Below are 57671 nucleotides of genomic sequence, written 5' to 3'. Positions count from 1 at the left end.
CATCTGATTTCTGCCAACAAAGTCGCAGGCTCAGCAAAAGGCAAAGTCTACCGCGCTGTGGTTGATGCGTTCGAGAAAAGCAGCCGCCACTGGCTGTATAACGCCACTGTGGGCGCCGGATTGCCGGTCAACCATACGGTCAAAGATTTGCGCGACAGCGGGGATACGATTATTGCCGTATCCGGCATTTTCTCGGGTACTCTGTCCTGGCTGTTCCAGCAGTTTGACGGCAGCCTGCCTTTCAGTCAGTTGCTTGAACAGGCCTGGCAGCAGGGGCTGACGGAGCCGGATCCCCGCCACGATCTGGACGGCAGCGACGTGATGCGAAAGCTGGTGATTTTAGCGCGTGAATCCGGACTGGCATTGGAGCCTGAACAGGTCAAAGTTGAGTCATTGGTGCCAGAGGAGCTGGAAACCCTGAGTCTGGACGCCTTTTTTGAGCAAAGTGATGTGCTTGATGAGCGCTTGCAGGCGCGCCTGAGCAAAGCGCAGCGTGAGGGAAAAGTCCTGCGCTATATCGCGCGGCTGGACAAAAATGGTCACGCCGTGGTGGGCCTGGAAGCGCTGGAGCCTGAGCATGCGCTGGCGAACCTACTGCCGTGCGACAACATCTTTGCGATTGAAAGCCGCTGGTACCGGGACAATCCGCTTGTTATCCGCGGTCCTGGTGCGGGCAGGGATGTGACGGCAGGGGCGTTATTGTCGGATTTGAACCGACTGGCCCGGCTTTTGTAAGATTTTCCCGTTATGAGATAGATCCAAAGGGTAGCCTTGCGCTGCCCTTTTTGTTTCTTGTTGCTGTTTTTTCCCAGCATTGGTGCTGCCTGGCGGGCAATCGGCATAGTAAAACTCTGGACTTGAATAAACTGGGTTTTGATGTTGAGAAAAATTCATGTTCACGCGGTTGACATTAATTTGGTTACAAGACATCCTGTGGACATATAGACGTCTAAATGGTTGTTTGGCGTCAGAGTTCAGAGGGAAGGCCGCAGGCCAGCAGCAGGAAGGTTTCAATTATGGGTTATTCTTACGCCAGTCACTTGGATGCGTTAAATCAAAACATCGCCGATTTGAACGGCGCAATCAATGTATCATTTGAATTCTTTCCGCCAAGTTCGCCTGCGATGGAAGAAACCCTCTGGTCATCAATCCATCGTCTAAAAACGCTCAAGCCGAAATTTGTGTCTGTGACTTACGGTGCCAACTCAGGCGAGCGTGACCGTACCCACTCGATCATCAAAGACATCAAAGATCAGACCGGCCTGCTGGCCGCACCTCACCTGACCTGTATCGATGCCACGCGTGATGAACTGCGTGCCATCGCCCGTGACTACTGGAAAAGCGGGATACGCAATATCGTGGCGCTGCGGGGCGATTTGCCGCCACAGGGCGGTAAGCCGGATATGTATGCGGTCGATTTAGTCGAGCTGCTGCGTGAAGAAGCGGATTTCGATATTTCTGTGGCGGCTTACCCTGAAGTGCACCCGGAAGCGAAAAGTGCCCAGGCCGACCTGATTAACCTCAAGCGTAAAGTCGATGCCGGTGCCAGCCGTGCAATCACTCAGTTCTTTTTTGATGTTGAAAGCTACCTGCGCTTTCGAGATCGCTGTGTTGCCGCCGGTATTGATGTCGAAATCGTCCCGGGCATCCTGCCTGTGGTGAACATGAAACAGGCCAAGCGCTTCGCGCAGGCCAACAATGTGAAAATCCCTAACTGGTTAGAGAAACAATATCAGGGGCTGGATGACGATTTACTGAGCCGTCAGATGGTCGGGGCCAGTAACGCGATTGATATGGTGCGGGTACTGAGCCGTGAGGGGGTTAAAGATTTCCATTTTTACACCCTCAACCGTGCTGAGCTGACTTATGCGATTTGCCATACCTTAGGTGTGCGTGCCGAAGCTGACGTCATTGCCTGATGACAGTATCGGGCAGGAAAAGAAAAAGCCGCATTGCGGCTTTTTTTGTATCTGGCTGGCAGATGACGAATCGGCCCTGATGAGTAGCTGAGGAGCCGATAGGTCACTGATGCCAGTGTATCAGGGTCTGCAGGGTTACTCAGCGGCCATGGCGACATTGCTGTCGGCGCTGTCGATATCTTGCAGTTCTACCAGGACTTCTTCCGCCCAGTCGATCCAAGCCTGTCGGTTATGGATACCGCGACGCAGTGTCAGGCGATCGAGGCGCGACTGACGATCCATTTCTTTGTAATTGGCGAAATGGACTTTTTCCAGCTCGTGGTAATGGTTCATCAGGGTGTGTGATTCCTCGATCAGTGCTTCCAACTGGCGCTGCATAGGCAGTGAGTTGTGTACACCGCAAACCAGGAGTTTGGCAGAGAATTCATCACGAATGGTCGGATTGCGGGCAGGCTCCTGGAACCACTCAAACAGCGCCTGACGGCCCAGATCAGTGATAGAGTAGACCTTGCGATCCGGCTTGCCTTCCTGAGGTTCCAGTTTGCAGGTAACCTGATTGTTGGTGGCCATTTTGTTTAGCTCACGGTAAACCTGCTGATGACTGGCTTTCCAGAAATAGCCGATACTGTGAGAAAACTCTTTAGTTATGTCGTAGCCGGTCGCGTCGCGCGAACTCAGCACGGTCAATATGACGTGTGGTAGTGACATCTCTTCTATCCGTTAAAATACTACAAAAAAATAAACCGACCAGGCATAACGTTACCCTTCCGCTCTCAGGCGTTTTTATAATCGTCTTGTTGCAGTGCCCGGTCGAGATCACATAGGATATCATCAATTTATTCTCTGCAACCACTGGAAGCATAAATATTCCATGATGAACAGTGAGCAATTACTTATCTTGTGACGCTCGTCCAATTATGTAGACTGCGCGCAGTGCACAAAGTTTCAATCAAATTGATTCACAGCACTCATATAGACCTTAGTTGAAAGGAAGAAAGTTATGCTGTCTAAATTATGGACAAAAAAACAGGCCACCTGCCGGCGGCCTGTTTGATGTTGCGAAGAGGTGAAGTATTAACCCGTATTACGCATACCGGCGGAAATGCCGGCAATGGTGACCATCAGGGCTTCTTCCAGAATCGGCGATTCGCTCTCCAGCTGGCGGGTACGGTGCAGTAACTCCGCCTGCAGCATGTTGAGTGGCTCAACATACACATTGCGCAGCCGGATAGATTCTGCCCCCCAGGGATCCTGCTCCATCAGGTGATCGCTGTTCTCCACGTTGAGAACCACCTTGATATCCTGTTGCAGTTGATTGCGAAGTTCCTGTCCCAGCGGCCATAAACTCTTATCGGTCAGCCGCTGATCATAGTATTCGGCAATCTGGATATTGGTTTTGCTGTATACCATTTCCAGCATACCTAGTCGCGTTGAGAAGAATGGCCATTCACGGCACATTTCTTCCAGCAGCTCAGAATGGCCCTGATCGATGACATGCTGAATTGCTTTACCGGCACCCAGCCAGGCTGGCAGCAGCAGACGGTTCTGACTCCAGGCGAAAATCCACGGGATGGCGCGTAAGCTTTCTACGCCGCCCTGAGGATTCCGCTTGGACGGGCGAGAACCCAGTGGCAGTTTACCCAGCTCCATTTCAGGTGTGGCGGCGCGGAAATAAGGCACGAAGGAATCATGGCCGCGGACCACCGAGCGATAGGCTTCGCAGGAGACATCTGACAGCACGTCCATCACATCACGCCACTGCTGTTTAGGCGCCGGCGGCGGCAGCAGGTTGGCTTCCAGAATGGCACTGGCGTACAGGTTCAGGCTGTTGACGGCCACATCAGGCAGACCCAGTTTAAAGCGGATCATCTCGCCTTGTTCGGTCACCCGCAGACCACCTTTGAGGCTGCGTGGAGGCTGAGACAGCAGGGCCGCGTGCGCGGGTGCGCCGCCACGACCAATACTGCCGCCACGACCGTGGAACAGGGTCAGTTCAACACCTGCGTTATCACACACATTGACCAGGGCTTCCATCGCGCGGTATTGCGCCCAGCCTGCCGCGGTGACACCGGCATCTTTGGCTGAGTCGGAATAGCCGATCATCACCATTTGATGATTCTGGATGAAACCACGATACCAGTCGATGCTCATCAGCTGGGTGATCACAGACTCCGCATTATTGAGGTCATCCAGAGTTTCAAACAGCGGGCAGACATCCAGACGGAAGGTGCAGCCGGATTCTTTCAGCAGCAAATGGACCGCCAGTACATCCGAGGCGGTACGGGCCATGGAAATTACATAGGCCCCCAGTGCCTGGCGCGGCTGTTCAGCCATGACACGGCAGGTATCCAGCACTTCCTGTACCGCTTCCGATGGCTGCCAGCTACGTGGCAGCAGGGGACGATTTGACGCCAGCTCACGAACCAGGAAGGCCACTTTGTCCTGCTCGCTCCACTGATCGTAGTCGCCCAGCCCCAGATAGCGGGTCAGTTCAGAAATGACATTCGAATGGCGTGTGCTTTCCTGACGGATATCCAGGCGCACCAGGTGGACGCCGAAGCATTGAATACGGCGCAGGGTATCAAGCAGTAACCCATCGGCAATGATAGACATGCCACACTCATGCAGTGAGCGGTAACAGGCGTGCAGCGGTTGCCACAGCTGATTTATGTCTTCCAGGATGGCCACTTTCGGCACGCTGTCGCTGCCTTTGATCTGAGCATCCAGCACATCGCGGGTCTGGGTCAGTAAAGTCCGCAGGCCTTTGATGATCTCACGATAAGGTTCGTGGGCACCATTGGCCAGTTCGCGCACTTCGCTGTTGCACTCGACCATAGAGAGCTCGCTGACCAGCTCCTGGACATCATTGAGATACAGGTCGGCGGCTTTCCAGCGCGACAGCAGTAAGACTTCGCGGGTAATTTCGGCTGTCACAAACGGGTTACCGTCACGGTCGCCGCCCATCCAGGACGAGAACTTGACCGGTGCCGCGTCCAGCGGCAGGCTTTCGCCAAGGTGCTGGTGCAGTTTCTCATCAAACTGACGCAGAAACTCCGGTACTGCCTGCCACAGTGAATTTTCAACCACGGCAAATCCCCACTTGGCTTCGTCAAGCGGGCTGGGACGTTGTTTACGGATCACATCGGAATGCCAGGCCTGAGCGATCAGTTGCTCCAGGCGGCGCTCGGCTTTCTGGCGCTCACTGTGGGACAGTTCGCTCAGCTCGAGTTTGGACAGGCATTTGTTGATTTGCACCAGCTTGTGAATCATGGTGCGACGCGCAATTTCGGTCGGGTGGGCTGTCAGCACCAGTTCGATATTCAAATCGCGGACCGCTTGCAAGGAGTCGAGCTCGCCGATCTTTTCATCTTTAAGCTTGGCGAACAGCGAGTCCATTTCATCCGGATTACACACCAGCTCCTCGCAATGGCGAGAAATCGTATGATACTGCTCGGCGATGTTGGTCAGGTTGAGGAACTGACTGAACGCGTGAGTCACAGGCAGCAACTGATCGTCCGGCAGGTTCTGCAACTCTGTGATCAGTTTTTCCCGGTCATCGCTGTTGCCGGCGCAGGCCGACTTAGACAGTTTCCGAATGGTTTCTACTTTCTCCAGCAGTTCGCTGCCATGGGCGTCCTTGATTGTATTACCCAGCAAGTGACCAAGCATACTGACATTGCTTTTTAACGCACTGTACTTTTCGTTCATATCGCATCCATATCGTAATTTTGTTACATCCAATCGCCAAGGCGTAGCCAACAATCTAGCCTTCATTGGGGCGAAAGGTCAATAAGTGCACCCTTTTTAGACCAAAATCCCACCAGTTTATCCTGCATAAGGGCGTTACGTGTCTCATTCCTGTAATTTACTTTCTTTATCTTTACAGCTCTAGCGTGCGCTTTAACACTGGTGTTGCGCCAGCAAAGGCATTTTTTCTTCTGCTTCACTTGACACAAAAGGCAGGAAAAGGTAAATATAAAAATTCATTATAAGTGAATAAAAATATTCTCTGCTGCTGTGGGGTTCGCTCGAACCTTTCTCGCCAGAGAATCAGGTTTCACAACCCTTTTATCCGAATGACCAGAGGCCATCAGTAGTAGTATGAACCAGGCGATGAATTACAAGCAGTATTCCTTCCGACGACGCTAAGTCTCTATCGCCTGGTGCCTCTGGCACCTTTCTATTGCGCCTGCCGGCGCCACACGCTAATCACAGTAATCATATTTTCTTGATAGTGAATTTCACAACGATGACAACGGGATCCAATATGTTGAACACATCTATCATCGGTGCCAGCGGTTATACCGGCGCAGAGCTGGCCGCTATGGTCCATAAACACCCCCATCTGCAATTGGCCGGACTTTATGTGTCTGAAAACAGTCTGGACGCTAATAAGGCGATCAGTGAGCTGCATGGCCAGTTGCGCGGGCAGATTGACCTGCCACTGCAACCTTTGACGGATGTGGCCGCGGTGGCACAGGCTTCCGATATTGTGCTGTTGGCAACGGCGCATGAAGTCAGCCATGACCTGGCCCCTGTTTTCCTGGCGGCTGGTTGTCAGGTATTTGACCTGTCCGGTGCTTTTCGGGTGAAGGGCGATGAATTTTATACTCAGTATTACGGCTTTGCGCATCAGCACGCGAACTGGCTGGATGCGGCTGTGTACGGTCTGGCGGAGTGGAATGCTGAATCGATAGCCACAGCCCAGCTGGTGGCCGTGCCCGGCTGTTATCCGACCGCGTCGCAACTGGCCCTGAAACCGCTGCTGGCAGCGGGACTGCTCGATACCCAGCAATGGCCTGTGATCAATGCGGTCAGCGGTGTGTCAGGTGCTGGCCGTAAAGCCAGCATGACCAACAGTTTTTGCGAAGTCAGCCTGATGGCATACGGTGTCTTTACTCACCGTCATCAGCCGGAAATTGCCGCGCACCTGGGCACTGATGTCATCTTTACCCCGCATCTAGGCAATTTCAAGCGGGGCATTCTGGCCACTATTACTGCCAAACTGGCACCAGGGGTGACCCCGGAAGCGGTGACCGAAGCGATGGAAGCGGCCTATAACCAGCCGGGTAATCAGGCGGTGCGTCTGCTGGGCAACAACGCAGCACGTTTGCAGGATGTCGTTAATACTTGCTTTTGTGATATTGGCTGGAAAGTGCAGGGGCAGCATGTGATTCTCACGTCGGCTATCGACAACTTATTAAAAGGCGCATCGTCTCAGGCGATGCAATGCATAAATATTCGTAATGGTTTTGCGCCATTGACTGCGCTGGCTGGTTAAGTCTGGCTGTTAGAGGAGAACCGGGATGGAACAGTCGCCGTTAGTAATCAAATTGGGTGGAGCAGTGCTGTCGTGCACCGACACGCTGGAAAAAGTATTTGGTGCCATCAATGCCTATCAGGCCAAGGCCAACCGGCCTTTGGTGCTGGTCCATGGCGGCGGCTATCTGGTCGATGACCTGATGAAAAAACTGAATCTTCCGACGGTTAAAAAGCAGGGGCTACGTGTAACTCCTGCTGACCAAATTGGCGTGATTGCCGGCGCATTGGCGGGCACGGCCAATAAAATGCTGCAGGGCCAGGCCATCAAATCCGGCGTGAAAGCGGTGGGATTAAGCCTGGCAGACGGTGGTCTGTGTCAGGTCACTGAGCTGGACCCTGAGCTGGGTGCAGTCGGCAAAGCCGCACCGGGAAACAGCCACTTAGTGTCCGGCATCATAGCGGCAGGTTATCTGCCGATTGTCAGCTCGATTGGCCTGACGGCTGACGGTGAGCTGATGAATGTTAATGCCGATCAGGCGGCGGTGGCGGTGGCCGCGGCGCTGGATGCCGAGCTGGTGCTGCTGTCGGATGTCAGTGGCGTGCTGGATGGCAAAGGGCATCTGATTGCCTCGTTGAGCGAGCCTCAGGCAGATGCGCTGATCCAGCAGGCCGTGATTACCGACGGCATGATTGTCAAAGTCAAAGCGGCATTTGAGGCAGCCAAAGGGCTGGGACGTGCAGTGGAAATTGCTGGCTGGCGCTACCCGGAACAATTGGTGAATCTGTTTGACGGTGAACAAATCGGCACCCGATTTGTGCTCTGAACCAGCAGAATTGAGTACAAACGCTGGCGGTAACCCGGCGTTTGGATATAAAAATTACCCTTATTTTGTTTGATGTTTCAAACAGTAAAGACTGATATCGCCTGAACGGGTAGACCGTCGAGCAGGCAACAAAGGAGAGTAACAATGAGCAAGGTGAACAAAGTAGTATTGGCTTATTCCGGCGGTCTGGACACTTCGGCCATCATTCCATGGCTGAAAGAGAACTATGACTGTGAAGTGATCGCCTTCGTGGCCGATGTGGGCCAGGGAGAAGAGGAACTGGTCGGCATTGAAGAGAAAGCCCTGGCGTCAGGTGCATCGGCTTGTTATATCGCCGATCTGAAAGAAGAGATGGTCAAAGACTATATCTATCCAAGCCTGAAAACCGGTGCTGTCTATGAAGGGAAATACCTGCTGGGTACCTCAATGGCCCGTCCGATTATCGCCAAAGCCCAGGTGGAATGTGCGCTGGAAGTGGGCGCCGATGCCCTGTGCCACGGTTGTACCGGTAAAGGCAACGATCAGGTGCGTTTTGAAAGTGCCTATGCGGCCCTGGCACCACAACTGACTGTGATTGCCCCGTGGCGTGAATGGGATCTGCGCAGCCGTGAAGCCCTGCTGGATTATCTGGCCGAGCGTAAGATTCCAACCACGGCAACGCTGGAAAAAATCTATTCCCGTGACGCGAATGCCTGGCACATTTCAACCGAAGGCGGCGTACTGGAAAACACCTGGAACCAGTCTAATGAGCTGTGCTGGGTGTGGACCAAAGATCCGGAAGATGCGCCGAATACCCCGGAAGAAGTGTCTGTACTGATCGAAAAAGGCGAAATTGTGGCGGTAGACGGCAAAGCCATGTCGCCGTATGAAGCTCTGGTGTACCTGAACAAGAAAGGTGCCGAGCACGGTGTCGGCCGTATCGATATCGTCGAGAACCGTCTGGTCGGTATCAAATCCCGTGGCTGTTATGAGACGCCGGGAGGCACCATCATGATGGAAGCCCTGCGTGCCGTTGAACAACTGGTACTGGACAAAGAATCGTTTGAATTCCGTGAAAGCATCGGCCTGAAAGCCTCGCACCTGATTTACGATGGCCGTTGGTTCACGCCTCTGTGCCGTTCGCTGCTGGCTGCCGCGGATGAGCTGGCGCAGGACGTCAATGGCGAAGTGGTGCTGAAACTGTACAAAGGTCAGGTGACTGCTGTTCAGAAACGTTCGCCGAACAGCCTGTACTCGGAAGAGTTCGCTACCTTCGGAGAAGACGAAGTGTACGACCACAGCCATGCGGGTGGTTTTATCCGCCTGTACTCGCTGGCAAGCCGTATCCGTGCCCTGAACGAACAGAAAAAATAATCTAACTAGCGTAAAGCGCATTACTAATAAGACATGTGAGCAAGTCGGTCGTACAGCAAAGGAGAAGTACCATGGCACTATGGGGCGGACGTTTTAGTCAGGCAGCAGATACTCGGTTCAAGCAGTTCAACGATTCCCTGCGTTTTGATTACCGCCTGGCGGAGCAAGACATCGTTGGCTCGGTGGCCTGGTCAAAAGCACTGCGTCAGGTCGGGGTACTGACCGAAGAGGAGCAGCAGAAGCTGGAGCTGGCACTCAATGAGCTTAAGCTGGCTGTGATGGAGGATCCGCAACAGATCCTCCAGTCTGACGCCGAAGACATCCACAGCTGGGTTGAGCAGCAGCTTATCCACCGAGTGGGGGATTTGGGCAAAAAGCTGCACACCGGCCGTTCACGTAACGATCAGGTGGCGACCGATCTCAAGCTGTGGTGCCGTCAGCAGGGACACCAGTTACTCATGATGCTGGATCACCTGCAAAGCCAACTGACCGCAGTGGCCCGTGAGCATCAGGCTACTGTGCTGCCGGGATACACTCACCTGCAGCGTGCCCAGCCGGTAACGTTTGCCCACTGGTGTCTGGCTTATGTGGAAATGTTCGAGCGTGACCATTCACGTCTGAGTGATGCGCTGCACCGGTTAGATACCTGCCCGTTAGGATCCGGTGCACTGGCCGGTACGGCTTACCCGATTGACAGGGAAGCCCTGGCTCACAGTCTGGGTTTCCACCGCGCCACCCGCAACAGCCTGGATTCTGTGTCTGACCGTGATCATGTGATGGAGCTGCTGTCGACGGCGTCGATTTCTATGCTGCATTTGTCCCGTTTGGCGGAAGACATGATTTTTTATAACTCGGGCGAGTCCAACTTTATTGAGCTGGCCGATACTGTCACCTCAGGTTCTTCCCTGATGCCGCAAAAAAAGAATCCGGATGCGCTGGAGCTGATCCGCGGCAAGTGCGGCCGGGTCTACGGTTCACTGGCGGGCATGATGATGACGGTCAAAGCGCTGCCGCTGGCGTACAACAAAGACATGCAGGAAGACAAAGAAGGCTTGTTCGACGCACTCGACACCTGGCACGAATGCATGGAAATGGCTGCGTTGTGTTTTGACGGTATCAAGGTCAACAAAGACCGCACCTTAGAAGCGGCAATGCAGGGCTATTCGAATGCTACTGAACTGGCCGATTACCTGGTGGCCAAAGGCATTCCGTTCCGCGAAGCACACCATATCGTTGGCGTGGCTGTGGTGGCGGCTATCGAGAAAGGCTGTGCACTGGAAGAATTGTCGCTGGAGGAGATGCAAGCCTTCTCGCCTGTGATTGCCGAGGATGTGTATCCGATCCTGACGATTGAATCCTGTCTGGAGAAACGCTGTGCCCTGGGCGGCGTGGCGCCCAATCAGGTCGATCACGCCATTTCGCAGACGGAAAAACGCTTGTCGAAACGCCATGCGCCGGGTGTGAAAGTGCGTGGTGCACGCCTGACCGATCTGGACGCCATTGAAGGTATGGTGGCGTACTGGGCCGGACTGGGAGAGAACCTGCCTCGTCCGCGGAACGAACTGGTACGTGATATCGGCTCATTTGCGGTGGCAGAAACTCAGGGCGTGGTCACAGGCTGTGCATCGCTTTATGTCTATGACTCAGGTCTGGCGGAAATCCGCTCGCTGGGTATTGAGGCCGGTTGGCAGCATCAGGGGCAGGGTAAGGCACTGATACAGCATTTGCTGGAAAAAGCCAGCCAGATGGCCATCAAGCGGGTGTTTGTGCTGACGCGTGTGCCTGAATTTTTCATGAAGCAGGAGTTTATTCCGACCTCAAAATCGCTGCTGCCAGAGAAAGTCATGAAAGATTGCGATATGTGTCCGCGTCAGCATGCCTGTGACGAGGTGGCACTGGAAGTCAGATTGGATCAGCAGCATGTGATTCCGAGCGTCAACGTCGCCTGATAAGCACACTGCAACTGTGAGTGAATAACAAAGCGCCGGTTATCCGGCGCTTTTTTGTCACCCCTAAACTACCGACTATGGCGGTGGTGATTGTTTCCCGTCAATGTTATTGGGGTTGCATTAACAGCCGGGGCCGCAGTCCATGCAGTGTTTGATCATTTCAGGTCCCAGATGCAGTTTGGCGTTGAGATCACGCAGTGCGGTACGGACACCTTCCTCGATCACCGGATGGTAGAAGGGCATATCCAGCATTTGTGCCACTGTCATTTTGCTCTGGTGTGCCCAGGCCAGTAAGTGCGCCAAATGCTCAGCATTTGGCCCTATCATCTCTGCCCCCAGAAAACGGCCTGTGCCATGTTCGCCGTAAAGGTTCAGTATGCCTTTGTTACGCAGCATCACCCGCGAACGGCCTTGATTCTCGAACGAGACAGTACCTACCTCAAAGCAGCCACAGTTACCGAGCCGCTCGGTAATCTCGCGGCGACTTTCCCCCACCATGGCAATTTGCGGCTCGGTGAACACCACGGAAATTTTCGAGCGACGCAGTCCGGCGCGAATATCCGGGAAGCGGCCGGCGTTGTCACCGGCGATCCGGCCCTGATCGGCTGCTTCGTGCAGCAGAGGCAGCTGGTTGCTGGCATCACCGGCAATGAAAATCGACGCCACTGAGGTTTGCAGGGTGAAATGATCGGCGATCGGTACGCCGCGCTCATCCAGTTCCACACTGGTGTTGTCAAGCGCCAGTTTGTCGGTGTTCGGGCGACGGCCGGTTGCGGCCAGCACATAGTCAAACATCTGAGTTTCCAGCTCGCCCGATTTGCTGAGGAATTGAATCTCAACCCTGTCGCCAACACGTTTCATGCTTTCGACTTTGACATCGGCATCCAGGTACAGCTCGTCATTGAAGGCGGTATTGGCATATGACATGACCTCATCGTCTGTCAGCGGGCCAACCTGGCCGCCGAGACCGAAGATCTTGACCTTAACCCCGAGGCGATGTAGCGCCTGACCCAGCTCCAGTCCGATCACACCCGGACCGAACACGGCAACCGAAGCCGGCAAATCGTCCCAGTTAAAGACATCATCGTTAATCACCAGGCGATCACCCAGCTCATGCCATGCGCCCGGATAGGCAGGTCGGGAGCCGGTGGCAATCACAATCCGCTGGGCTTCAATGCGGGTGTGGCCGTCGACCTCAAGCGTTGTGTCATCGATAAATCGGGCGTAGCCGCTGATTTTGTCTTCTGCAGCAATCTCATCGACGCTCTCCAGCACGAAGCCGACGAAGCGGTCACGCTCACGTTTGACACGGTCCATGACTTCGCGGCCGTTGATCTGAATCTCGCCTTGTGGATGAACACCAAAGGCGGGGGCTTTTTCAATGTTGTGGACGCTTTCGGCCGCCGCAATCAGCAACTTTGAGGGCATGCAACCCACACGGGCACAAGTGGTGCCGTATGGGCCACCTTCTATCATGACCACGCTGTCTGTGTGCGCTTTGGCTGCGCGGTAAGCGCCCAGACCAGCCGTTCCACCACCAATGATGGCCACATCCACGGTTAAGGTTTTCATCTTTTCTCTCCAACGACATTCAGTTCAAGGGTGTGCAATACCGGCAGGGCGCTTAGCCCTGCCTTGGGGCATGGATTAGCCCAGGTAGGCTTCCAGCTCTTCGCTGCCACCGATGTGCTTGCCACCAATAAAGACCTGAGGCACAGTGCTACGACCAGAGACAGCGCGCAGGCTTACCGTGGTGGCATCTTTACCCAGAATCACCTCTTCAAACTGAAGACCCTTGTCGATCAGGTTTTGTTTCGCCTTGGCACAGAAAGGACAGCCAGGTTTAGTGAAAACGGTGACCGACTCCTGCAGTTTATGATCAGGGGCGATGTAGTTCAGCATAGTATCAGCGTCAGAAACATTGAACGGGTCGCCCGGCTCGTCGTTCTCGATAAACATTTTTGTGACAACGCCGTTTTTCACCAGCATGCTGTAGCGCCATGAACGGTCACCGAAGCCCAGATCGTTTTTCTTCACCAGCATCCCCATGCCTTGCGTGAATTCTCCGTTGCCGTCCGGGATGAAAGTAATGTTGTCTGCATCCTGATCGGTTTTCCAGGCATTCATCACAAAGGTATCGTTGACTGAGACACACAGGATGTCATCCACACCGTGCGCAGCAAAGACGGAAGCCAGCTCGTTGTAACGCGGCAGGTGGCTTGACGAACAGGTCGGCGTGAACGCTCCCGGCAGGCTGAACACGACAACGGTTTTGTTGCTGAACAGCTCATCGGTTGTGACGTCAACCCACTGATCGCCCTGGCGGGTACGGAAAGTAACCTGTGGAATCGCGTGACCTTCTTTTGATGTAAACATGTTGTTCTCCTGATAGATGTTTTAATTTCAATATTTTGTGGAACGTTTTTGTCTTGTTCCTGTTGATGGAGCTAGTATGCGAAATTTGGATTGATAGCTCTAATCGTTTGCTGTTATCTTATTAATCGTTAATTTCTATTAAATGAAATGGGAACCGATTGATGAATATCCGAGACCTCGAATATCTGGTGGCTCTGTCTGAGCACCGTCATTTTCGTAAAGCGGCAGAGGCGTGCTTTGTCAGTCAACCGACCCTGAGCGGCCAGATCCGTAAGCTGGAAACCGAGTTAGGGGTGTCTTTGCTGGAGCGGACCAGCCGCAAGGTGCTGTTTACGGATGTCGGGCTCAGTCTGGTGACTCAGGCGAGAAAGGTGCTGCACGAGGTCAAGGTACTGGCAGAGATGGCCAGTCAGCAGGGGGAAAGTATGGCCGGCCCGCTGCATGTCGGCTTTATTCCCACGGTCGGCCCTTATTTATTACCCCTGATTATTCCAGCACTTAAAGCGGCTTTTCCCCAGTTAGAGCTGTATCTGCATGAAGCGCAGACTCAGGTGCTGGTGCAGCAACTAGAAGAAGGCAAACTGGACTGCATCATTCTGGCTGCTGTAAAAGAAAGTGAGCATTTCAAAGAGCTGTCTCTTTACCATGAACCTATGGTGTTGGCGGTGCCAGAGGGGCATCCCTGGGCCGATAAAAGTGAGCTGCCAATGCAGGAGCTGAATGGCCATACTCTGCTGATGCTGGGGGATGGGCACTGCCTGCGCGATCAGGCGATGGGGTTTTGCTTTGCTGCCGGTGCGAAGGAAGACGGCAGTTTCAAGGCGACGAGCCTGGAAACCCTGCGCAATATGGTGGCGGCCGGCAGTGGTATTACCTTGCTGCCTAAGCTGGCAACGCCTCACACGGCCAAGCGGGATGGCGTGTGCTATCTGAAAGCCTGCGATCCTGAACCGAGCCGTTTGATTACACTGGCCTACCGTCCCGGCTCGCCGCTTAAAGGGCGCTATGAGCAGTTGGCAGAGCAGATCAGGCGCAGTATCAGTCTGCACCTGGACAGCTGAGATAAAACAAGCGCGCCCAGGGGCGCGCTTGTTTTTCCTTATTCAGAATCCGTGTTCAGCACAGTGGATCAGAACAGTTCGTCCGAGCTGTCGGATTCAAAAAGGCCGCCGTCGCTGCCCCCTTCACCGACATAATCTTTCGGTTCACTTCCCTGAATGAAGTACTCGAACATAGAGGTAAAGTCATTTTTCTTGGTCAGCTTGCCCGTGTCACGGTCGATACGCACCTGAACAATGTTGGGCGGTAACTGCTTGCGTTGTTCCGGCACATCCTGCAGCGCCTGCTCCATGAAGCCAATCCAGGCGGGTTGCGCCGTTTTGGCGCCAGCTTCTGCACCGGCCGTTTGATCATCAGTAATGTTAGGGTTAGTGCTGGTGCGGCCCAGCTCGCGGCTGTGATTATCAAAGCCGACCCAGGCGGTGGCAACGATACCCGGCCCGAACCCTGTATACCAGGCATCTTTGGAATCGTTGGTGGTGCCGGTTTTCCCCCCGATATCACGGCGTTTCAGTACCTGACCCCGCCAGCCTGTGCCGTTCCAGCCGCTGCCGTGGCGCCAGTCACCGCCACCCCAGATATTGCTTTCCAGCATTTCACGGACCAGAAAAGCGTTCTGCTCGGTGACAACTTGTGGCGCGATACGAATCGGTTGCTGGTCGGCCTCAGTGGCACTGCCCGTTGGGCCCAGCTCTTCTTCACTGATGGCGATGTCATGCATCACAGCGCGGCTGGCCACCACATGGTTACCGGCCAGCTGTTCTTTTCGCTGGCAATCATCATTACAGACAACATTCGGATGGGCCTGATACACCAGGTTGCCGTAGGCATCTTCTACCCGTTCGATGAAATAAGGCTCAACAAAATAGCCGCCATTGGCAAACACAGAGAAACCCTGCACCATTTCCAGCGGAGTCAGGCTGCCGGCACCCAGAGCAATGGCTTCTGCCCGGGGGATATCTTTACGCTTGAAACCAAAGCGGGTCAGGTAGCTTATGGTGTCATCCAGCCCGACATCCTGCAGGACGCGGACCGCCATGACGTTTTTCGACTGCGCCAGACCGATACGCAGGCGGGTAGGGCCATTGTATGTCGGCGGTGAATTTTTCGGACGCCAGGCGGTGCCCATGCTTTTATCCCAGCTGTTCACTGGTGCATCGTTGATCAGGGTCGCCAGTGTCATGCCAGAGTTGAGGCCGGCTGAATAGATGAACGGCTTGATGCTCGAACCTACCTGGCGGATAGACTGGGTGGCGCGGTTAAATTTGCTGTGTACGAAGTTAAACCCGCCCACCATAGCCTGTACGGCACCATTGTATGGCGAAATGGCGACAAAGGCAGTGTTGGCATCGGGCACTTGGCTCAGCACCCAGCTCTCGCCTTTGTGCTGCACCCAGATTTGCTGGCCGGGTGCCAGGATCTCAGTGGCTGTTTTCGGTGCCGGGCCCTGGCTGGAGTCGGTAATGAAGCGACGCGCCCATTTCATGCCGTCCCAATCCAGATTCTGATGCTGGCCGCTACGCAGGATGACCTCCGCATTTTTCTGACCGACCTTAACTACCACGGCAGGTTCCAGTTCACCGTAGCTTGGCTGTTTGGCCAGATGATCCAGAACCATCTGCTCATCCCACACCGCCTGTTCCGGCATCCACAGGGTGGCTACCGCACCACGGAAGCCATGGCGCTGGTCATAATCCATCAGGTTTTGTATGGCGGCATGTTGCGCCGCCCGCTGCAGTTTGGGGTTGACAGTGGTGAAGACTTTCATACCGGAGGTATAGGCATCTTCACCGTAACGATCCAGCATCCAGGCTCTGGCGCGCTCGGCAAAGTAAGGGGCATTCAGCGCAATTTCCGCACCGTGATACCGGGCTACGATTGGCTCTGCTTTGGCCTGTTCGAATTCGGTCCGGGTGATGTAGCCTTCATCCAGCATACGGCTCAATACCACATTGCGGCGTGTGGTTGCCCGATCCAGCGAGTAGATAGGGTTCATGGTGGAAGGCGCTTTCGGCAGGCCGCCAATGATGGCGATTTCGCTCAGCGTCAGCTGGCTGACATCTTTACCAAAATAGACCTGTGCCGCTGCACCAACACCGTACGCCCGGTAACCCAGGTAAATTTTGTTCAGGTACAGTTCCAGGATTTCATCTTTGCTCAGCAGCTGTTCAATGTGAACGGCGATGAAGATCTCTTTGATTTTACGCATGATTTTTTTCTCATTGCTGAGGAAAAAGTTACGCGCAAGCTGCTGGGTAATGGTACTGGCGCCTTGCTTGGCCGATCCTGAGGTCGCCACCACAAAGGCCGCACGGGCGATGCCGATAGGGTCAATGCCGGGGTGGTCATAATAGCGGCTGTCTTCGGTTGCGATCACCGCGTTGATCATCTGCTGAGGTATTTGATCCAGAGTCAGCGGGATGCGGCGTTTTTCACCAAACTGGGAAATCAGTTCGCCGTCAGCACTGTAGACCTGCATAGGTGTTTGTAACTCAACGTTTTTAAGCGTTGCGACATCAGGGAGATTCGGTTTCAGATAAAGGTAGAAACCAAAAATCGTGCTGACTCCAAGAATGATGCAAATGATTGCAAAAATAAATAATCGCTTTATGAACTTCACTTGAGAATTCCCGTTACACCTTCGTTAGGCCATCCGCGCTATTTCAGTCAGTAGTATAAAGATAACTCAAATAAATTTAACGCCGTCAGAGGTGTTTATTCGAATAATTTTGCCTTGTCTTTACCAGGGGAGCATACCACGCCATGTTGCACAAGCCAGTCTGGACCGGGATAGATATCGGCCACCATAGTGTAAAGGCGGTCGTGCTTAAGCAAAATAAAGGGCGGCTTGCGTTATTGCATTACGCTGAAGTCGTTTTGTCTCCTGCAGAACTTGCCGGGACGTCCCCCGGTGGCGGGTTCCATCACAATAGCCTTTCCGGACCTATCTTGTTGTCAGCCTTGCGTAAAATACGGACTCTGCTTCCAAAGCGTTCTGTTCGCACTGTGCTGTCACTGCCGGACAGTGAGGTGGTGCAGCGGGAACTTACGCTCGAACAACGCTGGGGACAGGATATCGGAAGCGAACTGGCAAAGATACTGGCGGATACCTTGTCGATGGAGCCGGAGGCACTGAGCCTGGACTATTATCCATCCCCGACTCCCGGGCAGGAGGCGGCGGACAGCGGATTGCGCTTTCAGGTCTTTGCGGCCAAAACTCATCTAGTAGAAGCAAGAACCCAGAGTGTGCGTGAGGCGGGTTTTGAACCTGAGATCATGGAATTGCAGGCACGTGCACTCTTGTGGCTGCTGGAATATTGTCACCGGCAGGCAATCACGGCTATGGGAGCGAATCCTGCGCTGGTTTGTTTGGGAGCTGAGGAAGCGGATCTGGCCGCTGGTTTCTCGCACAACCTGCCGCTGCATCGTACCTTTTTGCTGAGCCGGTCTGGTAATGCGCCCTCACCGGAACTGATCCGGCAACTGCAACATTATCATTCCCTGTCGCCGTTAACCGGGCTGTGGCTGACGGGCCGATCATTGTCTGACAAGGAACTGGCTTTGTGGCAGCAAGCGTGTGGATTGCCAGTTGCTTTTTTGACCCCCGGGCAGGTGTTTCCTTTATGGCACAACTCGACGGCGGTGGCTGTGCCGCTGGATACCGTCTGGGCCAGAGCGGCGGCTTTGGCGGTCAGAGGGGCGCTGACATGTTGATCCCGGTCAATCTCTTGCCCTGGCGTGAAGCGCAGCGTATCGCGCATGCCCGCCGGTTTTGGTACTGCCTGGCGGCGACAGTGGTGCTGGCGGTGTTGAGCATGGGGAGTTTGCGATTTTATTACGGGGAACGGACGGCGCGCCAGACAAGCAGTAACGATCGCATTCAGCAGCAAATACTCGCGCTGGCGCCCGATCTTGCCAAACTGGCTGATTATCAGCGTCAGCATCAGATGTACCAGTCTCGCTTGGCGGCGGTTAGCCGCTGGCATCATGCGCGTTTTCCCTTGATTCACCTGCTTAATCATTTGCCTGATCTCCTGCCGCTGTCCGCCGGGCTGGAGAGGCTGACACTGAAAGATAATGCCATAGTGCTGGCCGGTCAGACCCGGCAACTGGCGGCGTTGCCGGACTTTCTGGCCCGGATCGAGCGCCAGGAGTGGGTGAGCCGCAGCCAGCTGCATTCTGTGCAACGCGATAACTCGGCGGGATCTGGTGAGCCGCTCACAGCCGGCGACGGAGCCTTTCAGCGATTTTCCGTCACTATGACTCTAGTGTCGCCGCTATTGGGGGATGTTCATGACTGACTGGCGGGATCTGACACTGGAGTCGATGCCCGGCTGGCCACTGCGTTATCAGTTGGTTGCCTGTCTGGGGCTGCTGGGGATGCTAAGTCTGGTGTTTTGGCATTGGAGTATTAAAGCGGTGATCCAGCAAGAGTACGAGCTGCAAGAGCAAGCCCGGTCACTGAGGACGCAGCTTGCCTGGCAACGCACACAGGCGGAGTTATTGCCTGAGTGGTCGGCGCGGACAGATAAGATGATGGCCCTGTACCGGCAGCAATCTGCCCGGCTGCCAGATAAATCAGCCTGGCCGCAAGTACTGGCGGAAATTGAAATACTCAGTGTGGATGCCGACGTAGCCTTGCAGCATCTCCGCTGGGGGAAAAGCGAAAATCACCAGTGGTACAGTGTGCAGCCTTTGCACTTTGAATGGCGGGGCGACTATGACTCGTCAGGGACATTGTTAGCCGGGCTGGCATCCATGCGCTGGCTGCTGGTGGTCAATGAGCTGACAATGCAGTCTGTCGACGGGCAATCAACTGAGCTGCGGGTCACTGGAAGTGCGCACCTGTACCAGATAGCTGTGCCGTCCGGAGACACGATTCTGACTGATGAGCAGAGACTGGAGATGCACCAATGATCACTTTTTTCCTCCGCCATTTATTCCTCCGCCCCTTTTTTTACCGTCTCTTTCTTTATCGCATGGGCAGCTTTGCTTTGCTGTTAGTGGCTGTGCCCGTCACAGGGTTCAGTCTGGCAGAGGCGCCTGAATATAACGTCAGTCCGCTTGGTTCTCCGTTTCAGCGCTTTGAGGCGACTGAGGCCGAACCTGTAGCGTGCCAAGCATCGGCAAGCGACATGCTGGTTAAGGGGCTGATGATGAAGGGCAGCGTCAAGGATGAGTACGGATGGGCGGCGCTGCTGAGTGCTGAGGACGGGCGGCTGTTCAAAGCCAGGCCAGATCAGGTTATCGGGCCCAGAGTCAGAGTACTCAGCGTGGATGCCGGGCAAACCGGATTAATTTTACAGACCCGCGGTGTGCCCGGTTGCCCTGTTGTGACTCATCACATTCTTCATCTGTCTCGGCGGGGTGGGCGGTTGATTGCGCCAGAAAACCCCTCCTGACTCCAGTCTGAGCAGAATTATTCAGGAAAGAAAAACATGCATACTTTTTGTGCACTGTTCATGCTGACATACTGCATGATCTCTGTGCTTGGCACTGCCTCGGCAATGGCAGGGTCTGAGGGACTATCTTCTGCGAATGGGAAGCGATTGTCGCTTAATTTTCAGGATGTCCCAGTACGCCAGTTATTACAGGTGATGGCTGAACACCAGCAGCATAACTTGGTGGTTTCCGATGAAGTGCAGGGCAATATTACCCTGAATCTCAAAGATGTGCTCTGGTCTCAGGCGCTGGATATTGTGTTGCAGATGAAAGGACTGGCCTATCAGCGGCACGGCAATATTATGGTGGTGGCGCCAAGAGCGGCAATGGCTGCTCAGGAGCCGCAGGCTATCCGTCAACCCTTGCAGGACGGGGAACTTAAAACCGAAGTGGTTCTTATCCGTTACGCTAAAGCCACGGATTTAGCGGACATGCTGGCAGGTAAACCCGGCCAATCGGGGTTGCTGACCGAGTATGGTGCTTTGCATGTGGATGACAGAACGAACGCTCTGGTTGTCAAGGAAGTGGCTGACAGCATGGAGACCCTGCTTGCTATCATTGACGCCTTGGATAAACCGGTCAAGCAGGTGCAGATAGAAGCGCGCATTGTCAGTATGAATGAGAAGGATATCACGGATCTTGGCGTACGTTGGGGGATGTTAGATACCAGTGGCAGCGTGACGCTCGGGGGTTCCATTGAAGGAAACCTGGCGGCGCTGGGGGCTGATAACCTTAAACCGGATGTCAGTGATTATCTCAATGTGAACCTTGGCGCTCAGGCTGGCGCTGCCAGAATGGCCTTTCAGGTGGCAAGGTGGGGGGATCAACTGCTGGATCTGGAATTGTCGGCCCTGCAGGCTGAGGAGAAAGCAGAAATCATTTCCAGCCCCCGACTGGTCACAACGAACAAAAAAATGGCCTATATTGAGCAGGGGACAGAGATTCCCTATCTCGAAGCCTCGTCAAGTGGCGCGGTGTCTGTTTCCTTCAAGAAAGCGGTGCTGAGCCTGATGGTGACGCCGCAGATCACCCCGGATGACAAGCTGGTGCTGGATCTTGAAGTCACACAGAATAAGCCCGGCGAGACGGTGATGGCAGGCACAGGAGAAGCGGTGGCGATTGATACCCAGCGGATTGGCACCCAGGTGCTGGTGGACAATGGCGAGACCATAGTCCTGGGCGGCATTTTCCAGCACCAGTTCAGTCAGGCCGTGCGTAAAGTTCCCTTGCTGGGGGACATCCCCTTAGTGGGCAGTCTGTTCAGGCAAGAGCTTGAACGTGATACCAGACGTGAATTATTAATTTTCGTGACCCCGAAAATCCTCCGATAGTGAGGCCAGGCGCAGGCGCAGGGGGTGTTTATTTTGCTGAGATTAGACGCTTGACTGAGACTGGCTATTGCCAAACAGCAGTGAGTCCTGAGATAATTTTCGGTCTTATCACGAATGAAATGTGAGGAAGTTGGCGCCTCAGGCTTGTAAATCAATAGCCTGTGGGCGGTTTTGTCTATTTTTTAATCGCGCGTATATTTGCTAAACATGGCTGAAAAACGAAATATTTTCTTGGTAGGACCAATGGGGGCCGGTAAGAGCACCATTGGCAGACACCTTGCACAGCAGTTACATATGGAGTTTCTTGACTCAGATACTGTGATCGAAGAGCGTACCGGCGCCGACATCAGCTGGGTCTTCGACGTAGAAGGCGAGGAAGGCTTCCGTGCCCGTGAAGAAGCGGTCATCGACGATCTTACCCAGGAGCAAGGCATAGTCCTGGCGACCGGGGGAGGCTCGGTGAAAAGCAAAGAGAGCCGAAACCGTCTGTCAGCTCGTGGTATCGTGGTGTATCTGGAAACCACCATTGAGAAACAGCTGGCACGTACTCAGCGTGACAAGAAGCGCCCTCTGCTGCAAACCGACAAACCTCGTGAAGTGCTTGAAGCGCTTGCAGAAGAGCGTAATCCATTGTATGAAGAAGTAGCGGATTACACAGTACGTACCGACGACCAGAGTGCTAAGGTCGTTGCTAATCAAATTATCAAAATGCTGGAAGAGCGTTAACGACGGAGAAACAACGAGTCATGGAGCGGATTACAGTCAGTCTGGGTGAGAGAAGTTACGATATTTCAATTGGCACCGGATTACTGTCTGATCCGGACTATTTCACCTCTGTGACTGGTCGACGGGTTGTTATCGTCAGTAATGACACTGTCGCCCCTCTTTATGCCGACACACTGCAGGCCACGCTCAGTCCACTGGCAAAGGACGTGGCCCTGCTCAACCTCCCTGACGGCGAGCAGTACAAAACCCTCGATACTTTTAATCAAATCATGACATTTCTGCTGGAAGGCAGTTACGGCCGCGACGTGGTGCTGGTAGCACTGGGCGGTGGCGTGATTGGCGATGTCGTGGGCTTTGCCGCTGCCTGTTTCCAGCGTGGGGTGGGTTTTATTCAGGTTCCGACCACCCTGCTGGCGCAGGTGGACTCATCGGTCGGCGGTAAAACGGCCGTCAATCACCCTTTGGGTAAAAACATGGTCGGGGCATTTTATCAGCCTCAGGCGGTGATCATTGACACTGACTGTCTGAAAAGCCTGCCTGCCCGCGAGTTTGCTGCCGGTATGGCGGAAGTGATCAAATACGGCATTATCGTTGATCAGGATTTCTTCCAATGGCTGGAACAACATCTGGATCAATTGCGTGCGCTGGATGCCAAAGCACTGAGTCAGGCGATTGCCCGATGCTGCCAGATCAAAGCGGATGTGGTTGCTGCTGACGAGAAAGAGTCAGGTGTGCGCGCGCTGCTGAATCTAGGTCACACTTTTGGTCATGCGATTGAAGCTGAGATGGGGTATGGTAATTGGCTTCACGGTGAAGCTGTTGCTGCCGGTACGGTACAAGCAGCACAAACGGCTTGTCTGTTAGGTTTGATGACATCAGCAGAAGCGGAAAAAATCCGTTCATTGCTGGTGCAAGCTGACCTGCCGGTCGTTGCACCGGAAACTATGAACTTTGACCATTATATCAAGCACATGATGCGGGATAAGAAAGTGTTGTCAGGTAAGCTCAGGCTGGTATTACCGACTGGAATTGGTCGTGCTGAGGTCGTTTCTGATGTACCGAATGATATCCTGCGTCAGGTGATAGAACCCTGATGTTGTAATAATACATGACGATAGCCGCTTCTCTGACGTCTCTGGATCTGGACAGCCAGATCCAACTGCTTTCCCGGGTACAGTTTCTGACCCGATTCAGCTCCCATTTGATCCAAATCAGCGGCGAACCCGGGGCCGGTAAATCCTGGCTGGCGCAGCGGTATCTTGAGCAATGGGCCGACTCAGACGGTATTAACAATACCCGACAGGCCTTGCTGATGTGTCACCCGGCACAGAATGACAACCAGCACAGAACCATATTGCTTAACCAACTGATCCCGGGCGCAGTGTTTAACGAGAGTGATCCCCTGCACCAGAGTGTTGAGCGTCTGCTGGCTGGAAAACCGGTCGAGCTGCTGCTTGTGATCGATGATGCCCATATGCTCAGTCCGGCACTGATTGGCGAACTGTGGGCTCTGGTGGTGAAAGCACAAGATTCAGCAGACTGGCAGGTGAATGTACTACTCTTTAGTCAGACTGGTCGGTTAACCAAAGCCTTGCATCAGGTCTCTCATGGTCAGGGACAGACGCCACTGGAGCTGGAAATTCCCTTACTGTCTGAACAGGAAGTACAGGCGTTTCTGGAATTGGTTCTGGCCACCCATTCACTCGATGCCAACCAACGTCGGGCCCTCAAAGCGCAGGCGGAGGATGTGGCGCCGACACCCGGCGCGTTGTCGGCACTCAATCACACGGAGGTGGTGAATATGGCCAATACAAGCTCCAGAGCTTTTTCCCCGGCCGCACTCTTGCTGTTGTTGCTGGTTATTGCGGCGGCTGGCCTGGTGTTCTGGTACTTCCCCGATCAGACGGCATCATCTCAATCCGATACGGAATCACCCAGCCCGGATATGACGGCAGCAGATGAAGTGCTGGCGCAATCGGCCGATGGCCTGGCTGTGTTACCGGATGAGCATGATGAGCTGCCACTTGCAACGGACAGCGGAGCCGCTGGCCTCACAGACAGTAGCGATAGCCAGATAGCAGAAGCGGGGTCGTCCGCACCTGCTGAGGCAAATGCGGAGATCTTACCTGAGCCGGTCAAGATTGAAGGATTGACCGTTGGCCGCAGCAATACCGCAGGCCAGCGCGTGGTGGTGCCATCGGATGTGGTGGATGCCATGCTCACCGAGCAGGAAACCGGTGGCTCAGGCGAGCTGGCAGTGGCAGCCCAGGGCGCTCTCAGTCAGGCGGCTAATACTCCCGCGGCTGAGGGGGGAGAAACCGGCATTCCCGCCGCCGCTTCGACGCCAGAGCCAACGGCAGATGCGGCTCCAACAGCACCGCAGCTGACCGGCCTGCAGGCAGCAATGGCAGAAGATAAAGATACCCTCAAGTCGGTCAATAGCCGTCATTATGCGCTGCAGCTGGCCGCGATGCATTCGCTGGACGCCACCCGCAGTTTCCTCAATGAATACGGGATTGAAGATACCGCCCAGGTGTATCAGACCCAGCGGCAGGGTGTGCGCTGGTATATTGTGGTCACCGGTGATTACAGTAGCGTAGCTGCCGCCCGCCGGGCACAGGCGCAGTTACCGGCGAAAGTGCAATCGGTGCAGCCTTGGGTGAAATCTTATACGCAGATTCACCGTGAAATCGACCGGGTTCAGTAACCGCATGGCGCCCGGTCGGCAGTAATTCAGTTGTTAGGGGGATAATTGTCCCCAAGCAGTATGGGTCAGGTGAGAAATAGGTTACAATCCGCCACCTTTGAAAAGACAGTCGTTATGGGTGGTAGGTTAACCAAATGAAAAAGCAGCGTGCCTTTCTGAAATGGGCCGGAGGCAAGTTTTCTCTGGTCGAGGACATCAGACGACATCTGCCACCTGCACGAAAACTGGTTGAACCTTTTGTCGGTGCGGGTTCTGTGTTTCTTAACACGGACTACGACGACTATCTGCTGGCTGATATCAATCCGGATTTAATCAATCTTTACAATGTGATTAAGCATGAACCCGAGCGTTATATCGAAGACGCTCGGCAGTATTTCACCCCGGAATACAACCAGAAAGGTGCCTATCTGGCTATCCGCGAAGCGTTTAACCAGACTCAGGATACCTACCTGCGTTCCCTGTATTTTCTCTATATGAACCGCCATGGCTTTAATGGCTTGTGCCGTTACAACAAGAAAGGCGGCTTTAATGTGCCGTTTGGTTCGTATAAAAAGCCTTACTTCCCGGAAGCAGAAATGTACCACTTTGCGGAAAAGGCCAAAAAAGCGACCTTTATCTGTGAAGGCTACCACCAGACCTTTTCCCGCGCCCGCAAAGGCAGTGTGATTTATTGCGATCCGCCTTATGCGCCGCTGTCAACAACGGCCAATTTTACCTCTTATGCCGGTAATGGTTTCAGTCTGGACGATCAGGCTGCACTGGCCGATGTGGCAGAAAAAGCCGCCACAGAGCGTGACATTCCGGTACTGATTTCCAATCACGACACTACGCTGACCCGCCGCCTGTATCACGGCGCGGCGTTGTCAGTGGTGCGGGTAAAACGCACGATCAGCCGAAACGGCGGTGGCCGCAATAAAGTGGACGAGCTGCTGGCGCTGTTCAGCCCGCCACAAAACGACTGATGATCACCAGCATTCCCACAAACAGAAAGATAGCGACCAGTCCTGCCAGAATGAAGGGCAGGGCACTGGGCTGGCTGAAATCCTGTTGCCGGCTGTGATCGGACTGAACCCCCAGCAGAGCAGCGCCCACGCTGCGCCACAGGTTGTTTTTCTTTGATGCGGGTTTGTGCTTCATGAGTAACTCCTGTCGTCTGCGCTTCCTTACGCTTTAGCTTAGCCTGTAAACACAGAGAGGGCTGCGGAACAAATCGGTAAGACATCGGGGTGGATATCGGGTAGAATTTTGCCCATTTACTGCCCCGTATAGCTATACCGCGCGGGAACCCACTCAAGTACAGAGGCTGAACATGACGGATTTTCTGATCGCTCCCTCCATTTTGTCTGCCGATTTTGCCCGTTTGGGTGAAGACGTTGAAAAAGTGCTGGCCGCCGGTGCCGATGTTATCCACTTTGATGTTATGGATAACCACTACGTCCCTAACCTCACCTTTGGTGCCCCCATCTGTAAAGCGCTGCGTGATTATGGCATTACTGCGCCGATTGATGTGCATTTGATGGTTAAGCCGGTGGATCGCATTATTCCGGATTTTGCCAAGGCCGGCGCGACTATGATCACCATTCATGCCGAGGCGACCGAGCACCTGGACAGAAGCCTGCAACTGATCAAAGACCACGGCTGTCAGGCCGGTGTGGTATTCAATCCGGGCACGCCGCTGCATTATCTCGACCACGTGATGGACAAGCTGGACATGATTTTGCTGATGTCGGTCAATCCGGGTTTTGGCGGGCAGTCTTTCATTCCGCATACCCTGGAAAAGCTGCGTATGGTGCGCGAGCGGATTGAGGCCTCTGGCCGTGAAATCCGGCTTGAAATTGACGGTGGGGTGAAAGTGGAGAATATCCGCGAAATCGCTCAGGCTGGTGCTGACATGTTTGTGGCCGGGTCGGCGATTTTTGGTCAGCCGGATTACAAAACCGTGATTGACGAGATGCGGGCAGAACTGGCCAAGGTGAAGCGTTAATGAAAATTGAAGGCATTACCTTTATCGCGTTTGATCTGGACGGCACCTTGCTCGACAGTGTACCGGACCTTGCCGACGCTGCTGATAAAACCATGCAAGCGCTGGGCTTACCCGGCGTGACCGAAGCGCAGACCCAGACCTGGATAGGCAATGGTGCTGAGACTCTGATTGGCCGCGCCCTGAGTCAGAGTATTGAACTGGACCCGGCGCTGGATCCCGAGCTGCATCAAAGAGCACTGGTGATGTTTAACCGTTTTTATCGCGAAGGCGGTCACAAGAAAACAGTGCTCTACCCGGGGGTGACAGAAACGCTGGAAACCCTGCATCAGGCAGGGATCCCTATGGCGATTGTCACCAACAAACCCTCACAGTTTGTGCCGCATATTCTTGAAGAGTACGGGATCAGCCAGTATTTTACCGATGTGATCGGCGGCGATACCTTCCCGAAGAAAAAGCCGGACCCTTACGCGCTGCACTGGCTGATGGAAAAACATTGCCTGAGTTGCAGCGAGATGTTGATGGTCGGCGACTCCCGTAATGATGTTCTGGCGGCTCAGGCGGCCTCATGCTATGTTGTCGGCCTGACTTATGGCTACAACTATGGCCTGCCGATCAGTGACAGTCACCCGGATCGGGTGCTGGATCAGTTCAGCCAGTTGCTGGATGTAGTGGCTATCGCCTAATCGCAGCGTTGACTCGATCGGCGTCAGGTTTAGCCGGTCACTTATTGTTTTCAGGCGGCATAGGTGCCGCCGGATATGTTTAGGACAAACAGGAATATCCCATCATGAGTAAACCCATTGTATTTAGTGGCGTACAGCCTTCCGGTGAGTTAAGTATTGGTAACTACATGGGTGCGCTGCGTCAGTGGGAACAAATGCAGGATGAGTACAACTGCCACTACTGTGTGGTGGACCTGCATGCCATCACAGTCCGCCAGGACCCGGCGGCGCTGCGTGAAGCCACGCTGGATGCGCTGGCGTTGTGTCTGGCGGTGGGCGTCAGCCCGGAAAAGAGCACCTTGTTCGTTCAGTCGCATGCCCGTGAGCATGCTCAGCTGGCCTGGGTGCTGAACTGCTACACCCAGATGGGTGAGCTGAACCGTATGACGCAGTTTAAAGACAAATCACAGCGCCATTCGGAAAACATCAATGCCGGCCTGTTCTCTTATCCTGTGCTGATGGCGGCAGATATCCTGCTGTACGGCGCGCATCAGGTGCCTGTGGGCAATGACCAGAAGCAGCACCTGGAGCTGGCTCGTGACATCGCGATTCGCTTCAACAATCTGTATGGCGATACTTTTGTGGTGCCTGAGCCTTACATTCCGCCAGTTGGCGCGCGTGTAATGAGCCTGCAGGATCCGCTGAAGAAGATGTCCAAGTCAGACGACAACCGCAACAATGTGATTGGTCTGCTGGAAGACCCGAAAGCGATCACCAAGAAGATCAAACGTGCGGTAACCGATTCTGAAGAGCCGCCACGTGTGGTGTTTGATATCGAAAATAAACCTGGGGTGTCGAACCTGATGGGTATCATGTCGGGTGTGACAGGCAAGAGCCTGGCCGACATTGAAGCCGAGTACAGCGATAAAATGTACGGCCATCTGAAGAAAGATACCGCCGAAGCGGTGGTGGCGATGCTGGAGCCGCTTCAGGCGCGCTATCACGCATACCGTGAAGATCGCGCTTTCCTGGATCAGGTGATGAAAACCGGTGCTGAGAAAGCCTCTGCACGTGCCGCCGAGGTGCTGAAGAAGGTTTACCAGGCCGTGGGTTTTGTTGCCCGCCCTTAATCATAAATCTCATTAAGCGTACAAATGTAAGCAGAAGGCAGCACCTTCTGCTTTTTTTGTGCCCGTTTACCGCCAATTACCTCTGCTGTTTTTTAGAGTAAGATCACTAAAATGAAGTCACATGGTGCATATGTGTAGTGTTTGTTAATGCTGTCACATTTATGAGATGTATAAGTGTTAAATAATGCATTCCTTTTTAGATATAGCTCTCAATAAATGTAAAGGATTGCAGACATGCTACGAACCACACTTTTGCCATTGGCGGCTGCCGTGGGCTTATTGCCTGTGCAGGCAATGGCCGACACCTTTAGCTGTGACACGCAAACCCTGATCCCGATTTATCAGCTTCAGGGAGACGGCCTCAAGAGCCCAGTGATCCCTGACGGCCAGTACACCAGCTCAGAGGCCTATTACGTGCGCGGGGTGGTGACGGCCAAAACGGACAGCCTCTATAAAGGCTTCTTCATGCAGGATCCGCAGGGTGATGACAACCCTGACACTTCTGACGGTATCTTTGTCTACACCGGCACTAAGGTGGCGGCGGATGTGCAGCCGGGAATGACGGTGTGTCTCAAGGCCAGGGTTAAAGAGCACTACGACCTGACGCAGTTGCTGGCCGAGCAGGACAAGCTGGTGATCGAAGCGCCGGGCGTTGTACCGGCACCTGTTGCCATTAGCGTCAGAGGCGGTGAGCAGCTGGCTGATGCCATGGAACGCTATGAAGGCATGCGTGTCCGGCTGGTAACAGACAGTCAGCTGAAAGTGACCCGCAATTTTGGTTTTGATTACTCCTCGTACCGTAACAATATGGTGCTGTCACACGCTGCGCCGCTAATGAAACCCACTCAGCTCTATGTGGCCGGCAGCGAGCAAGCCAAAGCACTGGCGGCAGCGAATGACCGCAATCAGCTCTACATTGATACTGATGCCAAGGCGCCGGATGGCGTGATGCCTTATTTTCCGGCACTGGATGCCGAGCAGGGCTATATTCGGGTGGGCGACACAGTCGTGAATCTTGAAGGGGTGATTGGCTACAGCTACGGCGAGTACCGTCTGCTGCCCACTAACACCCTGTCGGCAGCGGATTTTATCCACCATGACGATCGTACCCCGGCCCCGCAGGCGGTGCCGGATACGCAGCTGAAAGTCGCCAGTTTCAACGTGCTTAATTTCTTTACCAGCGACAGTGACATAGGCGGCGCGCTGAATGCGATGTGTAAAGATCAGGCCGATGCCGATGCGGCCAATGGCTGCAACCGTGGTGCCAACACCCTGAGTGATTTCCAGCTGCAGCGCAGCAAGATAGTCAATGCGCTGACTGCCATGAATGCCGATATCGTCGGTATCATGGAAGTGGAAAATAACGGTTTTGGTGATGACAGTGCGCTGGCCAATCTGGTCACCACGCTGAACCAGCAGTTCAGTGATCCGGCGGATCACTACAGCTTCATCACTATTGAGCAGGCTGACATGCACCAGGGCCGGTTTCTGGGCTCGGATGCCATCACAGTGGCGCTGATTTACCGTCCGGGCAAAGTACAGCCGGCGTCAGCGGCGCAGGTCATTCGGATGCCGGAGCAGCACTTGTCCGGAGAGAGTCCTCAGGGCGAGACGAAACAGCTGGATAAGTACCAGCGTGACAGCCTGATGCAGACTTTCGCGGTGCAAGGCGCGGCGGACGCGCAGCCATTGACCGTGGTGGTGAATCACCTGAAATCCAAAGGCTCAGGTTGCTACGAAGATTGGGTCAGGGGTGAATTTGACAGCGATCCGGCTGATTTACAGGGCCACTGTAATGCGTTCCGGGTCTCTGCCGCTATGGTACTGGCTGAGACACTGAAAAATATCGAGGGTGATCTGCTGGTGCTGGGTGATATGAATGCGTACGCCAAGGAAGATCCTATCCGCATTCTGACTGACTATGATCCGGCCAGTGCAGAGCGCAAGATACTGTCGGCTTCCGGCACTTCGGTAGCCGGTAAAGTGCTGCATGAGCACGGTGTGGAAGCAGGCAAAGGGCTGGGCCTGGTGAATCTGGCCGACAAAGGCCACGACGTGCCGGCTTATTCCTACAGCTATGAGGGAGAGCTGGGCAGTTTGGATCACGCACTGGCTAACCTGTCGCTGGCCGGGAAAGTGGCGGGTATTGAAGAGTGGCACATCAATTCGGTCGAAAGTAGTTTGTTTGAGTACTCAGATAAGCACACAGGGGATCTGGTGAAATCGGCCGGGCCCTTTTCTGCCTCAGACCATGATCCTGTGGTGGTCAGCCTGCGCTATGCACAGCCTGATCCGCGCCGGTTTCAGCTGACGTTCAAAAACAAGAGTGCCCATCCCGTTTATCCGGTATTCAATCGCTGGTACTGGGACAGTACACAAACATGGCTGATGCCGGGCAAGCAGCGTCGCTACCGGGAGGACAATGTGTTCTTAAACCATGTCGGCATTGCTGCCGGCGATCAGGTGAGCCTGAGCCTGCTGGCTTACGGGGTGTTCGAAGTGCCTTGCAGCTACGCGCCGCTGCGCTTAACCGGCCGCCTGAAAGCTGTGTATAACGGTGACAGCTGTCAGATGAAGCACTGATCCTGCGCTTTTGGCGCTAAAAAGGCCAGCAGGAGGCAATCCTGCTTGCCTTTCTCCCTCCCTGTTGCAAAATAGGGCGCCGATTTTGCCAGGGCAGGGAGACTTATGCTGTTGATCATTGATAATTACGACTCTTTTACCTACAACCTGTACCAGTATTTCTGTGAGCTGGGTGCTGAGGTGAAGGTGGTCCGTAATGATGAGATAGATCTGGCGGGGATTGCTGCGCTGGCGCCGTCCCATCTGGTGATCTCCCCTGGCCCGTGTACCCCGGATGATGCCGGTATTTCCCTGGCGGCGATTGCTCATTTTGCTGGCAAACTGCCGATCCTGGGAGTCTGCCTGGGACATCAGTCGATGGCGCAGGTCTTTGGCGCCAAAGTCGTGCGCGCCCGGCAGGTTATGCACGGCAAAACCTCCCCGGTGCGACACAATAACCACAGTGTGTTTTGCGGTCTGAATAATCCCCTGACGGTGACCCGTTATCACTCGCTGGTGGTGCAGGCCGATAGCTTACCTGACTGTTTCGAAGTCACGGCATGGACAGAAAAAGACGGCAAGCCGGATGAGATTATGGGCATCAGCCATCGCACTTTGCCGCTGGAAGGTGTTCAGTTCCACCCGGAAAGTATTCTTACTGAGCAGGGTCATCAGCTGCTGGCTAATTTTCTGCGTCGCTGAAACCGGCTTTTACCTCTCTTGTTATCTGCCCCTTTCTTTCTCTTTTTTCGCTGCCAGGCCTTGTCAAATGTGGCCTGGCTAATGAGCCATTAGTCTTTCTAATGGGTGTTTTTAGCGATTTTGGCTGTCTCACAAGCGCGATCTGCATCACTTTTCTTAACATTGACTGAAAAATATTCATCCGGCCTTTGTCGCAAGCTTATGCATTTGGCCAAATCATGAACAGGGGCATTGATTCCTACAGGGAAAAACACCTTTCCTTAAAATCGTCTTAATAAGTTTTCCTTACTCGCGCATAAATATGTATCCATCGCAGTTATATGACGCACTTTCCGCAAAGGAAAAACATTTTCTGCTATTGGAATCGGTTAAAATTATGTAAATACTATGCGCAAAGCGATATACACAGAAGGAAAGTATAATGGCGACGGATCAAAAAGTAGGACGTCAAACCTTTGATGAGGTCATGGTACCTTGTTATGCCCCAATGCAAATCATCCCGGTGAAAGGTAAAGGTGCCCGTGTGTGGGACCAGGATGATCGTGAGTACATCGATTTCGCCGGTGGTATCGCGGTGAGCTGCTTGGGCCATTGCCACCCGGCTATGGTGTCAGCACTGAAAGAGCAGGGTGAGAAAATTTGGCACCTGAGCAACGTCATGACCAATGAGCCGGCACTGCGCCTGGCGAAAAAACTGACGGAAGTCAGCTTTGCCGAGAAAGTCTTCTTTGCCAACTCTGGTGCTGAAGCGAACGAAGCTGCACTGAAACTGGCGCGCCGTTATGCCGCCGACAAATTCGGTCCGGAAAAAGATGAAATCATCGCCTTTAAACAAGGTTTCCACGGCCGTACTTTCTTCACTGTGACCGTAGGTGGTCAGGCGGCATACTCTGACGGTTTCGGTCCTAAGCCTCAGGCTGTCACACACCTGCCTTACAACGATCTGGACGCGCTGGCAGCACACATCTCTGACCGCACCTGTGCTGTCATGATGGAGCCGTTGCAAGGTGAAGGCGGTATCGTCTCTCCGACTCAGGAATTTATCCAGGGTGTGCGTGAGTTGTGTGACAAGCACAACGCGCTGCTGGTTTTCGATGAAGTACAAACAGGTAACGGCCGTACCGGTGAATTCTATGCGTATCAGGGGCTGGGCGTGACGCCTGACATCCTGAGCACAGCGAAATCGCTGGGTGGCGGTTTCCCGATTGGTGCCATGCTGACCACCACTGAGCTGGCACAGCACCTGAAAATCGGTACTCACGGTTCGACTTACGGCGGTAACCCGCTGGCCTGTGCCGTGGCAGAAGCTGTGGTTGACGAAGTCAGCAAGCCGGAAGTACTGGCCGGTGTTAAAGAGCGTGAGCAATGGTTCCGCGACGGGATTGAGAAAATCAATGCTCAGTACCCTATCTTCGCTGAAGTACGCGGTAAGGGCCTGTTGCTGGGCGCAGCCCTGAATGCTGAGTGGCAGGGCCGTGCACGTGATGTGCTGCTGGCTGCTGGTGAAGAAGGTCTGATGGTGCTGGTAGCCGGTACCAATGTCGTGCGTTTCACGCCTTCTCTGGTGATTGAAAAATCGGATGTCGAAGAAGGTCTGGCCCGTCTGGAACGTGCCATCGCCAAGCTTTACAACCAATAATAAGACAAGGGCAGGCACAATAGCTTGCCCTGCTTGCTGCCCCGGGTGTCGCCCGGGGTAGTTTTTAGAAGAGAAAGAAATTACAGATATTCAGAGTTAGCAACCTGTGTTGCTACCTGCATCAGGAGGGAGTTCGATGCTGGTTATACGTCCAATTACAAAAGCTGATTTACCTGCACTGATGATGTGCGCCGACGAATCAGGTCACGGCTTCACATCATTGCCGGTTAATGAGGAGATCCTCAGCAATCGGATCGCGCATTCAGTGGAAAGCTTTAATAAAGACGTCACTGCACCGGGTCCGGAAGGCTACCTCATGGTGGCGGAAGACACTGAGACAGGCGAAATTGCTGGTACGACCGCCCTGGAAGCGGCAGTCGGACTGGATAACCCATTCTATACTTATCACCTCAGCACCCTGGTCCATAATTCACATCATCTGGATGTGCACAAAGTGCTGAAGGTACTGACGTTCGGTAATGACTACACGGGTGTGAGTGAACTGTGCACCTTATTCCTGCGCCCTCAGTGGCGTCAGGGACTGAACGGTAAGCTGCTGTCCAAGTGCCGTTTCCTTATGCTGGCCGAGCACAGCCACCGTTTTTCTGACACTGTGATTGCCGAAATGCGCGGTGTATCAGATGAGCAGGGAAATTCCCCGTTCTGGGAATGGCTGAAAGAGCACTTTTTCTCGATTGATTTCGTCGAAGCCGATTACCTGACAGGCATCGGTAAGAAAGAATTTATTGCCGATCTGATGCCGAAATTGCCCATTTACGTCAACCTGCTGAGCAAAGATGCCCAGGCCGTGATTGGGCAGGTACACGACAATACGCGCCCGGCGCTAAAATTGCTGGAAGCAGAAGGTTTCGTCAACCGCGGTTATGTCGATATTTTTGATGCCGGCCCCACGGTGGAGTGCGATCTTCGCCATATTGAGTCGGTCCGTGCATCTCAGCGCTGTACGGTTGAGATCGGCGAACATCACAGCTCGCATAATTACATCATCAGTAATACCCGTTTTGCCGGTTTCCGTGCAACGGTAGGTAAAGCGGCACTGGATGGTGAACGTAATCTGGCCATCATTTCTCCGGAAATGGCCAAGGTGTTAGAAGTGAAAAACGGGGATCAGGTTCGCCTGATTGCTCAATAACTAGGGTGGAATACAAAATGACACAATGGATAGCAGGTAACTGGCAAGCCGGTCAGGGTGAAGCGATGCAGTCGCTGAACCCATTCAGCGGTGAAGTGATCTGGGAAGGTAAGAGTGCCACAACCGAGCAGGTTGAGCAGGCTGTGGCCAGCGCGCGTCAGGCACTGGTTACCTGGCGTCATACCCGTCTGGAAGAGCGTCAGGCTATCGTTGAGCGCTTCGCTGCCCTGGTCAAAGACAACAGCGAGCACATTGCCCGCACTATTGCCGAAGAAACCGGCAAACCGCTGTGGGAAACGCGTACTGAAGCCGGTGCCATGGTGGGTAAGATTGCGATTTCTCTGCGTGCTTACAATGAGCGTACCGGCGAGCGTGAAAAAGACGTGGCAGGTACCAAAGCTGTGCTACGCCACCGTCCGCTGGGCGTGATGGCCGTTTTCGGTCCGTATAATTTCCCCGGTCACCTGCCAAATGGCCATATTGTACCTGCGCTGCTGGCGGGGAACACTGTGGTGTTTAAGCCTTCTGATCTGACGCCAAAAGTGGCGGAAGAAACCATCAGATTATGGGAGCAGGCGGGTCTGCCAGCCGGTGTGCTTAATCTGGTTCAGGGTGCACGTGCAACCGGTGAAGCCCTGGCACAGTCTACCGGTATTGACGGTCTGCTGTTTACCGGTAGCGCTAATACAGGTCATATCCTGCACCGTCAGTTTGCCGGCCAGCCGGGTAAAATGCTGGCGCTGGAGATGGGCGGCAACAACCCTATGGTTATCTCCAAGGCGTACGGTGATCTGAAGTCTACTGTGTACACCATTATCCAGTCGGCTTTCATCAGTGCCGGACAGCGTTGTACCTGTGCCCGTCGCCTCTATGTCCCTGAAGGGGCAGAAGGTGATGCACTGGTTACGGCGCTGGTCGAAGCGGCCAAAGCCATTAAGGTGGACGGTCCGTTTGCCGAGCCGCAACCTTTCATGGGCCCGCAAATTTCGACTCTGGCTGCCGATAATATCGTGGCAGCCCAGGAGCGTCTGATTGCTATGGGCGGCGAGCCGCTGCTGAAAGCCGATCGCGGCCAGGGCGCCATAGTGACTCCGGGCATCATTGAAGTCAGCAAGATAGCCGAACTGCCGGATGAAGAATACTTCGGGCCGCTGCTGCAGGTGGCGCGTTATCAGGAACTGCCTCAGGCGGTCGAGATGGCGAACAATACCCGTTACGGCTTGTCAGCCGGTCTGGTTTCTACTGACGACAGTGAGTGGGAATACTTTATCGATCATATCCGTGCGGGCGTCGTCAACCGTAACCGCCAGTTGACCGGTGCCAGCGGCGATGCGCCGTTCGGTGGTCCGGGTGCCTCGGGTAATTTGCGTCCGAGTGCTTACTACGCTGCGGATTACTGTGCATACCCAATGGCATCTATGGAAGGTGAGGCAACCGAATTGCCGGCACAGCTGTCTCCAGGGATCCAACTGTAATTCATACTTAACCCGTATTTTCGAAGGGGAACCGCATCATGGAAAGAGTGGAAAAATTGTTTGATGCCCTGTGGCAGGACTTTACTACCCGTCTTTGCCCGTCGGCGGCGCAGGTACACGATCTGCTGACAGAGGAAGAGCCTCTGCAGAATGATCATATTGCGTTGCGTACCTTTAATCTGCCTGGTGTCAGTCTGGATGTTCTGGCTGCACCTTTTATCGCCATTGGCTACAAGCCTTGCGGTATCTATCATTTCGAGCAGAAGAAACTGTACGCGGAGCACTTCGAGCACCCGAATCCGGCTGCCCCGAAAGTGTTTATCAGTGAACTGCTGGTTGGTCAGTGCTCTGCACAACTGCAGAACACGGTGCGTGCGCTGGTAAAGCAGATCCCTGACGGTGCAATGGATGATGCGTCTTTCCTTTATAACGGCCGTTTGTGGGAGCTGGATTTTGCGACCTATGAAATGCTGGCCGCGGAAAGCGAGTATGCCGGCTGGGTGGCCGCTCACGGTTACGGCGCCAATCACTTTACGGTAAGCGTCAATCAGCTGGAGCAGTTCACCGAAGTGGCGGCGGTTAACAGCTTGCTGCGCCACAACGGGTTCAGCATTAATGAAGCCGGCGGCGAAGTGAAAGGCAATCCGGCAGTGATGCTGGAGCAGTCATCCACTATGGCTGACCGTGTTGATGTGTCCTTCACCGACGGTGTTCGCACAATTCCCGGTGGTTTTTATGAGTTTGCCAAGCGCTACCATCAGGCAGACGGGGAACTCTATCCGGGCTTTGTCGAAGCGTCAGCCGACAAAATCTTCGAAAGTACCAATATGTGATTCAGCCTGACTGAAAAACACCTTAAACAGCGGCCTTTTGGTCGCTGTTTTTTTAGGTCAGGCTGTTGGTGTCAGTGCTGCTGATCCAAAGGCAGCACCCAGGCATCGTTGTCACGACTCAGGATCCCGGCGTGCAGACCGGCTTCCTGTTCCAGTAACAGACGGGGTGACTGAAACCCTGTCATTTCCACTGATGCTGTGAGGAAGCGGCCCATAGTGACCACAGGGCGGGTTGGCACCTGGCTGTGCTGCGCATTCGGGGCAAAACGTTCGATATCCATATCGCTGCATCCACATAAAACTGATATGCCAAATGTAGCAATAGGAATGAGGAAGGCAACTGAAAAACTGTGAGGTGACTAGAGGAACACGATGCAAAGCCGGGGGAGGGTGTGCAAATGCAAGAAAAGCCGCACTGGCGGCTTTTCTTATACTCACATTGGCTGCATCACAGCTGAGTGATCAGCGAGTGCCGTAAACCACTATGGTTTTGCCGTGGGCAGAAATCAGGTTCTGCTCTTCCAGCATCTTGAGGATGCGGCCAACGGTTTCACGGGAACAGCCTACGATCTGGCCGATTTCCTGACGGGTGATTTTGATTTGCATGCCGTCCGGGTGGGTCATGGCATCAGGTTGTTTGGCCAGATTCAGCAGTGTCTGAGCAATACGACCGGTAACATCCAGGAACGCCAGGTCGCCAACTTTCTGGCTGGTGACTTGCAGACGGCGAGCCATCTGAGCAGACAGTCGCATCAGAATATCCGGGTTGACCTGGATCAGCTGACGGAATTTCTTAAAGGAAATCTCTGCCACTTCACATGGTGTTTTTGCACGAACCCAGGCAGTACGCTCCTGGCCTTCTTCAAACAGGCCAAGCTCACCGATGAAGTCGCCCTGGTTGAGGTAGGACAGAATCATCTCTTTGCCTTCTTCGTCCTTGATAAGAACGGCAACGGAGCCTTTAACGATGTAGTAGAGGGTCTCTGCTTTCTCGCCAGCATGGATCAGTGTACTCTTTGAAGGGTACTTATGAATGTGGCAATGAGAAAGGAACCACTCCAAGGTTGGATCTGTTTGCGGTTTACCTGGAACCATATTACTAACTTCCTCTGCAGTGTGTTGCCCAACAACGTCATTCCTTGAATTGGGGTTGGGTATAACAATATCATTGTTTGCCAACTAGGATATTCAGTCAACGGCTGGGCTGCAAGCGCATGTGAACATTCAGTCCAAGAGTTTAACTTTTTTCGACACGCATTGCTTGATATTGGGTGACGATAAATGCACATTTTGGACGCTTTACTGTGCACATGATCACACAGTTGTGACTTAGTTTTTAAATGCGGGTTTGAGTAGTAAGGAGCATCGCATGCAATCACGTGTTAAATGGGTAGAAGGTTTGACTTTTGTCGGCCAGTCAAACTCGGGCCACAGTGTGGTCATGGACGGCAACGGCGGCAATACGGCACCGAGTCCGATGGAACTGGTGCTGATGGCAGCTGGCGGTTGCAGCTCCGTCGATGTGGTCGACGGCCTGAAAAGTGCCGGCCAGGCCATCACGGCCTGCGAAGCAAACATGACCTCAGAGCGCCGCGAGCAGGCACCGCGTTATTTTACCTCGGTCAATCTGCATTTCGTGGTGACAGGCCATGATCTTGATGAAGCGCTGGTGGCCAAAGCGGTCGGTGATTCGCTGGAAAAATATTGCTCTGTGTGCCTGATGCTGGGCAAAGGTGTCACGCTGACACATTCTTATGAAATCGTCGCCGCTTAATGGTGTTTCGGGAAAGCCGTGCCGGTTTTCCCCCTTATTTTTCGGTGAGTAGTATGATCATCCCCTGGCAAGAATTGGATCCCGAGACACTCGATAATTTGATAGAACACTTTGTTCTGCGCGAAGGCACGGACTATGGCGAACGCGAGCTGAGTCTGGAACAGAAAGTCGCCAGAGTCAGGCAGCAACTGGACAGCGGCGAGGCCGTGATTATGTTCTCTGAACTCCATGAGACGGTTGATATTAAACTGCGCCGTTCACTGAGCGCAGAATAAAGCTGCCATAATGAAAAGCGGCAGCAGAAAACGGAAGCTGACGCCGATGAACGGGCCCGTGAAACTTGACTGCTTTCTCTGGCCCTGTTACTAACTGATTCCGTTAGGATTAACGACAAGGTATGTCATGTCTGCAAAACACCCGATCATTGCAGTAACAGGTTCCTCCGGAGCAGGAACGTCCACCACCTCAGAAGCCTTCCGTAAAATGTTTAACATGTTGAACATTCATGCGGCCTGGCTGGAAGGGGACAGTTTCCACCGGTTCACCCGTCCTGAAATGGATGTGGAGATCCGCAAAGCCAAAGAGCAAGGCCGTCATATCAGTTATTTTGGCCCGCAGGCCAACGACTTTGCTCAGTTGGGCAACTTTTTCCGCCAGTATGGCGAAGACGGCAGCGGCAAGTTTCGCCGTTACCTGCACACCTTTGACGAGGCCGTGCCGTATAACCAGATGCCGGGCACATTCACCCCCTGGCAGGATTTGCCGGAAAATACCGACCTGCTGTTTTATGAAGGGCTTCATGGCGGTGTGGTGGACGGTGATGTCAACGTGGCACAGCATGTGGATCTGCTGATTGGCATGGTGCCTATTGTTAACCTGGAGTGGATTCAGAAAATCGTCCGTGATACCCGGGATCGCGGCCATTCCCGCGAGGCGGTGATGGAGTCCATTGTTCGCTCGATGGATGATTACCTGAATTACATCACGCCACAGTTCTCCCGTACCCATATCAACTTTCAGCGTGTGCCGACGGTGGATACCTCGAACCCTGTCAGTGCCAAAGCGATCCCCAGTCTGGACGAGAGTTTTGTGGTGATCCGTTTTCGCGGCATCAAAAACGTGGATTTTCCGTATCTGCTGGCGATGATTCAGGGATCGTTTATGTCGCGCCACAATACCCTGGTGGTGCCGGGCGGTAAAATGAGCTTTGCGATGGAGCTGATCATGCGGCCACTCATCCAGCAGTTAATTGACACAGGTAAGATAGGTTAATACTGACAAAACAACGCCTGCTTGCAGGCGTTGTTTTGTTATGCCCCCAGTTTGTCCCTGAACCAGGCCGGCACTGTGTGATCCAGCCAGAAGCTCGGCGCCCGCCAACTGCCGCTGATAAATCCTACGTGGCCGCCATGCCGGGTCAGGTGATAGTCAATGTGCGGCGGCAGCGGTTGTCTGGGTATCACGGCCTTGGTCATAAAGGGATCGTCGGCGGCATGAATCACCCGCAACGGCGTCGTGACCAGGGCCAGTTTGCCCAGTCCGCTGCAGCGCAGGTAGTAATCCTCGGCATTGCTGAAACCATGCAAGGGTGCGGTGACGGCATCGTCAAACTGACGCAGCGAGCGCAGCGATGTAATCTGATCGGCCTGAAATGGCAGAGTATCCGGTAATGACGCCATTTTTTTCAGCACATTTTTTTTCATAGAGCCCAGCAGGTAGCGCTGATAGACACGCGAAAACCCTTGCTGTATCCGGTCAGAGCAGGCCGCCAGATCCAAGGGCGGTGAGATGACCTGAGCGGCAGTGAGTTCCGACGCGGCACCGGTTTCGGCAAGATAATTGACCAGCATGTTCCCGCCCAGTGAGACACCGACTGCCAGCAGAGGATTGTGGGGAAAGCGCTCACGCAGGAGGCGGATAAAAAAGGTGGCGTCTGAGGTTTCCCCCGAATGATAGCTTCTCGCCTGACGGTTAATTTCGCCGCTGCAGCCGCGAAAATGCATCATCACCCCCAGCCATCCCTGCTGTTTGGCGGCAAACAGCAGGCTGTGGGCGTAAGGGCTGCGAAAACTGCCTTCCAGGCCGTGAAAGAGGATCATGACAGGCTTGTGCGCCGGATGGTGAGACGGTGTGCCGGTCCAGACCAGATCGAGAAAATCATCATCCGGGGTCTGAATCCGCTCTGTCAGCGGCTCGAACCGGGCCTGACGACGGATAATCCGCGGCAGAATGGTTTGTATATGGGCGTTACGCAGGCCAGCGGCGGGCTCAAAATGATGCATCAGTTTCTCTCTCACAGCGGAAAATCAGGGTATGGCTCCTGAGCCAGCAGCTCAGCAAGGATTGCCAGACCTTGTTCCAGTTTATCATGATTGTGCGGCGCGCTGATGGCCAGACGCACAGCCTGGGGTATGGTGCTGCCCGGCGGCGTAAACAGCTCAGCCGATTTGACTATCACCTCTCTGGCTTGCGCTGCGGCGACAAAATCACTCAACCGCCAGTTATCCGGCAAGGTGAGCCAGGCATGGAAGCTCTGCGCGTGATGCTGAATGTGATAAGAGTGCAGATAGCGGTCGAGCAACAATTTTCGCTGGGCTATGTCTTCCCGGATCGCGGTCAGCAGCCGATCGGCATCGCCCTGGTGGATCAGCTCGCAGGCCAGAGCACTGAGCAGCGGGCTGATCATCAGGCAGTGATGGTGCAGCGCCGTGTTCAGTCTGTCCTGATGTTTGCCCGGCACCTGGATATAACCCAGTCGTAAACCAGGGGCGAGGCATTTAGACAGGCTGCCGAAGTGGATCACCTGCTCACTGTCGAGGTTGACCATCGGCGGCGGGGCGTCGACAGGCAGCAGGCCATTGACATCATCTTCAATCACCAGTACCTGATGGCGGCGGCACACCGCCAGAATCGCTTCGCGCCTTTCCCGGCTCATGACTGCCGTTGTCGGATTTTGCAGGGTAGGCGTGCAGTAAAGCATCCGCGGCTGATACAGGCGACAGGCGGTATCCAGACTCTCGGGTATCAGGCCTTGCTGATCCATTTCCACCGCTTTGACATTAAGCTGCATCTGACGGGCCAGCCCGAGAAAGCCGGGATAGACCACTTGCTCGGTCAGCAGAGTATCGCCGCTGCGGCAGAACACAGACAGCACCAGCTGAATGGCATGCTGCGCGCCGGAGGTGAAATGCATACGCGCCGGGTCGAGCAGAATGCCATGGCGGTTGAGCCAGTGGCAAATCACGTCTCTGTGTTCGCTCAACCCTTGCGGATCCTGATACAGCATCAGGTGGTTGAGCTGATCCGCTTGCTGTGCGAGTGTCTGCATGGCCTGTGCCAGCGGCGCTGATCTGTCGAGATAAGGCGGGATGTTATAGCCAAAATTGCACTCATCGGGTGCCTGAGAGGGGTAACTGAATACCCAGCCCGGACGGTTACTCTGGCAGACATAAGTGCCGGCTCCCACCCTGGCTTCCACCAGCCCCCGGCGTTCGGCTTCGGCATAGGCGCGGGTAATGGTCCCGACCGTCACCTGCAGTTTATCGGCCATGGCTCTGTGCGTCGGCAGCTTGCTGCCAGCTGTCAGCAGGCCGGATTCAATCAGATGTGCCATGGTTTCGGCCAGGCGACGGTATTTTGGCAGCCCATCGTCACACCTTTCGAAGAAATCTTGCTGAATGATCTCGATTGTCATGGTGACAATAAATCCTTTGATCGCAAATTACACCCTTGGTAGTCTGCATTTTGACCGCTTTGGCGTGGTTAAAGCAAGTGAAAGTTGGAATTGTATCGGTACAATAAGGCGTGAATCACGGAGTGGCAGATGAACCTGGAATGGCAATTTTTGATGTCTCTGGCCGCATTTGCGGCCACTATGACCGGGACACCCGGGCCGAACAATATGATGGTGACGGCCTCAGGGGCTAATTTTGGTTACTGGCGCACTGTGCCGCACATGCTGGGCATTGGCGGGGGGCTGGTGAGTATGATTCTGCTGGTAGCGGCTGGGCTGGGGGTGCTTTTCGTGCGATACCCTGTGCTGCATGAAGCCCTGCGCTGGCTGGGCAGTGGCTATTTGCTGTATCTGGCCTGGAAGATTGCCTCTTCCGGGGGCAGGGTTCAGGCTGAAGGCAATGACGCCAGACCTATGCCTTTTCTCGCGGCGGCTCTGTTCCAGTATGTTAACCCTAAAGCCTGGATGATGTCGGTGACCGCGATCAGTACCTTTACCATGAACGGGGATGGGTACTGGCTGTCAGCGGCGGCGGTCGCCCTGATTTTCTTTGTGGTGGGCTTTCCCTGCGTCTCACTCTGGGCCGGATTTGGCACCATGATTGGCCGCTGGCTGAACCAGCCGAAAGCCAGACGGATATTCAATCTGGTGATGGGAGCGCTGACCGCAGGTTGTGTGGTGATGATATGGTAAGGCAGCCGGGCTGCCTTGATCATACTGCTTTCACCACGGTGGTCAGCCGCGAATCGCTGCTGTCAGGCTGGCGGCATTCAGATGCTGGCAGTACTGGCCCAGGTTGTCGGCTGGCGGCGGCAACGCGGCTCTGGCCTGCTGCGCCTGATGGTTCAGACAGCGAATCAGATCCTGTTGCTGGCTTTGTTCCAGCAGCAGCTCAAAGTCCAGCATCTGCTGATAACCAGGCTGATCCAGCTGAGGTTTCAGCGCGCGGCGCAACTGGCGGTAGGCTTTGAGCTGGCTGTCGCTCGCGGCCAGTGCTTTATCCAGCTGGCGGATTTCTGTCTCTGACAATGAGTACTGCTGGCTGTCGAGCCAGAGCAGTAACAGGGCCAGATTAACGTTGCCACGGAAATCGTCCTGAAGTTGCAGGCAGGCCTGACTGACGCCGCCCAGGCTGTAGTGCTGCAGACAGAAACGCCAGAACTGATCAGGCTGAAAAGGCTGACGTGTGGTGTGTTCAGAATTTGACATTGAATTCCTGTTCCATACTTTCCAACTGCTCATGCAGTTCCATCCATTCCATCTCAACCTCTTCCAGTGCAGCTTTGGCCTGACTCTGGTCAAGCAAGGTCTGGTTCAGTCGCGCTTTGTTGTCCGCTTCATAGATGCTGGCATCAGACAAGGCGGCTTCCGCTGTCGCCAGTGACTGGCTGAGCTTTTCCATCTTCGCTTCCAGTTTGTCAACCTGCTTGCGCAGTGGTGCGGTTTGTTTGCGGAACTCAGCTTCCAGGCGTTTCAGCTCTTTGCGTGAAGCGGCACTGTTGTCTTTGCTGGCGGTGTCCGGCTTACTGGCTTGCTGCTCGCGGCGCTCACTGCGCTGCTGCTCTGCCAGCCACTTGTGGTAATCATTGAGATCGCCGTCGAACGGTTCGACTTTTCTGTCATGCACCAGATACAAATCGTCTGTGGTCGCGCGCAGCAGATAGCGGTCGTGGCTGACGATGACCATCGCCCCTTCAAAGGACTGCAGGGCCAGCGTCAGCGCCTGGCGCATGTCGAGATCCAGGTGGTTGGTCGGTTCATCAAGCAGCAGCAGGTTCGGGCGTTGCCACACGATCAGTGCCAGTACCAGGCGGGCTTTTTCTCCCCCTGAAAAGGGGCCGACCAGATCCAGTGCCTTGTCGCCTTTGAAGCCAAAACTGCCGAGGTAGTCGCGCAGTTGCTGTTCTGTTGCCTCAGGGGCCAGGCGGTTCATGTGCTGGAGCGGGGTTTCATCCAGACGCAGGGTTTCCAGCTGGTGCTGGGCAAAATAACCAATTTTCACCCCTTGCGAGTACGTCAGCTCGCCGGCCTGTACCGCCAGTTCACCTGAGAGTAATTTGATCAGGGTGGATTTACCGGCACCGTTACGGCCCAGCAGACCAATCCGGCTGCCCGGTACCAGATTAAGGCGGATCTTATCCAGAATGGGGGTGTCACTATAACCGGCCGCGACCTGATCCATCATCATAATCGGGTTAGGCAGCGAGTCCGGCTCGCGGAATTCAAAGTTGAACGGGTTGTCGAACTGGGCCGGCAGCACTTTTTCCAGCCGCTCCAGCGCCTTGATCCGGCTTTGTGCCTGCCGGGCCTTGCTGGCTTTATAGCGGAAGCGATCGATATAGGACTGCATGTGCGACATTTGCTTTTGCTGCTTCTGATACATCGACTGTTGCAGAACCAGTTTTTCCGCCCGCTGATTTTCAAACGATGAGTAGTTGCCTGTGTATTCGTTCAGACGCTGGTTTTCGACATGAATAATGCGCCCGACCACAGGATCGAGAAAATCGCGGTCGTGCGAAATCAGTACCAGGGTGCCCCGGTAATTCTGCAGCCATTTTTCCAGCCACAGTACGGCATCCAGATCCAGGTGGTTAGTCGGTTCATCAAGCAGCAGTAAATCGGAACGGCACAGCAGAGCCTGGGCAAGATTAAGGCGCATCCGCCAGCCACCGGAAAACTGCGTCAGGTTCCACTCCATCTGGGCTTGCGAAAAGCCCAGGCCATCGAGCAGCTCGGATGCCCGGGCTTTGATGCTGTAACCGCCAATGGCGTCGAGCTTGTCGTGCAGCAGGGCTACTTTGTTGCCGTCATCGGCCTGTTCTGCCGCCTGCAGTGCCTGCTCCAGCTGGCGGTATTCCCGGTCACCGTCAATCACATAATCCAGTGCGGTGCGTTCTAAAGCCGGTGTTTCCTGTGCTACCCAGGCCAGTTCCCAGTGCGATGGAACAGAATGTTGTCCGGCATCGACGGTCAGCTCGTTTTTGATCAGCGAAAACAGGGTGGATTTGCCACAGCCATTCTTGCCCACCAGCCCGACTTTATCGCCAGGATGAATAGTGGCAGTTGCCTGATCTAAAAGGACATTTCCGCCCCTGAGTAATTGAATATCAGAAAAAGTGATCATCGCCTGTTACTACCGGCTGTTGCCGCTCCACAACAAATAGGTTTCTGGTGCGGCAGTCTATACTAAACCTCGGTTAACTGCGAACAAGGCCGAAGACCCGGGAACGGGCAGCGCATTATTTTGCTGTTGAAATCTCAGGAATTAAGCGATCTTTTGGCGTCAGAATTCGGTATGATGTTTCAAGAGCCGGGACATCCCGTTAATGCTCATGATGTTACTCAGGGAAATGAGGACCAGGCCTATGGAGCACGCCCCACCACGCATTCTGCTGATTTACGCGCATCCGGACCCCGATGCGTCTGTTGCCAATAAAGCCATGCTATCGACAGTGGCTAACCTGTCTCATGTGACATTTCACGATCTGTACGGCAAGTACCCGGATTTTTTCATCGATATCACTTATGAACGTGCCTTGCTGGCTCAGCATGATGTTTTGGTTTTTCAGCACCCTCTTTATATGTACTCATGCCCTTCGCTGCTCAAGGAATGGATTGATGTGGTGCTCAGCAAAGGGTTCGCCCACGGGGATGGCAAGGCCACCAAGGGCAAATACTGGCGTTCAGTGATCACTACGGGTGGGGCAGCCGAAGCCTACACGCCGGATGGTTATAACCGCAGCAGTGTGGGCGACATCCTGAAACCGTTTGAACTCACTGCCGAGCTGTGCCAGATGCACTGGATACCGCCGCTGGTGCTGCACTGGGCACGACGGGTGCCGGATGCTGAACGGCGCGAACATGCGCAGTTGTACCGGGAGTGGCTGCTCTCACCATTGGCTGAGACAGGGGCCGACAGGGAGAAGCGTTATGGCGTCTGATGTATTGAGTGCCGGTGTGGTGTTTCTGGCGGCGGCCGTTGTGGCTGTGCCTGTAGCCCAGCGCCTCGGGCTGGGGTCGGTTTTGGGCTATCTGCTGGCCGGGATCGGCATTGGTCCCTGGGGGCTGGGGCTGATCAATGATGTGGAGGAAGTGCTGCATTTTTCCGAGTTCGGGGTCGTTCTGCTGCTGTTTCTGATTGGACTGGAGCTGAACCCCAGCAAACTCTGGCAGATGCGACAACCCATTTTGGGCTTAGGCGGCAGTCAGGTGGTACTGACCAGTTTAGTGATTGCCTCTCTGGTGCTCTTGTGCGGCCAATTTGTCGGAGCGGTGGATTGGCGGGTAGCCCTGGTGATAGGTATGGGGCTGGCGTTATCTTCCACCGCGATAGCACTGCGGATCATTGAAGAGCAGGGCATAGGCGGCTCGCAAACCGGGCAATCCGGCTTTGCTGTGCTGTTGTTTCAGGATATCGCCGTGATCCCTATGCTGGCGGTGTTGCCTCTGCTGGCAGGCAGCGATGGCGGCACCTGGCTGGATTTGGGCGCCATGGTGGCAGGCATAGCCGTGTTGCTGGTCGGCGGCCATTTTCTCCTGCGACCGTTGTTTCGCTGGGTCGTGATGTCCGGGGTGCGTGAGCTCTTTACCGTCACGGCTTTGCTGCTGGTGATAGGTATTGCTCTGGGCATGGAAATCCTCGGCCTGTCTATGGCTCTTGGCACCTTTCTGGCCGGGGTGCTGCTGGCGGAAAGCGAATACCGCCATGAGCTTGAAATCGCCATCGAGCCGTTTAAAGGACTGCTGCTCGGGTTGTTCTTTATCTCAGTTGGTATGGCGGTCAATCTCGGCCTGCTGCTGGAATACCCGCTACAAATTCTCGCGGCTGTGGTGGCTTTGGTGACGGTTAAGGGTTTAATCCTGTATCTGCTGGCTCGCTTGTTCGGTATTCAGGCCAAGTCGCGCAGCCAGATGGCGGCAATTCTCAGTCAGGGCGGTGAATTTGCTTTTGTACTCTTTACTGCTGCACGCAGCGAAGGGTTGTTAGAGGCGGATTTGAGCAGTTTCTTACTGGTGGTGGTGAGTCTGTCTATGATGACCACGCCTTTGATCTTACGTTTGCAGGATAAATGGTTCATACGTACTTTTAAGGCTGAAGCCAGTGATGAACCAGAATCCGATGTGATCGATCGCGAACCCAGGGTGATCATTACCGGGTTTGGCCGTTTTGGTCAGGTCGTCGGCAGGCTGCTGTTTGCCAATAAAATCCGGGTCACTATATTAGAACGGGATCCAAGTCAGATTCAGTTCCTGCGTAAGTTTGGCTATAAGGTGTATTATGGCGATGCCAGCCAGCTCGATTTACTGCGTGCGGCCGGCGCAGAAAAAGCAGAAGCTATCATTATCTGTACCGACAATCCGGAAGAGGTGATGCAGGTGGTTGTCCTTTGTCAGCAACATTTCCCGCGCCTGAAAATACTGGCACGCGCCCGCAGCCGGGTGGAAGCGCATCAGTTGCTCAGCCACGGGGTGGACAGGTTTTCTCGTGAGACCTTTGCCGGCGCGCTGGATCTGGGGCGCCAGGCTCTGGTTGCACTGGGTATGCACCCCTACAAAGCCAAACGGGCAGAAGCACATTTTCGCAAATTAGATACCACCGCCTTGCGGGACTTGTTACCCCAGCATTCGGAAGATGTCCACTTAGCCACCCGGGCCAGAGAAGCCCGTAAAGAGCTGGAAGAGATCTTCGATCGGGAAATGCGGGGCGAACGTGAGCGACACAATGGCTGGGACTGACCGGCCCTCGGATTAACAGAACCTGGCAGTAGCAGGAAAGGAACCATGAGTAAGAAACGTTTTATCGCCGGGGCGGTATGCCCGGCGTGCCAGCAGCAAGACACCCTTCGCTGGTGGCTGGAAAATGAAGTAGAGAAAGTCGAGTGTGTGGCTTGCCATCATACCGATACGCGCCTGCCTAAATCGGTTGAAGACAGCAAACATGTTGCGGGCTCGACATCAGAACAGGTGATCGGCATTTTCAAGCCGGAGTAAAATCGCCGGCACGAACAAAATTGGCGTCATAGCGGGCAGATCCGGTATGATGGCGGATTAAATCCCTGCTCAAATTCGGAGTAAACATGAAAGTCGCTAAAGACACAGTAGTAAGCCTGGCTTATCAAGTGAAAACTGAAGAGGGCGTCGTTGTTGACGAGTCAACCACTGAGGCGCCGCTTGATTACCTGCATGGCCATAACAACCTGATCGTTGGTCTGGAAAATGCACTGGAAGGTCGTGAAGTTGGCGATAAGTTCGAAGTGACTGTGGCGCCAGAAGACGCGTATGGCGAACACCATGAAGAAATGGTTCAGCGAGTACCGGCTGAAGTCTTCCAGGGTGTGGATGAAATTACTGTGGGAATGCGCTTCCTGGCGGATACGGATCAGGGTCCTATCCCTGTTGAAGTGACCGAAGTGGATGGTGATGAAGTGGTGGTTGACGGTAACCACATGCTGGCGGGTCAGACGTTGACGTTCAACGTTGAAATCGTTGCTACTCGTGCGGCGACCGAAGATGAGGTTGCTCACGGCCATATCCATCAGGAAGGCGGTCATGACCACGATCACGACCATGATGGCGGTTGCTGCAACCACTAAGCCATCTTGTCATGACGACAAAAACGGGAAGCTCAGGCTTCCCGTTTTTGTATCATCAGTTTATCAGTGCCTTCTGCGCGGCATCAGTAATGCGGTGGCGGGGTCTCTTCACTTTCACTGGCGATATTGGACGCCTGAGAGCCTTGCACTTTGCCTGCTAAATAGCGTACCTGTACCAGCAGTTTGTCGAGCAGAAACTGCTGCTGGGTCAATGCACTATTTAGCTCTTCAATGGTCTGTTCCTGAAAAGCCTGCTTCATTTCCAGCTCATCAATCTGAGTCTGTAGCTTTTGTTCGATATCTGTCATTGTCAATGTCGGCTGCTGTTTACTGTGTTCAGTCAGTGATATACCAGTCCTGGGCGATGCCGGCTGAGCTGCCTGAGCGAACGTCACCGTCTGGTGTGATGGCGACATCATACACCACCGCCGACCCCGGACGCTCGTTTTCTTGTGTAGCGGCTTTCCAGTAAGCTTCTCTTTCGCCGGTTGAAGTGTTCCACAGCTCTACCCGTTTGGAAGGGGTACCTGTTGCCAGAAAGCTGCCGTCATCAGAAAAACGTGAACTGGAAAAGTTCTGCTGCCTCAGGCGAATGGCCAGTGCCGACTGTTTCTGGCCGTCGGACAAATCCCAGAGAAACGCCTGGTTACCGTTGTCTGCGGTGAAAGCCAGCTTGCCGTCTCGCTGCAGCGCGACCTGGTTGACTCGCGTCGGGTGCTCAAACCGGTAAAGAATCTGGCCGCTGTCCGTATCCCAGAGGTAGGCCAGATTGTCATCCCCACCGGAAAGGGCATAACGGCCGTTGGGGGAGAGGTCGACGGCATTGACTTTTTCTCTGTGGGCAAGGAACTCCAGTCGTCTTCCGTTGCCCAAGTCGACGAACAGCGCTTTGCCGTTTGACAGTGCCAGCAGTACCTGTTTGCCGTCATTGGCGATCGCCGCATCACGTATGATGCCGTCAGAGACAGACCATAATCCCTGTGCCTGACCCCAGGCCAGATCCCATACCGCAAAGTTTTGTGCGGTTACTGTAATGGCAAATCGCTGATTGTCGGATATCTCGCTGTTTGTCACTGTTGTGTGATGTGGATCTTGAGAACCTAAATCAGCTAACTTTTTGTTTTGCTGTAGATCCCAGAGCACGATACCTTGTTGGACGGAATAAAATAGCGCAAAGCGGCCATCCCGGCTCAGGCTGAATGTGGTGGCACCGTCAGCGGCCAGATCCCAGCGCTGGCGTTCCGGGCCGGAAATATCACAACCGGCCAGCGTAAAGAGTGCCAGAATGAAAGTTGCTGCTAAAAATGATTGGCGCATGGATCGTACTTTCCGTTTTAAGACTATTGCGTCCCGACTGTGACGCATTTGTGTCCGACGCAGTGAATGACGGTAAGAAAATAGTTGGTATTAGTATATTGATATGGCATGGTTTTAACATAGCTGTGTAGAACCTTGCGTAAAATTAAGAGCTTAGACTCTGAATAAATGGAGAGATACATGAAACCAGTTCTGAAACCAGTTCTAAAAATGTCTGTGTTGGCAGCAACAATTCTGCTGGCGGTAGGCTGTCAGGATGAGAAAACGTCAGCACCGGCAGAGACGGCTGAACCAGTGGCAGTTGAGCAGCAGGCTGCGACAGATGCAAAGGCATTCGAGTCTGATGATCAGAAAGCGGCTTATGCTATCGGGGCTTCACTGGCGCAATATCTGTCAGCTAACCTGGAACAGCAAAAAGAGCTGGGTCTGGATCTGAAAAAAGAAGATGTACTGGCTGGGGTGAGCGATGTCTTTGCCGGTAACAGCCGTATGAGCCAGGAAGAAACACAGCAGGCGTTGCAGGATCTGGATCAGCGTGTTTCTGACATGATGGCGAGCAAAGCCAAAGAAGAAGCTGAAAAAAACACCAAAGCCGGTGATGACTTCCGTGCTGATTTCGAAAAACAAGAAGGCGTGAAGAAAACCGAATCTGGCCTGCTGTATCAGGTTGAGACTGAAGGTAACGGCGAGATGCCAAAAGCAACCGATACAGTGCAAGTGCACTATAGCGGTACACTGATTGACGGCACGGAATTTGACAGCTCATATAAGCGTAATCAACCGGCCACTTTCCCGCTTAATCAGGTGATTCCGGGCTGGACTGAAGGTGTGCAGCTGATGCCGGTCGGTTCTAAGTTCAAGTTTGTTATCCCGCCAGAGCTGGCTTACGGTTCGCAAGCCAACCCAAGTATTCCGGCAAACTCTACTCTGGTGTTTGAGGTTGAGCTGCTGGATATCGTCAAAGCGGAGCAGGACGCAGAAGCCACTGCAGAGCAGTAAGCATTGCGTTTAATAAGACATTCAAGCCCGGCTGATGCTGGGCTTTTTGCATTTATAGCGCTGATTTAGGATCATTTTTGTGCGCTGCAGATTTCATTTTCTGAAGACCTGTTTTCATATTCTGATAAACTTGCAAGCAAGAATTGAATTTTTCCCCGTTTCGTTTAAATCGAAGCTTGCCTTCAACAACAGTGGAGCGGGAACAAGCAAGGAAGACTGAAAGTGGTATCGACCGATAACTTTGGCACTGAAGTCATGGTGGAAAGTGACTTAATAGAGACCCGTACTTTTACTGAGCACGACTTTGTTATATTACGCTCATACGAAGCCGTGGTTGATGGACTGGCTACCCTGATAGGGCCTTTTTGTGAAATAGTGCTGCATTCACTGGCTGATCTGAATACCTCGGCGATCAAAATTGCCAACGGCGAAAATACCGGCCGCAAAGTGGGTTCGCCTATTACTGATCTGGCTTTGCGCATGCTGCGTGACATTGAAGGGTCAGAGCGCAATTTCTCCCGGGCCTATTTCACCCGTGCCAAGGGTGGCGCATTGATGAAGTCCATCACGATTGCGATTCGCAATGCCGACGACAATATCATAGGTTTGCTGTGTATCAACGTTAACCTGGATGCTCCTTTTTCCCAGATTCTGCAATCCTTCATGCCAACCGATGAGGCCAAGCAGGCCGCTTCCAGCGTGAATTTTGCCAGCGACGTTGATGAGCTGGTGGATCAGACGGTTGAGCGCACGATCGAAGAAATCAATGCCGACAAGAATGTCTCGAATAATGCCAAAAACCGTCAGATAGTGATGGAGCTGTACGACAAAGGGATCTTCGATATTAAAGATGCCATCAACCGGGTTGCTGACCGCCTGAATATCTCCAAACACACTGTCTACTTATATATACGCCAGCGCAAAACGGAGGATGGCGAAAAATGAGCCTGACGTTTGCCCTGGTGGTCGATGGGCCGGCCTACGGGTCGCAGAATGCACGCAGTGCTTATCAGTTTGCTCAGGCCGTTATTGCCAATGGGCACAGATTGCAACGGGTATTTTTCTATCAGGATGGTGTTCACAACGGTTCTGCACTGGCCGCACCGGCGTCGGATGAGTTTGACTTACTGGCCGCCTGGCAGCTACTGGGCCGTGAGCATCAGGTCGAGTTGCAAACCTGTGTTGCCGCAGCGTTGCGCCGCGGGGTGGTCAGCGAACTCGAAGCCAGCCAGCATGCGCTGCCTGGTCATAATCTGGCCGCTGGCTTTGAACAGGCCGGGCTGGGCGGGCTGGCCGAAGTGTTATTGAGTGCTGATCGCGTGATTCAGTTTTAATTATCCCGGAAAGTATTATGTCTGTCGGATTTGTTTTCACCACCGTACCACAGGGTCTCAACAGCGGCCGTGAAGGGTTAGATGCCGTACTGGCAACTTCTGCTTACAGTGAAGAGTTGCAATTGTTCTTTATTGGCGATGGGGTATGGCAACTGCTTAAAGGCCAGCAGGGTGCGGCGGTGCTGGGGCGTGAATACAGTGCCGCCTTTAAAATGCTGCCACTGTATGATCTTGAAGATGTGTTTGTGTGCCGCGAGTCAATGGCGGAGCGCGGGCTCACACTGGATGATTTGCTGATCGAGGCGGAACTGCTTTCTCCGCAGGATCTGACCGCAAGACTTCACCGGTGCCAGAAAATTCTCAGTTACTAGTTTCTTTGCGACTTATGCTGCGTGCAGTTTTCAGGACTTTCTATGTTACACATGATTTTTTCTTCTCCTTTTCAAAATCGGGCTTTACAGCAGTGCGTTGCTCAACTTTTACCCGGTGATGAAATTGTGTTGCTGCAAGACGGCGTTGTCGCCGCCACCTCACCGGGTCAGCTTGAATCTGCATTGAAACAAGCGGCGGCCGTGTACGTACTGGAGACGGATTTACTGGCGAGAGGCCTGGCAGGGCGGGTTGCCGCGGATGTGGATGTGATTGATCACAACATGTTGGTGGAGTTGACGGTACGTCATCCTAACTGCATGAAATGGGCCTGAATAAACGCGGTTAAAAAGGATTCAACCGGCCGGAAAGAGGGTGGTTAAGAAATGATCATAGATGTGATCGCTGTATATATCTTGACACCTTATAGTCCGACGCCTAAAATTTCGCGTCCTCCTGTTGTTGGGAGGCAGATTTTTCACCTTTACGAAAGTAAATAATCAGGAGCTATTTAATGGCAACTATTAACCAGCTGGTACGCAAACCACGTGCAAAGCAAGTTGTTAAGAGCAACGTGCCTGCGCTAGAAGCGTGTCCACAAAAACGTGGTGTATGTACTCGTGTATACACTACTACTCCAAAAAAACCAAACTCCGCACTGCGTAAAGTATGTCGTGTACGTCTGACCAATGGTTTTGAAGTAACGTCATACATCGGCGGTGAAGGCCACAACCTGCAAGAGCACAGTGTTGTTCTTATCCGTGGTGGTCGTGTTAAAGACCTTCCAGGTGTTCGTTACCACACTGTTCGTGGTGCACTTGACTGTGCGGGTGTTAACGACCGTAAACAAGGTCGTTCTAAGTACGGTGTGAAGCGTCCTAAGTCTTAATGGAATCCGTTAAGTAAGGCCAAACACTAAATTATTTGTAATTTTGAAAAAACTGAAAAGTTTTGGATAAAACCTGAAGAAGACAACGGAGAATTTCCATGCCACGTCGTCGCGTAATTGGTCAGCGTAAGATCCTTCCAGATCCTAAGTTCAAATCTGAATTGCTGGCAAAATTCGTCAACATCCTGATGGTTGACGGTAAGAAATCTACTGCAGAGAAAATTGTTTACACTGCACTGGATTCAATGGCTGAGCGCTCTGGTGAAGAGCACCTGTCAATTTTTGAAAAAGCTCTTGATAACGTTCGCCCAGCGGTAGAAGTTAAATCTCGCCGTGTAGGTGGTTCAACTTACCAGGTACCAGTAGAAGTACGTCCTGTGCGTCGTAATGCTCTGGCTATGCGTTGGTTGGTTGAAGCTGCGCGTAAGCGTGGTGAAAAATCTATGGCTGCTCGCCTGGCTGCTGAAATGCTGGACGCTGCCGACAACAAAGGTTCTGCTGTTAAGAAACGTGAAGACGTTCACCGTATGGCAGAAGCGAACAAAGCGTTCGCACACTACCGCTGGTAATTTCATTATTAGCGAATGGGCGCAGCAGGCTTGGCCTGCTGCGCCCGTACCATTTTCTAAGGATAACCTTAGTAAGAGGATTCAACCGTGGCTCGCAAAACTCCTATTGAGCGTTACCGTAACATCGGTATTTGCGCTCACGTAGACGCCGGTAAAACAACCACGACCGAGCGTATCCTGTTTTACACAGGTCTTTCCCATAAAATTGGTGAAGTACACGATGGTGCAGCTACCATGGACTGGATGGAACAGGAGCAGGAGCGTGGGATTACCATAACCTCTGCTGCCACTACAACCTTCTGGCGTGGTATGGACGCTCAGTTTCCTGAGCATCGCATCAATATTATCGACACCCCAGGACACGTTGATTTCACTATCGAAGTAGAGCGTTCCCTACGCGTACTTGATGGTGCAGTGGTTGTTTTCTGTGGCTCATCCGGTGTTGAACCTCAGTCTGAGACAGTATGGCGTCAGGCTGACAAATACGAAGTACCGCGTATGGTCTTCGTCAACAAGATGGACCGTGCAGGTGCTGATTTCCTGCGTGTGGTTGAGCAAATCAAAGTTCGTCTTGGTGCAAATCCAGTACCTATTCAGCTGAATATTGGTGCGGAAGAAGAATTCAAAGGTGTGATCGACCTGATTAAAATGAAAGCGATCAACTGGAATGAAGCCGATCAGGGCATGAGCTTCACTTATGAAGATATTCCGGCAGACATGCAAGAGCTGGCCGAAGAATGGCACACGAATCTGGTTGAGTCAGCGGCTGAGGCATCAGAAGAGCTGATGGATAAGTACCTGGAAGAAGGTACCTTGTCAGAAGATGAAATCAAAGCCGGTCTGCGCCAACGTACGCTGAACAATGAAATCGTACTGGCAACCTGCGGCTCTGCATTTAAGAACAAAGGTGTTCAGGCTGTACTGGATGCGGTTGTGGAATTCTTGCCATCACCAACGGAAGTAAAAGCAATCCGTGGTGAAGATATGGATGGCAATGAAGTGATCCGCCACTCAAGCGATGAAGAACCTTTCGCTGCGCTGGCGTTTAAGATCGCAACCGACCCGTTCGTAGGCACTCTGACATTTATGCGTGTTTATTCCGGTGTTGTGAATTCAGGCGATAGCGTCTACAACACGGTGAAAGATAAGCGTGAGCGCTTTGGCCGTATCGTTCAGATGCACTCCAATAAGCGTGAAGAAATTAAAGAAGTTCGAGCTGGCGACATCGCGGCAGCAATTGGCCTGAAGAACGTTACTACCGGTGATACTCTGTGCGACCCAGAACACAAAGTGATTCTGGAGCGGATGGAATTCCCAGAGCCAGTGATTCAGATTGCTGTTGAACCAAGGTCGAAAGCCGACCAGGAAAAAATGGGTATTGCACTGGGTAAACTGGCTGCAGAAGATCCATCATTCCGGGTAGAAACCGATGAAGAATCTGGCCAAACCCTGATTTCGGGTATGGGTGAGCTTCATCTGGATATCATCGTTGACCGTATGAAGCGTGAGTTCAGCGTTGAATGTAACGTTGGTAAGCCTCAGGTTGCTTTCCGTGAAACTATCCGTGGTAAAACGGAAGTGGAAGGAAAGTTCGTACGTCAATCTGGTGGTCGCGGCCAGTACGGTCACGTCTGGCTGAAGATTGAGCCTTCCGAGCCGAATGCAGGTTTCGTCTTTGTAGACGAAGTCGTCGGTGGCACAGTGCCGAGAGAATATATCGGTGCAGTTGCCAAAGGTATCGAAGAGCAGATGAAAAATGGTGTGCTTGCCGGTTATCCGGTACTGGACGTCAAAGCGACGCTGTTCGATGGTTCATACCACGATGTTGACTCGAGCGAAATGGCGTTTAAGATCGCCGGTTCTATGGCGTTCAGGAAGGGGGCACTTGATGCGCAACCAGTTATTCTTGAACCTATGATGAAAGTTGAAGTAACCACTCCGGAAGACTGGATGGGTGATGTAGTTGGCGATTTAAACCGTCGTCGCGGCATCATTGGCGGTATGGATGAAGGCCCTGCTGGGCTTAAGATTATCCGTGCCCATGTTCCGCTTTCTGAGATGTTTGGTTACGCAACGGATCTTCGTTCTGCTACCCAAGGCCGTGCTTCCTATTCAATGGAGTTCAGCGAATATGCTGAAGTTCCGAAGAATATCGCCGATGGAATCATCGCTGAACGCGGCTAAACATTAGCAGAAATATTGCGTCAGCTTCGGTTGCCGCATAAAATACAACTTCTGACGCGTCCCACCAATATGTGGGGCGAATCACAACTAGGAAGGAACACGATCGTGTCTAAAGAAAAATTTGAACGTACGAAACCGCACGTTAACGTTGGTACTATCGGCCACGTTGACCACGGTAAAACCACTCTGACTGCTGCAATCTGTACTACTTTGTCTAAAGTATACGGCGGTTCTGCGCGTGACTTCGCATCTATCGATAATGCGCCAGAAGAGCGTGAGCGTGGTATCACTATCTCTACTTCTCACGTAGAGTACGATACTCCGACTCGCCACTACGCGCACGTTGACTGCCCAGGACACGCCGACTACGTGAAAAACATGATCACCGGTGCTGCTCAGATGGACGGTGGTATCCTGGTTGTTGCTGCGACTGATGGCCCAATGCCACAGACGCGTGAGCACATCCTGCTGGGTCGTCAGGTTGGTATCCCTTACATCATCGTGTTCATGAACAAGTGTGACATGGTTGATGACGAAGAGCTGCTGGAGCTGGTTGAGATGGAAGTGCGTGAACTTCTGTCTGAGTACGACTTCCCAGGCGACGATTGCCCAGTAATCATGGGTTCTGCTCTGGGCGCGCTGAATGGCGAAGCTCAGTGGGAAGAGAAAATTGTTGAGCTGGCTGAAGCGCTGGACAACTACATCCCAGAGCCAGAGCGTGCTATCGACAAGCCGTTCATCCTGCCAATCGAAGATGTATTCTCAATCCAGGGCCGTGGTACTGTAGTAACAGGTCGTGTTGAGCAAGGTATCGTTCGCGTA

Annotated in this window: 56 protein-coding genes (1 of these 56 running past the window's edge); 42 read left to right on the top strand and 14 right to left on the bottom strand. The window is 53.6% G+C overall.

Features of this window, described 5'->3' with window-relative positions:
* Together IFO68_RS11150 and metF are read left to right on the top strand one after the other, a co-directional pair.
* A protein-coding gene (locus IFO68_RS11150; protein WP_192015951.1) for a bifunctional aspartate kinase/homoserine dehydrogenase II crosses the window boundary here: on the top strand, nt 1-735 show its 3' portion. Its footprint begins 1671 nt before the window's first position; only the last 735 of its 2406 coding nucleotides appear in the window; its start codon lies off the left edge, out of view; the stop codon is at nt 733-735.
* Nucleotides 736-1016: 281 nt separating this feature from the next.
* Complete coding sequence (gene metF, locus IFO68_RS11145; RefSeq protein WP_192015950.1) at nt 1017-1919, top strand: methylenetetrahydrofolate reductase; 903 nt, start codon at nt 1017-1019, stop codon at nt 1917-1919.
* 135 nt (nt 1920-2054) lie between these two features.
* Here metF and IFO68_RS11140 read toward each other — a convergent pair whose 3' ends face one another.
* Together IFO68_RS11140 and ppc are read right to left on the bottom strand one after the other, a co-directional pair.
* Nucleotides 2055-2627, bottom strand: coding sequence for a PadR family transcriptional regulator (locus IFO68_RS11140; protein WP_120513767.1), 573 nt, complete (start codon nt 2625-2627; stop codon nt 2055-2057).
* Nucleotides 2628-2993: 366 nt separating this feature from the next.
* Entirely contained in the window at nt 2994-5627 is a 2634-nt protein-coding gene (ppc, locus tag IFO68_RS11135) for a phosphoenolpyruvate carboxylase (protein WP_192015949.1), read from the bottom strand.
* A gap of 559 nt (nt 5628-6186) precedes the next feature.
* On the opposite strand from ppc, the gene argC reads away from it, so the two are divergent.
* The 4 genes from argC (at nt 6187) to argH (ending at nt 11307) form a co-directional block, all read left to right on the top strand.
* Nucleotides 6187-7200 carry an N-acetyl-gamma-glutamyl-phosphate reductase gene (argC, locus tag IFO68_RS11130; protein ID WP_192015948.1) on the top strand — a complete coding sequence of 338 codons (1014 nt, stop codon included), beginning with the start codon at nt 6187-6189 and terminating at the stop codon, nt 7198-7200.
* A 25-nt stretch (nt 7201-7225) separates the two neighbouring features.
* Nucleotides 7226-8005 (top strand): acetylglutamate kinase, encoded by a 780-nt coding sequence (gene argB, locus IFO68_RS11125; RefSeq protein ID WP_046220340.1) that lies wholly within the window; start codon nt 7226-7228, stop codon nt 8003-8005.
* A 144-nt stretch (nt 8006-8149) separates the two neighbouring features.
* Nucleotides 8150-9358, top strand: coding sequence for an argininosuccinate synthase (locus tag IFO68_RS11120; protein WP_192015947.1), 1209 nt, complete (start codon nt 8150-8152; stop codon nt 9356-9358).
* 71 nt (nt 9359-9429) lie between these two features.
* A complete protein-coding gene (gene argH / locus IFO68_RS11115; RefSeq protein WP_192015946.1) occupies nt 9430-11307 on the top strand; it encodes an argininosuccinate lyase in 1878 nt (625 codons plus the stop codon).
* Nucleotides 11308-11427: 120 nt separating this feature from the next.
* On the opposite strand, the gene IFO68_RS11110 is transcribed toward argH, so the two are convergent.
* Nucleotides 11428-12879: a dihydrolipoyl dehydrogenase gene (locus IFO68_RS11110; protein ID WP_192015945.1), complete on the bottom strand. Its 1452-nt coding sequence runs from the start codon at nt 12877-12879 to the stop codon at nt 11428-11430.
* Nucleotides 12880-12954: 75 nt separating this feature from the next.
* Nucleotides 12955-13683 carry a glutathione peroxidase gene (locus IFO68_RS11105; protein WP_192015944.1) on the bottom strand — a complete coding sequence of 243 codons (729 nt, stop codon included), beginning with the start codon at nt 13681-13683 and terminating at the stop codon, nt 12955-12957.
* A 161-nt stretch (nt 13684-13844) separates the two neighbouring features.
* On the opposite strand from IFO68_RS11105, the gene oxyR reads away from it, so the two are divergent.
* Nucleotides 13845-14744 carry a DNA-binding transcriptional regulator OxyR gene (oxyR, locus tag IFO68_RS11100; RefSeq protein ID WP_027250629.1) on the top strand — a complete coding sequence of 300 codons (900 nt, stop codon included), beginning with the start codon at nt 13845-13847 and terminating at the stop codon, nt 14742-14744.
* A 68-nt stretch (nt 14745-14812) separates the two neighbouring features.
* Here oxyR and IFO68_RS11095 read toward each other — a convergent pair whose 3' ends face one another.
* Nucleotides 14813-17362 (bottom strand): penicillin-binding protein 1A, encoded by a 2550-nt coding sequence (locus IFO68_RS11095; RefSeq protein WP_192015943.1) that lies wholly within the window; start codon nt 17360-17362, stop codon nt 14813-14815.
* 143 nt (nt 17363-17505) lie between these two features.
* Between IFO68_RS11095 and pilM the strand changes: the two genes are divergently transcribed.
* The 9 genes from pilM (at nt 17506) to dam (ending at nt 25910) form a co-directional block, all read left to right on the top strand.
* Nucleotides 17506-18456 (top strand): type IV pilus biogenesis protein PilM, encoded by a 951-nt coding sequence (pilM, locus tag IFO68_RS11090; RefSeq protein WP_192015942.1) that lies wholly within the window; start codon nt 17506-17508, stop codon nt 18454-18456.
* Nucleotides 18366-19043, top strand: coding sequence for a PilN domain-containing protein (locus IFO68_RS11085; RefSeq protein ID WP_192015941.1), 678 nt, complete (start codon nt 18366-18368; stop codon nt 19041-19043). The genes pilM and IFO68_RS11085 overlap by 91 nt, the downstream gene beginning before the upstream one ends.
* Nucleotides 19036-19659, top strand: coding sequence for a type IV pilus inner membrane component PilO (locus IFO68_RS11080; RefSeq protein WP_192015940.1), 624 nt, complete (start codon nt 19036-19038; stop codon nt 19657-19659). Before IFO68_RS11085 ends, IFO68_RS11080 begins: the two co-directional genes overlap by 8 nt.
* Entirely contained in the window at nt 19656-20144 is a 489-nt protein-coding gene (locus IFO68_RS11075; RefSeq protein WP_192015939.1) for a hypothetical protein, read from the top strand. Before IFO68_RS11080 ends, IFO68_RS11075 begins: the two co-directional genes overlap by 4 nt.
* Before the next feature lie 36 nt (nt 20145-20180).
* Entirely contained in the window at nt 20181-21515 is a 1335-nt protein-coding gene (locus tag IFO68_RS11070) for a type IV pilus secretin PilQ (protein WP_192015938.1), read from the top strand.
* A gap of 207 nt (nt 21516-21722) precedes the next feature.
* Entirely contained in the window at nt 21723-22241 is a 519-nt protein-coding gene (gene aroK / locus IFO68_RS11065; RefSeq protein WP_027250635.1) for a shikimate kinase AroK, read from the top strand.
* Nucleotides 22242-22261: 20 nt separating this feature from the next.
* A complete protein-coding gene (gene aroB, locus IFO68_RS11060; protein ID WP_192015937.1) occupies nt 22262-23335 on the top strand; it encodes a 3-dehydroquinate synthase in 1074 nt (357 codons plus the stop codon).
* Nucleotides 23336-23349: 14 nt separating this feature from the next.
* On the top strand, nt 23350-24948 hold the full coding sequence (locus IFO68_RS11055; RefSeq protein WP_192015936.1) for an AAA family ATPase: 1599 nt from the start codon (nt 23350-23352) through the stop codon (nt 24946-24948).
* A gap of 134 nt (nt 24949-25082) precedes the next feature.
* Nucleotides 25083-25910 (top strand): adenine-specific DNA-methyltransferase, encoded by an 828-nt coding sequence (gene dam / locus IFO68_RS11050; protein WP_192015935.1) that lies wholly within the window; start codon nt 25083-25085, stop codon nt 25908-25910.
* Here the strand turns inward: dam and IFO68_RS11045 are convergent.
* The gene (locus tag IFO68_RS11045) at nt 25888-26085 is read right to left on the bottom strand and encodes a DUF2970 domain-containing protein (RefSeq protein WP_192015934.1); all 198 of its coding nucleotides are present in this window, start codon (nt 26083-26085) and stop codon (nt 25888-25890) included. The genes dam and IFO68_RS11045 overlap by 23 nt on opposite strands.
* 172 nt (nt 26086-26257) lie before the next feature.
* On the opposite strand from IFO68_RS11045, the gene rpe reads away from it, so the two are divergent.
* From rpe to IFO68_RS11000, 9 genes are all read left to right on the top strand, one after another.
* Nucleotides 26258-26932 (top strand): ribulose-phosphate 3-epimerase, encoded by a 675-nt coding sequence (gene rpe / locus IFO68_RS11040; protein WP_192015933.1) that lies wholly within the window; start codon nt 26258-26260, stop codon nt 26930-26932.
* Nucleotides 26932-27615, top strand: coding sequence for a phosphoglycolate phosphatase (locus IFO68_RS11035; protein WP_192015932.1), 684 nt, complete (start codon nt 26932-26934; stop codon nt 27613-27615). The genes rpe and IFO68_RS11035 overlap by 1 nt, the downstream gene beginning before the upstream one ends.
* A 104-nt stretch (nt 27616-27719) precedes the next feature.
* The gene (gene trpS, locus IFO68_RS11030) at nt 27720-28724 is read left to right on the top strand and encodes a tryptophan--tRNA ligase (protein WP_192015931.1); all 1005 of its coding nucleotides are present in this window, start codon (nt 27720-27722) and stop codon (nt 28722-28724) included.
* 234 nt (nt 28725-28958) lie between these two features.
* Nucleotides 28959-31307 carry an ExeM/NucH family extracellular endonuclease gene (locus IFO68_RS11025; protein WP_192015930.1) on the top strand — a complete coding sequence of 783 codons (2349 nt, stop codon included), beginning with the start codon at nt 28959-28961 and terminating at the stop codon, nt 31305-31307.
* Nucleotides 31308-31412: 105 nt separating this feature from the next.
* Nucleotides 31413-31988 carry an aminodeoxychorismate/anthranilate synthase component II gene (locus IFO68_RS11020; RefSeq protein ID WP_192015929.1) on the top strand — a complete coding sequence of 192 codons (576 nt, stop codon included), beginning with the start codon at nt 31413-31415 and terminating at the stop codon, nt 31986-31988.
* Nucleotides 31989-32409: 421 nt separating this feature from the next.
* Nucleotides 32410-33627 (top strand): aspartate aminotransferase family protein, encoded by a 1218-nt coding sequence (locus tag IFO68_RS11015; RefSeq protein ID WP_192015928.1) that lies wholly within the window; start codon nt 32410-32412, stop codon nt 33625-33627.
* A 136-nt stretch (nt 33628-33763) separates the two neighbouring features.
* Nucleotides 33764-34780, top strand: a complete 1017-nt coding sequence (astA, locus tag IFO68_RS11010) for an arginine N-succinyltransferase (protein ID WP_192015927.1) — start codon at nt 33764-33766, stop codon at nt 34778-34780.
* 17 nt (nt 34781-34797) lie between these two features.
* A complete protein-coding gene (gene astD, locus IFO68_RS11005; RefSeq protein ID WP_192015926.1) occupies nt 34798-36255 on the top strand; it encodes a succinylglutamate-semialdehyde dehydrogenase in 1458 nt (485 codons plus the stop codon).
* Nucleotides 36256-36293: 38 nt separating this feature from the next.
* Nucleotides 36294-37088 (top strand): DUF1338 domain-containing protein, encoded by a 795-nt coding sequence (locus IFO68_RS11000; protein ID WP_192015925.1) that lies wholly within the window; start codon nt 36294-36296, stop codon nt 37086-37088.
* A gap of 71 nt (nt 37089-37159) precedes the next feature.
* On the opposite strand, the gene IFO68_RS10995 is transcribed toward IFO68_RS11000, so the two are convergent.
* The gene (locus IFO68_RS10995) at nt 37160-37369 is read right to left on the bottom strand and encodes a hypothetical protein (RefSeq protein ID WP_192015924.1); all 210 of its coding nucleotides are present in this window, start codon (nt 37367-37369) and stop codon (nt 37160-37162) included.
* Between the two features lie 181 nt (nt 37370-37550).
* Nucleotides 37551-38183 (bottom strand): cAMP-activated global transcriptional regulator CRP, encoded by a 633-nt coding sequence (gene crp / locus IFO68_RS10990; protein ID WP_027250650.1) that lies wholly within the window; start codon nt 38181-38183, stop codon nt 37551-37553.
* Between the two features lie 274 nt (nt 38184-38457).
* Between crp and IFO68_RS10985 the strand changes: the two genes are divergently transcribed.
* The 3 genes from IFO68_RS10985 to IFO68_RS10975 all read left to right on the top strand — a co-directional run bounded on the left by IFO68_RS10985 (nt 38458) and on the right by IFO68_RS10975 (nt 40134).
* A complete protein-coding gene (locus IFO68_RS10985; RefSeq protein ID WP_027250651.1) occupies nt 38458-38862 on the top strand; it encodes an OsmC family protein in 405 nt (134 codons plus the stop codon).
* A 53-nt stretch (nt 38863-38915) separates the two neighbouring features.
* A complete protein-coding gene (locus IFO68_RS10980) occupies nt 38916-39137 on the top strand; it encodes a YheU family protein (RefSeq protein ID WP_192015923.1) in 222 nt (73 codons plus the stop codon).
* 127 nt (nt 39138-39264) lie between these two features.
* Nucleotides 39265-40134 carry a phosphoribulokinase gene (locus tag IFO68_RS10975; RefSeq protein WP_027250653.1) on the top strand — a complete coding sequence of 290 codons (870 nt, stop codon included), beginning with the start codon at nt 39265-39267 and terminating at the stop codon, nt 40132-40134.
* A gap of 38 nt (nt 40135-40172) precedes the next feature.
* On the opposite strand, the gene IFO68_RS10970 is transcribed toward IFO68_RS10975, so the two are convergent.
* Both IFO68_RS10970 and IFO68_RS10965 read right to left on the bottom strand, forming a co-directional pair.
* Nucleotides 40173-41144: a hydrolase gene (locus IFO68_RS10970; protein ID WP_192015922.1), complete on the bottom strand. Its 972-nt coding sequence runs from the start codon at nt 41142-41144 to the stop codon at nt 40173-40175.
* Nucleotides 41145-41155: 11 nt separating this feature from the next.
* Nucleotides 41156-42556, bottom strand: coding sequence for an aminotransferase-like domain-containing protein (locus tag IFO68_RS10965; RefSeq protein ID WP_192015921.1), 1401 nt, complete (start codon nt 42554-42556; stop codon nt 41156-41158).
* Nucleotides 42557-42685: 129 nt separating this feature from the next.
* Here IFO68_RS10965 and IFO68_RS10960 point away from each other — a divergent pair, with 129 nt between their 5' ends.
* Complete coding sequence (locus IFO68_RS10960) at nt 42686-43288, top strand: LysE family translocator (protein ID WP_192015920.1); 603 nt, start codon at nt 42686-42688, stop codon at nt 43286-43288.
* 42 nt (nt 43289-43330) lie between these two features.
* Here the strand turns inward: IFO68_RS10960 and IFO68_RS10955 are convergent, their stop codons facing one another.
* A complete protein-coding gene (locus tag IFO68_RS10955; protein WP_192015919.1) occupies nt 43331-43804 on the bottom strand; it encodes a TIGR02444 family protein in 474 nt (157 codons plus the stop codon).
* Nucleotides 43791-45719, bottom strand: coding sequence for an ABC transporter ATP-binding protein (locus IFO68_RS10950; protein WP_192015918.1), 1929 nt, complete (start codon nt 45717-45719; stop codon nt 43791-43793). The genes IFO68_RS10955 and IFO68_RS10950 overlap by 14 nt, the downstream gene beginning before the upstream one ends.
* A 241-nt stretch (nt 45720-45960) precedes the next feature.
* Here IFO68_RS10950 and kefG point away from each other — a divergent pair, with 241 nt between their 5' ends.
* The 4 genes from kefG (at nt 45961) to slyD (ending at nt 49188) form a co-directional block, all read left to right on the top strand.
* Complete coding sequence (gene kefG / locus IFO68_RS10945; protein ID WP_192015917.1) at nt 45961-46536, top strand: glutathione-regulated potassium-efflux system ancillary protein KefG; 576 nt, start codon at nt 45961-45963, stop codon at nt 46534-46536.
* Nucleotides 46526-48331: a glutathione-regulated potassium-efflux system protein KefB gene (gene kefB, locus IFO68_RS10940; protein WP_192015916.1), complete on the top strand. Its 1806-nt coding sequence runs from the start codon at nt 46526-46528 to the stop codon at nt 48329-48331. The genes kefG and kefB overlap by 11 nt, the downstream gene beginning before the upstream one ends.
* A 45-nt stretch (nt 48332-48376) precedes the next feature.
* Entirely contained in the window at nt 48377-48586 is a 210-nt protein-coding gene (locus IFO68_RS10935; RefSeq protein WP_027250660.1) for a YheV family putative zinc ribbon protein, read from the top strand.
* Nucleotides 48587-48672: 86 nt separating this feature from the next.
* Entirely contained in the window at nt 48673-49188 is a 516-nt protein-coding gene (gene slyD, locus IFO68_RS10930) for a peptidylprolyl isomerase (RefSeq protein ID WP_192015915.1), read from the top strand.
* Nucleotides 49189-49271: 83 nt separating this feature from the next.
* On the opposite strand, the gene IFO68_RS10925 is transcribed toward slyD, so the two are convergent.
* Nucleotides 49272-49496, bottom strand: a complete 225-nt coding sequence (locus IFO68_RS10925; RefSeq protein ID WP_192015914.1) for a SlyX family protein — start codon at nt 49494-49496, stop codon at nt 49272-49274.
* 28 nt (nt 49497-49524) lie between these two features.
* Nucleotides 49525-50505, bottom strand: coding sequence for a WD40 repeat domain-containing protein (locus IFO68_RS10920; protein WP_192015913.1), 981 nt, complete (start codon nt 50503-50505; stop codon nt 49525-49527).
* 192 nt (nt 50506-50697) lie between these two features.
* Between IFO68_RS10920 and fkpA the strand changes: the two genes are divergently transcribed.
* From fkpA to IFO68_RS10875, 9 genes are all read left to right on the top strand, one after another.
* Nucleotides 50698-51504, top strand: a complete 807-nt coding sequence (gene fkpA, locus IFO68_RS10915; protein ID WP_192016096.1) for an FKBP-type peptidyl-prolyl cis-trans isomerase — start codon at nt 50698-50700, stop codon at nt 51502-51504.
* Nucleotides 51505-51759: 255 nt separating this feature from the next.
* Nucleotides 51760-52449: a helix-turn-helix transcriptional regulator gene (locus IFO68_RS10910; RefSeq protein ID WP_202602059.1), complete on the top strand. Its 690-nt coding sequence runs from the start codon at nt 51760-51762 to the stop codon at nt 52447-52449.
* A complete protein-coding gene (gene tusD / locus IFO68_RS10905; RefSeq protein WP_192015912.1) occupies nt 52446-52838 on the top strand; it encodes a sulfurtransferase complex subunit TusD in 393 nt (130 codons plus the stop codon). The genes IFO68_RS10910 and tusD overlap by 4 nt, the downstream gene beginning before the upstream one ends.
* 14 nt (nt 52839-52852) lie before the next feature.
* Nucleotides 52853-53209 (top strand): sulfurtransferase complex subunit TusC, encoded by a 357-nt coding sequence (tusC, locus tag IFO68_RS10900; protein ID WP_192016095.1) that lies wholly within the window; start codon nt 52853-52855, stop codon nt 53207-53209.
* A gap of 42 nt (nt 53210-53251) precedes the next feature.
* Nucleotides 53252-53542, top strand: coding sequence for a sulfurtransferase complex subunit TusB (gene tusB / locus IFO68_RS10895; RefSeq protein WP_192015911.1), 291 nt, complete (start codon nt 53252-53254; stop codon nt 53540-53542).
* Nucleotides 53543-53721: 179 nt separating this feature from the next.
* The gene (gene rpsL / locus IFO68_RS10890) at nt 53722-54096 is read left to right on the top strand and encodes a 30S ribosomal protein S12 (protein ID WP_004399892.1); all 375 of its coding nucleotides are present in this window, start codon (nt 53722-53724) and stop codon (nt 54094-54096) included.
* A 98-nt stretch (nt 54097-54194) separates the two neighbouring features.
* Nucleotides 54195-54665: a 30S ribosomal protein S7 gene (rpsG, locus tag IFO68_RS10885; RefSeq protein WP_027250668.1), complete on the top strand. Its 471-nt coding sequence runs from the start codon at nt 54195-54197 to the stop codon at nt 54663-54665.
* A gap of 87 nt (nt 54666-54752) precedes the next feature.
* Complete coding sequence (fusA, locus tag IFO68_RS10880) at nt 54753-56849, top strand: elongation factor G (protein ID WP_192015910.1); 2097 nt, start codon at nt 54753-54755, stop codon at nt 56847-56849.
* Between the two features lie 105 nt (nt 56850-56954).
* On the top strand, nt 56955-57671 hold a 717-nt coding region (locus IFO68_RS10875), incomplete at its 3' end, for an elongation factor Tu (RefSeq protein WP_192015909.1).

Source organism: Photobacterium arenosum, assembly GCF_014841115.1.
In the GTDB taxonomy this organism is placed as follows: Bacteria; Pseudomonadota; Gammaproteobacteria; order Enterobacterales; family Vibrionaceae; genus Photobacterium; species Photobacterium arenosum.
Note: the sequence above shows the minus strand (reverse complement) of the source record. Positions and strands in the feature narration are given on the sequence as shown.

Coding starts and splice junctions, on each gene's coding strand:
- IFO68_RS11025 (WP_192015930.1), top strand. CDS start 28,959: ATGCTACGAACCACACTTTTGCCATTGGCGGCTGCCGTGGGCTTATTG.
- IFO68_RS10980 (WP_192015923.1), top strand. CDS start 38,916: ATGATCATCCCCTGGCAAGAATTGGATCCCGAGACACTCGATAATTTG.
- aroB (WP_192015937.1), top strand. CDS start 22,262: ATGGAGCGGATTACAGTCAGTCTGGGTGAGAGAAGTTACGATATTTCA.
- IFO68_RS11085 (WP_192015941.1), top strand. CDS start 18,366: ATGGCACAACTCGACGGCGGTGGCTGTGCCGCTGGATACCGTCTGGGC.
- ppc (WP_192015949.1), bottom strand. CDS start 5,627: ATGAACGAAAAGTACAGTGCGTTAAAAAGCAATGTCAGTATGCTTGGT.
- IFO68_RS10955 (WP_192015919.1), bottom strand. CDS start 43,804: ATGTCAAATTCTGAACACACCACACGTCAGCCTTTTCAGCCTGATCAG.
- dam (WP_192015935.1), top strand. CDS start 25,083: ATGAAAAAGCAGCGTGCCTTTCTGAAATGGGCCGGAGGCAAGTTTTCT.
- IFO68_RS10995 (WP_192015924.1), bottom strand. CDS start 37,369: ATGGATATCGAACGTTTTGCCCCGAATGCGCAGCACAGCCAGGTGCCA.
- IFO68_RS10985 (WP_027250651.1), top strand. CDS start 38,458: ATGCAATCACGTGTTAAATGGGTAGAAGGTTTGACTTTTGTCGGCCAG.
- IFO68_RS11070 (WP_192015938.1), top strand. CDS start 20,181: ATGCATACTTTTTGTGCACTGTTCATGCTGACATACTGCATGATCTCT.
- slyD (WP_192015915.1), top strand. CDS start 48,673: ATGAAAGTCGCTAAAGACACAGTAGTAAGCCTGGCTTATCAAGTGAAA.
- IFO68_RS11020 (WP_192015929.1), top strand. CDS start 31,413: ATGCTGTTGATCATTGATAATTACGACTCTTTTACCTACAACCTGTAC.
- argH (WP_192015946.1), top strand. CDS start 9,430: ATGGCACTATGGGGCGGACGTTTTAGTCAGGCAGCAGATACTCGGTTC.
- IFO68_RS10925 (WP_192015914.1), bottom strand. CDS start 49,496: ATGACAGATATCGAACAAAAGCTACAGACTCAGATTGATGAGCTGGAA.
- pilM (WP_192015942.1), top strand. CDS start 17,506: ATGTTGCACAAGCCAGTCTGGACCGGGATAGATATCGGCCACCATAGT.
- IFO68_RS11035 (WP_192015932.1), top strand. CDS start 26,932: ATGAAAATTGAAGGCATTACCTTTATCGCGTTTGATCTGGACGGCACC.
- IFO68_RS11110 (WP_192015945.1), bottom strand. CDS start 12,879: ATGAAAACCTTAACCGTGGATGTGGCCATCATTGGTGGTGGAACGGCT.
- IFO68_RS11140 (WP_120513767.1), bottom strand. CDS start 2,627: ATGTCACTACCACACGTCATATTGACCGTGCTGAGTTCGCGCGACGCG.
- IFO68_RS11120 (WP_192015947.1), top strand. CDS start 8,150: ATGAGCAAGGTGAACAAAGTAGTATTGGCTTATTCCGGCGGTCTGGAC.
- IFO68_RS11075 (WP_192015939.1), top strand. CDS start 19,656: ATGATCACTTTTTTCCTCCGCCATTTATTCCTCCGCCCCTTTTTTTAC.
- IFO68_RS11055 (WP_192015936.1), top strand. CDS start 23,350: ATGACGATAGCCGCTTCTCTGACGTCTCTGGATCTGGACAGCCAGATC.
- IFO68_RS10950 (WP_192015918.1), bottom strand. CDS start 45,719: ATGATCACTTTTTCTGATATTCAATTACTCAGGGGCGGAAATGTCCTT.
- IFO68_RS10920 (WP_192015913.1), bottom strand. CDS start 50,505: ATGCGCCAATCATTTTTAGCAGCAACTTTCATTCTGGCACTCTTTACG.
- IFO68_RS11045 (WP_192015934.1), bottom strand. CDS start 26,085: ATGAAGCACAAACCCGCATCAAAGAAAAACAACCTGTGGCGCAGCGTG.
- IFO68_RS10975 (WP_027250653.1), top strand. CDS start 39,265: ATGTCTGCAAAACACCCGATCATTGCAGTAACAGGTTCCTCCGGAGCA.
- IFO68_RS10960 (WP_192015920.1), top strand. CDS start 42,686: ATGAACCTGGAATGGCAATTTTTGATGTCTCTGGCCGCATTTGCGGCC.
- rpsL (WP_004399892.1), top strand. CDS start 53,722: ATGGCAACTATTAACCAGCTGGTACGCAAACCACGTGCAAAGCAAGTT.
- tusB (WP_192015911.1), top strand. CDS start 53,252: ATGTTACACATGATTTTTTCTTCTCCTTTTCAAAATCGGGCTTTACAG.
- argB (WP_046220340.1), top strand. CDS start 7,226: ATGGAACAGTCGCCGTTAGTAATCAAATTGGGTGGAGCAGTGCTGTCG.
- IFO68_RS11105 (WP_192015944.1), bottom strand. CDS start 13,683: ATGTTTACATCAAAAGAAGGTCACGCGATTCCACAGGTTACTTTCCGT.
- IFO68_RS10935 (WP_027250660.1), top strand. CDS start 48,377: ATGAGTAAGAAACGTTTTATCGCCGGGGCGGTATGCCCGGCGTGCCAG.
- astD (WP_192015926.1), top strand. CDS start 34,798: ATGACACAATGGATAGCAGGTAACTGGCAAGCCGGTCAGGGTGAAGCG.
- metF (WP_192015950.1), top strand. CDS start 1,017: ATGGGTTATTCTTACGCCAGTCACTTGGATGCGTTAAATCAAAACATC.
- kefB (WP_192015916.1), top strand. CDS start 46,526: ATGGCGTCTGATGTATTGAGTGCCGGTGTGGTGTTTCTGGCGGCGGCC.
- kefG (WP_192015917.1), top strand. CDS start 45,961: ATGGAGCACGCCCCACCACGCATTCTGCTGATTTACGCGCATCCGGAC.
- aroK (WP_027250635.1), top strand. CDS start 21,723: ATGGCTGAAAAACGAAATATTTTCTTGGTAGGACCAATGGGGGCCGGT.
- IFO68_RS11015 (WP_192015928.1), top strand. CDS start 32,410: ATGGCGACGGATCAAAAAGTAGGACGTCAAACCTTTGATGAGGTCATG.
- rpe (WP_192015933.1), top strand. CDS start 26,258: ATGACGGATTTTCTGATCGCTCCCTCCATTTTGTCTGCCGATTTTGCC.
- IFO68_RS11000 (WP_192015925.1), top strand. CDS start 36,294: ATGGAAAGAGTGGAAAAATTGTTTGATGCCCTGTGGCAGGACTTTACT.
- astA (WP_192015927.1), top strand. CDS start 33,764: ATGCTGGTTATACGTCCAATTACAAAAGCTGATTTACCTGCACTGATG.
- oxyR (WP_027250629.1), top strand. CDS start 13,845: ATGAATATCCGAGACCTCGAATATCTGGTGGCTCTGTCTGAGCACCGT.
- trpS (WP_192015931.1), top strand. CDS start 27,720: ATGAGTAAACCCATTGTATTTAGTGGCGTACAGCCTTCCGGTGAGTTA.
- rpsG (WP_027250668.1), top strand. CDS start 54,195: ATGCCACGTCGTCGCGTAATTGGTCAGCGTAAGATCCTTCCAGATCCT.
- IFO68_RS10910 (WP_202602059.1), top strand. CDS start 51,760: ATGGTGGAAAGTGACTTAATAGAGACCCGTACTTTTACTGAGCACGAC.
- crp (WP_027250650.1), bottom strand. CDS start 38,183: ATGGTTCCAGGTAAACCGCAAACAGATCCAACCTTGGAGTGGTTCCTT.
- IFO68_RS10965 (WP_192015921.1), bottom strand. CDS start 42,556: ATGACAATCGAGATCATTCAGCAAGATTTCTTCGAAAGGTGTGACGAT.
- IFO68_RS11080 (WP_192015940.1), top strand. CDS start 19,036: ATGACTGACTGGCGGGATCTGACACTGGAGTCGATGCCCGGCTGGCCA.
- argC (WP_192015948.1), top strand. CDS start 6,187: ATGTTGAACACATCTATCATCGGTGCCAGCGGTTATACCGGCGCAGAG.
- tusD (WP_192015912.1), top strand. CDS start 52,446: ATGAGCCTGACGTTTGCCCTGGTGGTCGATGGGCCGGCCTACGGGTCG.
- IFO68_RS10970 (WP_192015922.1), bottom strand. CDS start 41,144: ATGCATCATTTTGAGCCCGCCGCTGGCCTGCGTAACGCCCATATACAA.